At 47.5% G+C, this 52676-nt stretch carries 50 protein-coding genes and 1 riboswitch; of the genes, 39 read left to right on the forward strand and 11 right to left on the reverse strand.

Annotated elements, in window-relative coordinates; all coding sequences use genetic code 11:
* Positions 1-194: 194 nt before the first annotated feature.
* From ACNA6I_RS16795 to ACNA6I_RS16810, 4 genes are all read right to left on the reverse strand, one after another.
* Positions 195-2708 (reverse strand): ABC transporter permease, encoded by a 2514-nt coding sequence (locus tag ACNA6I_RS16795; protein WP_416313799.1) that lies wholly within the window; start codon positions 2706-2708, stop codon positions 195-197.
* Positions 2705-3388: an ABC transporter ATP-binding protein gene (locus ACNA6I_RS16800; protein WP_048015859.1), complete on the reverse strand. Its 684-nt coding sequence runs from the start codon at positions 3386-3388 to the stop codon at positions 2705-2707. The genes ACNA6I_RS16795 and ACNA6I_RS16800 overlap by 4 nt, the downstream gene beginning before the upstream one ends.
* A 90-nt stretch (positions 3389-3478) precedes the next feature.
* Complete coding sequence (locus tag ACNA6I_RS16805) at positions 3479-4474, reverse strand: sensor histidine kinase (RefSeq protein ID WP_416313800.1); 996 nt, start codon at positions 4472-4474, stop codon at positions 3479-3481.
* Positions 4474-5154 carry a response regulator transcription factor gene (locus ACNA6I_RS16810; protein WP_416313801.1) on the reverse strand — a complete coding sequence of 227 codons (681 nt, stop codon included), beginning with the start codon at positions 5152-5154 and terminating at the stop codon, positions 4474-4476. Before ACNA6I_RS16810 ends, ACNA6I_RS16805 begins: the two co-directional genes overlap by 1 nt.
* Before the next feature lie 259 nt (positions 5155-5413).
* A riboswitch (SAM riboswitch) is annotated at positions 5414-5518 on the forward strand.
* Between the two features lie 70 nt (positions 5519-5588).
* Between ACNA6I_RS16810 and ACNA6I_RS16815 the strand changes: the two genes are divergently transcribed.
* Genes ACNA6I_RS16815 through ACNA6I_RS16825 form a run of 3 tightly spaced genes read left to right on the forward strand, consistent with a single transcriptional unit; the run spans position 5589 to position 8087 of the window.
* Positions 5589-6602, forward strand: coding sequence for a methionine ABC transporter ATP-binding protein (locus ACNA6I_RS16815; protein ID WP_048006549.1), 1014 nt, complete (start codon positions 5589-5591; stop codon positions 6600-6602).
* Entirely contained in the window at positions 6592-7257 is a 666-nt protein-coding gene (locus ACNA6I_RS16820) for a methionine ABC transporter permease (protein WP_048006548.1), read from the forward strand. Before ACNA6I_RS16815 ends, ACNA6I_RS16820 begins: the two co-directional genes overlap by 11 nt.
* A gap of 17 nt (positions 7258-7274) precedes the next feature.
* Entirely contained in the window at positions 7275-8087 is an 813-nt protein-coding gene (locus tag ACNA6I_RS16825) for a MetQ/NlpA family ABC transporter substrate-binding protein (protein ID WP_416313802.1), read from the forward strand.
* A 419-nt stretch (positions 8088-8506) separates the two neighbouring features.
* On the opposite strand, the gene ACNA6I_RS16830 is transcribed toward ACNA6I_RS16825, so the two are convergent.
* Together ACNA6I_RS16830 and ACNA6I_RS16835 are read right to left on the reverse strand one after the other, a co-directional pair.
* Positions 8507-8968, reverse strand: coding sequence for a hypothetical protein (locus tag ACNA6I_RS16830; protein ID WP_156489262.1), 462 nt, complete (start codon positions 8966-8968; stop codon positions 8507-8509).
* The gene (locus ACNA6I_RS16835) at positions 8965-9165 is read right to left on the reverse strand and encodes a helix-turn-helix transcriptional regulator (RefSeq protein WP_048013200.1); all 201 of its coding nucleotides are present in this window, start codon (positions 9163-9165) and stop codon (positions 8965-8967) included. The genes ACNA6I_RS16830 and ACNA6I_RS16835 overlap by 4 nt, the downstream gene beginning before the upstream one ends.
* A 650-nt stretch (positions 9166-9815) precedes the next feature.
* Between ACNA6I_RS16835 and ACNA6I_RS16840 the strand changes: the two genes are divergently transcribed.
* Complete coding sequence (locus tag ACNA6I_RS16840) at positions 9816-13601, forward strand: 5'-nucleotidase C-terminal domain-containing protein (RefSeq protein ID WP_416313971.1); 3786 nt, start codon at positions 9816-9818, stop codon at positions 13599-13601.
* A gap of 62 nt (positions 13602-13663) precedes the next feature.
* Here ACNA6I_RS16840 and ACNA6I_RS16845 read toward each other — a convergent pair whose 3' ends face one another.
* The 3 genes from ACNA6I_RS16845 to ACNA6I_RS16855 form a co-directional block, all read right to left on the reverse strand.
* Complete coding sequence (locus ACNA6I_RS16845) at positions 13664-14782, reverse strand: NADH-dependent flavin oxidoreductase (RefSeq protein WP_416313803.1); 1119 nt, start codon at positions 14780-14782, stop codon at positions 13664-13666.
* Between the two features lie 324 nt (positions 14783-15106).
* On the reverse strand, positions 15107-15502 hold the full coding sequence (locus ACNA6I_RS16850) for a hypothetical protein (RefSeq protein WP_416313804.1): 396 nt from the start codon (positions 15500-15502) through the stop codon (positions 15107-15109).
* Positions 15503-15936: 434 nt separating this feature from the next.
* Positions 15937-16902: a rhodanese-related sulfurtransferase gene (locus ACNA6I_RS16855; RefSeq protein WP_048006543.1), complete on the reverse strand. Its 966-nt coding sequence runs from the start codon at positions 16900-16902 to the stop codon at positions 15937-15939.
* 235 nt (positions 16903-17137) lie between these two features.
* Here ACNA6I_RS16855 and ACNA6I_RS16860 point away from each other — a divergent pair, with 235 nt between their 5' ends.
* From ACNA6I_RS16860 to ACNA6I_RS16905, 10 genes are all read left to right on the forward strand, one after another.
* Positions 17138-19141: a penicillin-binding transpeptidase domain-containing protein gene (locus tag ACNA6I_RS16860; protein ID WP_414131132.1), complete on the forward strand. Its 2004-nt coding sequence runs from the start codon at positions 17138-17140 to the stop codon at positions 19139-19141.
* 182 nt (positions 19142-19323) lie between these two features.
* Positions 19324-20250: a manganese-dependent inorganic pyrophosphatase gene (locus ACNA6I_RS16865; RefSeq protein ID WP_370294289.1), complete on the forward strand. Its 927-nt coding sequence runs from the start codon at positions 19324-19326 to the stop codon at positions 20248-20250.
* A gap of 52 nt (positions 20251-20302) precedes the next feature.
* Positions 20303-20689: a VOC family protein gene (locus ACNA6I_RS16870; RefSeq protein WP_416313805.1), complete on the forward strand. Its 387-nt coding sequence runs from the start codon at positions 20303-20305 to the stop codon at positions 20687-20689.
* Positions 20690-21555: 866 nt separating this feature from the next.
* Positions 21556-22458: a helix-turn-helix domain-containing protein gene (locus ACNA6I_RS16875; protein ID WP_416313806.1), complete on the forward strand. Its 903-nt coding sequence runs from the start codon at positions 21556-21558 to the stop codon at positions 22456-22458.
* Between the two features lie 45 nt (positions 22459-22503).
* On the forward strand, positions 22504-23391 hold the full coding sequence (locus ACNA6I_RS16880) for a helix-turn-helix domain-containing protein (RefSeq protein WP_048016124.1): 888 nt from the start codon (positions 22504-22506) through the stop codon (positions 23389-23391).
* A gap of 15 nt (positions 23392-23406) precedes the next feature.
* On the forward strand, positions 23407-24324 hold the full coding sequence (locus ACNA6I_RS16885; RefSeq protein ID WP_048016125.1) for a helix-turn-helix domain-containing protein: 918 nt from the start codon (positions 23407-23409) through the stop codon (positions 24322-24324).
* Positions 24325-24343: 19 nt separating this feature from the next.
* Complete coding sequence (locus ACNA6I_RS16890) at positions 24344-25243, forward strand: helix-turn-helix transcriptional regulator (protein WP_048013196.1); 900 nt, start codon at positions 24344-24346, stop codon at positions 25241-25243.
* A 39-nt stretch (positions 25244-25282) separates the two neighbouring features.
* Entirely contained in the window at positions 25283-26176 is an 894-nt protein-coding gene (locus tag ACNA6I_RS16895) for a helix-turn-helix domain-containing protein (RefSeq protein ID WP_048013195.1), read from the forward strand.
* Between the two features lie 38 nt (positions 26177-26214).
* Positions 26215-27117 carry a helix-turn-helix transcriptional regulator gene (locus ACNA6I_RS16900; protein ID WP_048013194.1) on the forward strand — a complete coding sequence of 301 codons (903 nt, stop codon included), beginning with the start codon at positions 26215-26217 and terminating at the stop codon, positions 27115-27117.
* A 66-nt stretch (positions 27118-27183) separates the two neighbouring features.
* On the forward strand, positions 27184-27651 hold the full coding sequence (locus tag ACNA6I_RS16905) for a hypothetical protein (RefSeq protein ID WP_063190610.1): 468 nt from the start codon (positions 27184-27186) through the stop codon (positions 27649-27651).
* A gap of 279 nt (positions 27652-27930) precedes the next feature.
* On the opposite strand, the gene murB is transcribed toward ACNA6I_RS16905, so the two are convergent.
* Complete coding sequence (gene murB / locus ACNA6I_RS16910) at positions 27931-28851, reverse strand: UDP-N-acetylmuramate dehydrogenase (RefSeq protein WP_063190611.1); 921 nt, start codon at positions 28849-28851, stop codon at positions 27931-27933.
* Positions 28852-28989: 138 nt separating this feature from the next.
* Between murB and ACNA6I_RS16915 the strand changes: the two genes are divergently transcribed.
* Positions 28990-29148 (forward strand): hypothetical protein, encoded by a 159-nt coding sequence (locus tag ACNA6I_RS16915; RefSeq protein WP_416313807.1) that lies wholly within the window; start codon positions 28990-28992, stop codon positions 29146-29148.
* A 361-nt stretch (positions 29149-29509) separates the two neighbouring features.
* Here ACNA6I_RS16915 and ACNA6I_RS16920 read toward each other — a convergent pair whose 3' ends face one another.
* On the reverse strand, positions 29510-31519 hold the full coding sequence (locus ACNA6I_RS16920; RefSeq protein WP_416313808.1) for a bifunctional 2',3'-cyclic-nucleotide 2'-phosphodiesterase/3'-nucleotidase: 2010 nt from the start codon (positions 31517-31519) through the stop codon (positions 29510-29512).
* A gap of 182 nt (positions 31520-31701) precedes the next feature.
* Between ACNA6I_RS16920 and ACNA6I_RS16925 the strand changes: the two genes are divergently transcribed.
* From ACNA6I_RS16925 to ACNA6I_RS17040, 24 genes are all read left to right on the forward strand, one after another.
* Complete coding sequence (locus tag ACNA6I_RS16925; protein WP_048013189.1) at positions 31702-32619, forward strand: DMT family transporter; 918 nt, start codon at positions 31702-31704, stop codon at positions 32617-32619.
* Between the two features lie 151 nt (positions 32620-32770).
* Entirely contained in the window at positions 32771-33622 is an 852-nt protein-coding gene (locus tag ACNA6I_RS16930; RefSeq protein ID WP_416313809.1) for a DegV family protein, read from the forward strand.
* A gap of 484 nt (positions 33623-34106) precedes the next feature.
* Positions 34107-35423, forward strand: a complete 1317-nt coding sequence (locus ACNA6I_RS16935) for a DEAD/DEAH box helicase (RefSeq protein WP_416313810.1) — start codon at positions 34107-34109, stop codon at positions 35421-35423.
* The gene (locus ACNA6I_RS16940) at positions 35413-36084 is read left to right on the forward strand and encodes a ComF family protein (protein ID WP_416313811.1); all 672 of its coding nucleotides are present in this window, start codon (positions 35413-35415) and stop codon (positions 36082-36084) included. Before ACNA6I_RS16935 ends, ACNA6I_RS16940 begins: the two co-directional genes overlap by 11 nt.
* A 59-nt stretch (positions 36085-36143) precedes the next feature.
* Complete coding sequence (locus tag ACNA6I_RS16945) at positions 36144-36557, forward strand: TIGR03826 family flagellar region protein (RefSeq protein WP_048016135.1); 414 nt, start codon at positions 36144-36146, stop codon at positions 36555-36557.
* 88 nt (positions 36558-36645) lie between these two features.
* Entirely contained in the window at positions 36646-36903 is a 258-nt protein-coding gene (gene flgM, locus ACNA6I_RS16950) for a flagellar biosynthesis anti-sigma factor FlgM (protein WP_416313812.1), read from the forward strand.
* Positions 36904-36981: 78 nt separating this feature from the next.
* The gene (locus ACNA6I_RS16955) at positions 36982-39219 is read left to right on the forward strand and encodes a hypothetical protein (RefSeq protein WP_416313813.1); all 2238 of its coding nucleotides are present in this window, start codon (positions 36982-36984) and stop codon (positions 39217-39219) included.
* Positions 39216-39506 (forward strand): EscU/YscU/HrcU family type III secretion system export apparatus switch protein, encoded by a 291-nt coding sequence (locus tag ACNA6I_RS16960; RefSeq protein WP_416313814.1) that lies wholly within the window; start codon positions 39216-39218, stop codon positions 39504-39506. The genes ACNA6I_RS16955 and ACNA6I_RS16960 overlap by 4 nt, the downstream gene beginning before the upstream one ends.
* Before the next feature lie 44 nt (positions 39507-39550).
* On the forward strand, positions 39551-40000 hold the full coding sequence (gene fliS / locus ACNA6I_RS16965) for a flagellar export chaperone FliS (RefSeq protein ID WP_416313815.1): 450 nt from the start codon (positions 39551-39553) through the stop codon (positions 39998-40000).
* A 3-nt stretch (positions 40001-40003) separates the two neighbouring features.
* On the forward strand, positions 40004-41821 hold the full coding sequence (locus tag ACNA6I_RS16970) for a flagellin (RefSeq protein WP_416313816.1): 1818 nt from the start codon (positions 40004-40006) through the stop codon (positions 41819-41821).
* A 99-nt stretch (positions 41822-41920) separates the two neighbouring features.
* Positions 41921-42361 carry a YaaR family protein gene (locus ACNA6I_RS16975; protein ID WP_416313817.1) on the forward strand — a complete coding sequence of 147 codons (441 nt, stop codon included), beginning with the start codon at positions 41921-41923 and terminating at the stop codon, positions 42359-42361.
* Positions 42362-42411: 50 nt separating this feature from the next.
* Positions 42412-42894: a flagellar protein FlgN gene (locus ACNA6I_RS16980; protein ID WP_318549124.1), complete on the forward strand. Its 483-nt coding sequence runs from the start codon at positions 42412-42414 to the stop codon at positions 42892-42894.
* A gap of 17 nt (positions 42895-42911) precedes the next feature.
* Positions 42912-44501 carry a flagellar hook-associated protein FlgK gene (flgK, locus tag ACNA6I_RS16985; RefSeq protein ID WP_416313818.1) on the forward strand — a complete coding sequence of 530 codons (1590 nt, stop codon included), beginning with the start codon at positions 42912-42914 and terminating at the stop codon, positions 44499-44501.
* Between the two features lie 11 nt (positions 44502-44512).
* Complete coding sequence (gene flgL, locus ACNA6I_RS16990; RefSeq protein WP_416313972.1) at positions 44513-45394, forward strand: flagellar hook-associated protein FlgL; 882 nt, start codon at positions 44513-44515, stop codon at positions 45392-45394.
* Positions 45395-45458: 64 nt separating this feature from the next.
* On the forward strand, positions 45459-46010 hold the full coding sequence (locus ACNA6I_RS16995; protein ID WP_416313819.1) for a DUF6470 family protein: 552 nt from the start codon (positions 45459-45461) through the stop codon (positions 46008-46010).
* A gap of 24 nt (positions 46011-46034) precedes the next feature.
* Entirely contained in the window at positions 46035-46478 is a 444-nt protein-coding gene (gene fliW / locus ACNA6I_RS17000; protein WP_416313820.1) for a flagellar assembly protein FliW, read from the forward strand.
* A gap of 4 nt (positions 46479-46482) precedes the next feature.
* Positions 46483-46704, forward strand: coding sequence for a carbon storage regulator CsrA (gene csrA / locus ACNA6I_RS17005; protein ID WP_159644229.1), 222 nt, complete (start codon positions 46483-46485; stop codon positions 46702-46704).
* 155 nt (positions 46705-46859) lie between these two features.
* A complete protein-coding gene (gene hag / locus ACNA6I_RS17010; protein WP_416313821.1) occupies positions 46860-47753 on the forward strand; it encodes a flagellin Hag in 894 nt (297 codons plus the stop codon).
* Between the two features lie 41 nt (positions 47754-47794).
* Positions 47795-48712 carry a flagellin Hag gene (hag, locus tag ACNA6I_RS17015; protein WP_416313822.1) on the forward strand — a complete coding sequence of 306 codons (918 nt, stop codon included), beginning with the start codon at positions 47795-47797 and terminating at the stop codon, positions 48710-48712.
* 109 nt (positions 48713-48821) lie between these two features.
* A complete protein-coding gene (gene flaG / locus ACNA6I_RS17020; RefSeq protein ID WP_416313823.1) occupies positions 48822-49178 on the forward strand; it encodes a flagellar protein FlaG in 357 nt (118 codons plus the stop codon).
* A gap of 15 nt (positions 49179-49193) precedes the next feature.
* Positions 49194-51257, forward strand: coding sequence for a flagellar filament capping protein FliD (gene fliD / locus ACNA6I_RS17025; protein ID WP_416313824.1), 2064 nt, complete (start codon positions 49194-49196; stop codon positions 51255-51257).
* Positions 51258-51280: 23 nt separating this feature from the next.
* Entirely contained in the window at positions 51281-51685 is a 405-nt protein-coding gene (gene fliS / locus ACNA6I_RS17030) for a flagellar export chaperone FliS (RefSeq protein ID WP_416313825.1), read from the forward strand.
* Positions 51685-52026 (forward strand): flagellar protein FliT, encoded by a 342-nt coding sequence (locus ACNA6I_RS17035; protein ID WP_416313826.1) that lies wholly within the window; start codon positions 51685-51687, stop codon positions 52024-52026. The genes fliS (ACNA6I_RS17030) and ACNA6I_RS17035 overlap by 1 nt, the downstream gene beginning before the upstream one ends.
* A 95-nt stretch (positions 52027-52121) precedes the next feature.
* Positions 52122-52574 carry a transposase gene (locus ACNA6I_RS17040; protein ID WP_416313827.1) on the forward strand — a complete coding sequence of 151 codons (453 nt, stop codon included), beginning with the start codon at positions 52122-52124 and terminating at the stop codon, positions 52572-52574.
* The last annotated feature ends 102 nt before the right edge of the window (positions 52575-52676 follow it).

A 52676-nucleotide genomic window follows, 5' to 3' on the forward strand; every position in this document is an offset into this window, starting at 1 on the left:
ATTTTCACCTAAGAAAAGTGTTGGGAACACCCGTCATAATAACTTTTTCCGAGGGAGTCTTCGTCTTGCACTCCAATCAACCGCTAGAGACAATAAAATGGTCATGTTCATGAAATAAATTAAAAACCCGAATTCATTTGCATCACAGGCAAATGAATTCGGGTTTTACTATGGCTAACAGCCGATTTTTCCTATTAAATGTTTTCCTGCTTCAATCCATCGATGATGTTCTGCTTCTTGATCTTCCCTGTGGAATAGAGCATGGCGGATCCCACGATTGCAAAGATGGCAACGACCACGAACAGCACGCTCATCCAAGGAGGGGAGAAGCTGTATTCAAATGATTCATTCAGGGCCATATGCATGAGATACATGGCTGCAAACCCGATTGGTAGACCGTAAAGGAGCGATTTCAACCCATAGAAGATGCTCTCATAATGAATCATCTTATTGAAGCCCTTCGGCGTCATGCCCACAGATTTCAGCATGGCGAATTCACGTTTCCGGAGCGAGATGCTCGTCGAGATCGTATTGAAGATATTCGCGATTGAAATGGCTGAAATCAGAGTGATGAATCCGTAGGCGAAGATGGAGACCAGAAGGGAGAATTGTTCGTTTTCTTCCTTCATTTTCGTGATGTTAAACACCTCAACGTCTCCGCCTTTCGATTCATCAATCGCCTCCTGGGTTGCGGAAGGATCAGAGCTGTTCAGATAAAGGAAAGGGATGGAATTAGTTGAGCCGGTTTCCTTTTGGATTTTCTGAAGTGTATCACGGCTCATGATCAGGTTTAGCCCATAACCGACTCTGACGCCCATTGGTGCCTCATCAGTTTCTCCGTCGATTTGAATGGATCCTACTTTTTCATCCTCCTCTCCATTAAATTCATACAAGTCCAGCTTCTTCGTTTTTTGAAGATTCAGTGCTTCCGATTGATAGAATTTGCGATCTGATCCCTGATATTTAAGCATGTTGATTACAACAACCCCGTCAGGATCGACTTTACTACCGGTTTTCTTGAGGTACTCCTTGAAATCTTCCTCGTCAAGGCCATGCAGCTGGAGGTTATACGCATACTTCCCATCATTTAAGTTCGCATGGTAATCAGGATCTTTCTTTAATGCCGATGGAACGTCCTTACTGGTTAGCCAGCTTTGGAACGAGACATATTCCAATAAAACGGAATCGGTGACGTTTTCGGCATTCACAAATGGCTTCAGGCTTTCAAGGTTGTTGGATGGACCAGTAAGTTGAATGTCAAAATCATAGTTCTCCTGTGTCATGCCCGCTGATTTCTTAATGTTGTCAGTGAAAAACGATACGGAAAGAAACAAAATGATGGAGATGACGAGTGAGAACACAGTAGCGATGTATCGTTTCTTGTTACGCTTCAGGTTTTTTAACCCTATTTCTCCTTCAATGCCAAACAGTTTGCGGGTGAGTTTGGAAGTTTTCACGCTGCGACCGCTCATTTTTACATCCTGTGTCTGCCTGATCGCATCAATGGCTGATACCTTCGATGCTCTTCTCGCAGGAATCAATGTGGAGATGAAAATGGTAACAATCGAGACTGCACATGCCGCAAGGATAGAAAACGGAGTAATGGAAACAGATATTTTTAATCCGTCTGCGAATACGTTCGTCAAAGTCGTATTCATGAACCAGAAGGTGACGGCCATACCACCGATTCCGGCAATCAGGCCGATCGGGATGGAAATCAAGCCGATGACAGCCCCTTCAAAGAAGACGGAGTTTCGCTTCTGGATCTTTGTCGCCCCGACGCTCGAGAGCATCCCAAGGTGGCGGGCACGCTCCGAAACGCTGATAGCAAAAGCGTTATAGATCAAAGCGACGGAGCCGATCAGGATGATCCCGACAATGATGGAAGCCATCCCAAAAAGTGTCGCATTAAGGTTGTCGTTATTCGAAACCCCGTAATAGCGCAGAAGCTCGTGGTTGAACTCAACGGTCGTGATGTCATGCTTTTTTGCGAAGGCTTTAGCATCATCAAAGAGATGTTTGCTCAACTTTTTCTCCGCTACAAACGCCGTGCTTCCTGCCTGCTTATCGTCTAAGGAACTGATCACCGTATAGCCCGGCGCCCATGGGTATTCCCATTCAGGCTGTTTTATCGTGCCGACGATGGTGTAGGAGGCTTTTTCTTTCGTGCGGAATTCTTCTTCCTCTCCATTGAATGAATTGTCCTGAAACAATGTCATGTCATCCATCAATCGGTCACCGAGCTCGACAGATAAGGAGTCGCCGATTTTAAGCTTGTTTTTCTGATTCAGGATATCCTCTGAAACCACGACTTCCCCATCATTCTTAGGGAAGCGGCCGTCTTTGAGCTTGATGGGCATTTCCTTCAGGCCCTTTTCATCAAGTGAAGTAAAGAACAAATAAGGCTTTGAAGCATTCGGAGGGTCCTCGATTTTCGAATACCCCAGGTCCTTGCGGAGAAAAACATGATCTGTATTCTTTTCACTCTTAATGGCATCCAGCTGCTCCTGGTTGATGTTTTTGTACTGGACGTGCCATTCTCCGCCTTTGTTGATGTTGTCTTGCTTCATGAGATCAAGGAAGGAGACGAACAGGGTCGATACGGCGGTCACCATGGCGACGGAAATGATGACACCGATGATGGTGACCATAGTCCTGCGCTTGTTTTCTTTCAAATGTCTGAGGGTCAGTTTGTTTACGATATTCATGGACGGAGGACCTCATCTTTGGAAATCTTGCCGTCTTCGATGGAGATGACGCGGTCCGCCTGCATGGCGATGCGCTCGTCATGGGTGATGACGATCAGCGTCTGTTTGTATGTCTTGTTGAACATTTTGAGGAGTTCCATGATCTCCTCGGAGTTCTTGCTGTCTAGGTTCCCCGTCGGCTCATCGGCAAGCATGAGAGCCGGATTGCTGATGAGGGCTCGGCCGATGGATACACGCTGCTGTTGTCCACCGGAGAGCTGATTCGGCAGATGGCCGAGCCTTTCAGTCAATCCGAGTCTGGTTGTGATGTCATTGAGTTGCTTCGGATCCACTTTCTGCTTATCAAGAAGCATTGGAAGTGTGATATTTTCTTCCACCGACAGGATCGGGATCAAATTGTAGAATTGATAGATGAGCCCGATCTGCCGCCTTCTGAATATGGCAAGCTGGGTTTCGTTCAGACTGTACATATCGGTGTCGTTGACGAGGACGCGTCCCGAGCTTGGACGATCGACTCCGCCGAGCATGTGAAGTAGCGTCGATTTTCCAGAACCCGACGGTCCGATGATGACGACGAATTCCCCTTGTTTCACTGTGAACGAAACATTATCGAGTGCTTTGACCGCCGTTTCCCCTTTTCCGTACACTTTAGACAGATTTTCAATTTGTAAGATATTCACGAAATTGTACCTCCAGTTGGTTGATGCTTTTAGTATATCTGCCTAAAATGACTTCTCTGTGACTATGAAAGTGACAATTCTGTCACCTGGTTAGATGGTATGTTTGTAGATTTTTAGTGAGAAGGTCGTTCCCGCAGGGCTGCTTGATACTTCAATGTCACCGTCCTGGTTCTTCATGATGCTGTAGGCCATGGCAAGGCCGATTCCGACGCTGTCTTCCGATGCATTCTTTCCCCGGTAGAAGCGCTTGAAGATATGGGGGAGGTCTTCCTTCGAGATCCCTTTCCCGTCATCGGAGATTCTGAGTTCGGTGAAAAGGGCGTTTTCTTGTGATGTAATCGTGATGAGCCCGCCTTCTGCTGAGTGCTCGATGCTATTTTTCAAGATATTGATGATGGCTTCCTTCGTCCAGTTCGCATCGCCTACAAAAGAGGCCGGTTCGCCTTCAAGCTGGAGTGTGACACCCTTGATGTCCATGGGGATGAGAAGAGGGTCGACGGCGTCCTGTATGAGGGTACGTACGTCCACCTTTTCCTTCTTGAAACGTGCCGTTCCCGCATCGATCTTTGAAAGCTTCAAAAGGGAGGAGACGAGCCATTCGATCCGTTCAAGCTGGACCTGGATACGGCGTGTGAATTCCCGGCGCTTTCCTTCATCCAAGCCGGGGTCCCTCAATAGGTCGGACATGACCATCATGGAAGTGAGGGGCGTTTTCAGCTGATGGGAGATATCCGAGATGGCATCGGTCAGTTTAAGCTTGTCTTCCTGGAGGCGTGAGCTGTTTTCTGATAATCGGAGCGTCACCTTGTACATATCGGACTTCAGGATGCTGAGCTCTCCTTCATGGTTGTCACGGACATCCAGGGAGTAGTCTCCATTTGATATCTTTCGAAGGTAGTTCGAAAGCTTCCCGATCTCACGGTAGCGCCATGCAGTGTAAAGCATGAAGCATGCGATGAGCAGGAGGGAGGTGACCGCCGTGATCAGGGGCGCTAATCGACTTATGTAAAACGTGCAAAGGATGCCGATGCCCGCGATGATCACGACCGTCACAAGGAACAGCCGTATTTCTTTATTCCTCATCATCAGCGGTCGCCTGCCTTATAGCCCATTCCGCGGATCGTCTTGATGATGACCGGTTTCTGCGGATCGTCTTCGAGTTTTTCGCGGAGCCGTTTGATGTAGACGGTAAGGGTGTTATCGTTGACGAAATCGCCTGCCACATCCCAGATTTTCTCGAGGAGCTGTGCACGTGTGAGAACCTGATCCTTATGCTGGGCGAAGATGAGAAGAAGACGGTATTCAAGGGCAGTCAGTTGGATTTCTTCGCTGCCCTTATATGCTTTGCCTTCAGCCGGCAGGACCCTGATGTCGCCGAGTGTGAAATGGGCCGGCGTCTGCTTGTCATAGCGTCGGAGGACTGATTTGATCCGCGACAGGAGCTCCCTGACACGGAATGGCTTTGTAATGTAATCATCTGCCCCCATATCGAGCCCCATGACCACATTGACTTCTTCGTCCATGGCCGTCAGGAAGATCACCGGTTTATCGCTCTTTTTTTTCACAAGGGAGCACAGGTCATAGCCGCTGCCGTCGGGAAGGGACAGGTCAAATAGGAACAGATCGATCTCTGTCCAGCGGGTGTTGATCATGTCCTCAGCGGCAGCGACATTATGGCAAACAAATGTGCCGAATTGCTCGTTCTGCAGGGAGTATTCGAGTCCTGCTGCGATCGTCTTATCGTCTTCTACTAATAGAATGTTCATAGTGACCTCCGGATCAATGATGATGTAAGCCTATCATATGGAAAATGAAAGGCTTCGTCAAAGTGGTGGCAGCATGAAGAGGGACCATTCATTGGCGAAAATGAGCAAACATTTTGAAAGGACCAAAAAAATTTTAAGCCTAATCTTAAAGTAAAGGTAGCGCTTACATGGCTTCCGTAGGTAGGGATGGCAGTTGACACCCAACCAAATACCCATTAATATCTCTTTAGATGAAATCTTCTAAAATTATATAGTATTCAAATTATCAAGAGCGACCGAGGGATCAGGCCCTATGACGTCCGGCAACCTCCATATGGAACGGTGCTAATTCCTGCAGGATGTTTTTCATTCTGAGAGATAAGTCGATGATCGATATGCGATGCTTCTTTCAGCTGAAAGAGGCATTTTTTATTGGAAATAAGAGGTGAAGCGCAATGATCGAGATCAACCATCTTGTGAAAGAGTATAAAACGAAAAAACAAACAGTGATCGGCGTCAATGACGTTTCCGTCAAGATTGAAAAGGGTGAAATCTTTGGAATCGTCGGGTATAGCGGAGCAGGGAAAAGCTCCCTCATCCGCTGCTTGAATCTGTTGGAGAGACCTACTTCTGGAGAAGTCATCATTGACGGATTGGACTTTACGAAGCTGTCTCCGCGCGAGCTCAGGTCGGCAAGGCAGAAGACGAGTATGATCTTCCAGCACTTCCACCTGATCAAAGCAAAGACGGTCTACGGCAATCTGGCATTCGCCCTGAAAGCGGCCAAGGTACCAAAGGCCGAGATCCGGCCGCGTGTGGAAGAGCTTCTCGCCATGGTGGGTCTATCGGATAAGGCAGATGCCTATCCCGCTCAGCTGAGCGGAGGCCAGAAGCAGCGCGTCGGCATTGCCCGGGCGCTTGCGAACAATCCATCCGTTCTTCTGTGCGACGAAGCAACATCCGCCCTCGACCCGAATACCACAAGGTCGATCCTGAAATTATTGAAAAAGCTGAACGAAGAGCTCGGACTGACCATCGTCCTCATCACCCATGAGATGGAAGTCGTCAAGGAGATCTGCGATCGCATGGCCGTGATGCAGGATGGACGGATCATTGAAGAAGGTCCCGTATATGACCTCTTTTCGAATCCGAAGGAGCCCCTGACCAGGCAGTTCATCGAGACGATCCTTCAGTTCGATCTGCCGGATCACTTGGCGAAAGCGAGGAAAGGAACCTTGATCAAGATCCAATTCAAAGGCTCCATTGCAGAAGAAAGCGTCGTATCCGATGTCTTCCAGCGGTACCACGTGAAAGGGAATATCCTTCACGGGAAGATCGAATACATCCAGGAAGTGCCACTCGGTATCTTCATCATGGAACTGATCGGAGAACGTGCCGAGATCGATGCCGCGATCGAGTTCATCACCCAGCGCACACAAAGTCTGGAGGTGCTTGAAGATGCTGCCTGAAGCCATCATTGATATCTTGCCGGACCTGAATCAGGCATTTTTAGAAACGTTGTATATGGTGGGAATCTCCCTGTTGATTGCCGTTGTCATCGGACTTCCTCTCGGAGTGCTCCTTTTCACCACGGATAAGGGGCTGTTCCTCGAAAACCGCTTCGTGAAATCAATCGTCGGATTCATTGTGAATATGGTCCGGTCGATCCCGTTCATCATCCTTCTGGTGGCGCTCCTTCCCCTGACGAAGTTCCTCACAGGGGATGTGATCGGACCGACTGCGGCTTCTGTCTCCCTATCCGTCGCTGGGATTCCGTTCTTCGCGCGGATCGTCGAAACCGCCCTGAAGGAAATTGACAAGGGCGTCATCGAAGCGTCTGTATCGGTCGGGGCAAGCCCGTGGATGATCATCAAGGACGTGCTTCTTCCGGAAGCCAAACCGGCGGTCATCCAAGGCGTCACCATCACGGCGATCTCCCTCATCGCCTACTCCGCCATGGCAGGTACGATCGGCGGGGGAGGAGTCGGTGACCTTGCCATCCGGTTCGGATACTACCGATATGACAACACCGTCATGTTCACGACGGTCGTCGTCCTGATCTGTCTTGTACAAGTCATCCAATATGCCGGCGACATTTTCGCCAAAGCAGTAGACAAACGATAGATAATGGAGGAAACACAATGAAGAAATGGACATTACTACTCGGCCTTGCCATCGCAGTCAGCCTCATGGCGGCATGCGGCAACAGCAGCGACAAAAAAGATGAAAAAGATATCACCATCGGAGCGACAACCGGACCATATAGCGATATGGTGACAAAAGCCATCAAGCCTGGTCTTGAGGAAAAGGGCTACAAAGTGACGGTCAAGGAATTCAATGATTACATCCAGCCGAATAATGCATTGGCACAGGGAGATCTTGATGCCAACCTGTTCCAGCACAAGATCTACATGGAAAACTTTGCGAAAGAAAACAAAATCGAGCTTTCCGAGCTGATTTCCGTCCCGACGGCTCCGATGGGCATTTATTCTGATAAATTTGATTCCATCGACAGCATCAAGGAAGGAAGCGAAATCACGATCCCGAATGATCCAACGAATGCGGCGCGTGCGTTCCAGATCCTTGCCGATGCGAAGCTGATCACGCTGAAGGCGGACAGCAATCCGTTGACGGTTTCGGAGAAGGATGTCGAGACGAATGCGAAGAATCTGAAGTTCAAGGCAATTGAGGCGGCTCAGCTTCCACGTACGGTGGATAGTGTGGATTTAGCGGCTGTGCCGGGTAACTTTGCTCTTGCGGCGGATATGGATTTGCTAGATGCACTTCAGCTTGAGAATATGCCGGATGAGTATCGCAACCGGGTGGTTGTGAATACGGATGATAAGGATTCACAGGTGTCGAAGGATATCAAGGCGGTTGTGGAGTCGGATGAGTTTGAGAAAGTGATTGATGAAGAGTTTAAAGGGTTCGGGAAACCGGATTGGATGGAATGAGTTTTGGGAGTGTGGCCTTTGGGTCATGCTCTTTTTTGTTTTTGAAGGGGATTGTGTTGAGAAGGGTCCGTGCCTTTCCGCTGCGGTGGGCTGCTTTCCGCGGGGAGGGCGCTGAGCCTCCTCGTGGCTGCGGGGTCTCACCGCTCCTCCTTTTCTGCAGGAGTCAGCCCACCTCCGCTGCGGGTGGCTGCTTTCCCCCCTCGATAAATTGAAAACAATAAAGTATTTTTCTGCATCAATTGTCAAAAGGAAGCCCAATGAATATTTCCCATTAAAGCAAAGTTCATTGTATTCTCTTGAACGTTCATGCCGATCATCGCTGTTATCGAATATCGCGTTATTCGATTAAAAAGACGTAGGAGGGTTAAAGCCCTTCTACGTCTTTTTTCCATTCGTATTTATATTGGTCCTAACGAGTATTACGGTTCCAGATTCTTGTTTTTCTTGTATGAAGTGGTGAGTGAGCTCATGTCGATCAGGAAGAGCAGGGTCGTGGCGATGAGGGCGAGACCTGCTGTTTGGAGGGTGGATGCCCATCCTTGGTAGTTGGTGGCGACGGTATAAATCAGGTTGAATAGGATGAAGAATGTGATGGATCGGAAGGTGATGTGCTTCATCTGCTTTTTGTATTGCTGTGGTGTGAAGATATCACCATACTCCATGCCTGAAAGAATGTAGCGGATAAGGGGGTAGAGGATCAGGACGGCTGCTATGATCAAAAAAGATTTTTCCGAACCAATCACGGGTATGAGCGTAAAGCGAATCAATGCTGCCCCGATCAATGTCGTGAGAAAAGCGATGACGGCCGCTTCTGCCAAAAATGACATCAATCTCCTTTGTTTGTATTCATCCTCTGGTAAAAATATAGTCAACCAACTCATTGTTCATCATCCTCCCAAAATAATTCGTCCAGTGTCTTTCCTACTGCTTTGCATATGGCGATGCAGAGCTGAAGGCTTGGATTGTATGATCCCTTTTCAATCAGTCCGATTGTCTGCCGCGTTGCATTAACGCACCTGGCGAGCTCTGCCTGTGTCATTCCTTTTTCCATACGGGCCTGCTTAACCTTCGTCTGCATAGTTCCTCCTATTGTATGTAACATATATATTGCTTAATGTAATGTATATATTACATTGTCTGCGTGGAAAAAACAATAAAAAGATTAATCAGGAGGTTGTGATCTGGGTTCTTCGGACTTCTTTTTAGTAAAGAAAGGAGGATTCTTATTTTCAACAACTGGGGGAATGAAGGAGGAGGCGATTCCGTTTGCAAGATAAACACTTGTACCTAATGACGCCATCGAAAAGAGGTTCGGAAGCTCGTTCATGTGCTTACGGAATACCGAATTTGTAAAGAAGTCTTACCAGATGTAAGACTATTTCACTAAAAATACACATTTAAATATGAAGGTTTCATAAACCAATCGTCTCATTTTTGTTAATCTTTTCATTATTCCTTAATCTTCGACAGAAAAATGATATATTAAATGGGAAACTTGGTATGTTCCGCTGAAACCATGCGGGAAGAAAGGATCGGTGGTGGGTTGCCGGACCTATATGCAGAGAGAGAATCGGGTTTATCGGCAAAAGGAATGTAGATAAAAGAAAGCGCTTACATTTTGGAGGTACAGGGTTATTCGAGGGTAGGTTTTTTGAAATGGGCACATAATGACGATATCAGCTCATTTCCGATTGTTGAATTCGGAGGAGGAAAGAAATAGTGAAAACCATGAAAAAGCCATTATTCGCTTTGATGACCGTTTTTGTCATGTTGATTGCCATGCTTCCTGCAGCGGCTGGTGCGGCCGGCACCATGACGGTACAAGAAGCCATCGATAACAACACAGGCAACGGAACGGTCACTGGATATATCGTGGGCCACACGATATCTGGTTCCAATTATAATAATAAAGCTCCTTTCAGTAATGATTTCAATATTGCCATAGCCGATTCGGCAAATGAGACGGATCCGGCGAAGATTTTGCCGGTTCAGCTTCCAAGCTCGTTCCGTGCACAGTTCGGTTTGCAGACCAACCCGGATATGATCGGCGAAAAAATCGTCGTGACGGGCCAGCTTACACCCTATTTCAACGTACCCGGGCTGAAAAATCCGACGGCCATCACCGTTGATGGAGCGGAGCCGGGTGAACCCGATCCGTTTGAAGGGATCGAAGGGCTTCGTATCCATGACATCCAAGGTGAAAGTCATACGTCCCCTTATAACCTGAAAAACGTCAAAGAGGTAGAAGGGATCGTCACTCACGTTGTGGATGGAAGCAATTTCTACATGCAGGATGATCAACCTGATGATAACGAGAAGACATCAGAAGGGATCCTCGTTTATAAACCGTCCCACGGAGTCCGTACAGGGGATGCCGTGAAGGTTGACGGACAGGTGAAAGAATGGGTCCTTGATGGATATGCGGAAAAGCTTCAAACCGACCTTACCACGACGGAAATCAATTCCCAGAACGGGAATGTGGTTGTCCAGTCTTCCGGTAACGAGCTTCCTGAAGCCCTCGTGATCGGAAAGAATATCTTCCCTCCGACAGATGTCATCGACAGTGACGGCCTGGAAGAATTCAACCCTGATGTGGATGCCATCGATTTCTATGAAAGCATTGAAGGCATGCGCATTTCCCTAGAAGACCCAACGGTTACAGGACCTCAGAAGTACGGAGAGCTTCCGGTCATCACTGAACAGGTCGAAGGGAAGAACTATACCAAAGAAGGTGCTCCGCTCCTGACGGCGGACAACCAAAACCCGGAAAGAATGTTCATCCAGCTTCAAGACCGCAATTACGTAGCGAAGACCGGCGATCAGTTCGACGGTACCGTGACGGGTGTCGTCAGCTACAGCTTCAGCAACTTCAAAATTCTTGTGAATGATGATGAGCTTCCTGCTCTGAACGAGCGTGAGTTCACTCCTGAAACGACGACGATTGAAAAAGATGAAGACAAGCTCACAATTGCTTCGTACAATATCGAAAACTTTGACGCGTCTGACGCCACCAAGCGTGACAAACTGGCCAAATCCATGGTCGAAAATCTTGGATCTCCTGATATCATCGGTCTTGTGGAAGTACTAGATGACAGCGGAACGAAAGATGACGGTACGGTGAAGGCTGATGGAAACTATAAAGCACTGAGCGATGCTTCCGTGAAATTCGGCGGCCCAGCTTACAAGTGGACGGAAATCGCTCCACAGGATAAGCAGGACGGAGGGGTTCCAGGAGGGAATATCCGCGTAGGGTATCTCTACAACCCTGAGCGCGTCACCCTGGCAGAAGGTGAAAAAGGAGATCAAACGACTGCAGTGGGATACGAAAACGGCTCCCTGACCCTTAACCCTGGGCGTATCGATCCGACGAACGATGCATTCCGCAGTAGTCGTAAGTCCCTTGCAGCACAGTTTGATTTCAACGGTGAAGACGTCATCGTCATCGCCAACCACTTCAACTCCAAAGGTGGAGACGAGCCGCTATTCGGACGCAACCAGCCTCCTACCCTTGGAAGTGAAACACAACGTCTGAAGATTGCAGAAGTCATCAACGGCTTCGTGTCAGATATCGAAGCGAAGAATGAAGAGGCAAACGTCGTGGTACTTGGCGACTTGAATGACTTTGAATTCTCTGCACCGCTTCAAAAACTTAAAGGGGAAGAGCTCACGAACTTAATCGAGACACTTCCTGCAAACGAGCGCTATACGTATTCGTATCAAGGAAATGCACAGGTGCTCGATCATATGCTTGTGTCGAATCGCCTGGCTGATCAAGCCGAGTTTGACATCGTCAACTTCAACTCTCCTTATATGGAAGAGCATGGGCGTGCAAGCGATCATGATGCCCTGGTGGCACAGCTTGACCTGAATGCGCAACAGGAACCTGAAGAGCCGAAGGACTTTGATCTATCGATTCTTCATACGAATGACAGCCATGCCCATGTGGAGCAATACCCGCAGCTCGTGACGGCAGTGGATGATCTTCGTAAACCGAATTCCCTCCTGGTGGATGCAGGGGATGTATTCTCCGGCACACTTTATTTCCGCCAGTATCTTGGTCTGGCAGATCTGTCATTCATGAACGACCTGAATTTCGATGCCATGACATTCGGTAACCATGAATTTGATAAAGATTCAAACGTCCTGGCCAATTTCATCAAAGAAATGAAATTCCCGATGGTATCATCAAACGTGAACGTGACAGCCGATAAGGACCTGTCCCCGCTTTACAAAGATGAAATCGGTGACCCGGCTGAAGGCGGGAAGATCTACCCTGCCATCATCAAGGAAATCGACGGTGAGAAGGTCGGAATCTTCGGATTGACGACGCCTGACACCTCCTTCCTTGCCAACCCAAGTGAAGACATCGTGTTCGAGGATGTCGTGGAATCTTCCAATGCGACGATCTCCATGCTCCAAGAAGAAGGTGTGAATAAGATCGTCGTCCTGTCCCACCTTGGATACGGACCTGATCAGGATCTTGCAGAAGAAGTGGACGGCATTGATGTAATCGTCGGTGGTCACTCCCACACGGCTTTGAAAGAACCGACATTCGTTGAAAAGGACGAGCCTACACTGATCGTGCAGACAGGAGAATACTTGAACAACATCGGTAATCTCGATGTCACATTCGATCCTGAAGGTGTCATCAAGGAATACAAAGGGGAGCTTGTCCCACTTGCCAATTACGAAAAAGACCCTGAAGCAGAAGCAAAAGTACAGGAATACAAAGCACCTCTTGATGAGCTTATGTCTGAAGTGGTCGGTTCAAGTGAGGTTCCACTGAATGGAGAACGCGCTGACGTCCGTACGAAGGAAACGAACCTTGGAAATCTGATCACCGATGGAATGGTGGCTAAAGCCAACGAATCGGTGAAGACACATATCGCCTTCCAAAATGGTGGAGGAATCAGGGCGTCAATCGATGAAGGAGACATCACGCTCGGAGATGTATTGACAACCCTGCCTTTCGGCAACAACTTGGTTGCGATCGATCTGACAGGAGAAGAAATCAAGCAGGCACTCGAGCATAGCGTAAGCGCCGTCGAGTCCGGCGAGGGTCGCTTCCTGCAGGTTTCAGGAATCAAATTCAAGTATGATGTGAATCAGCCTGTTGGAGAGCGTGTATGGTCTGTTGATGTGAAAACAGACAACGGATTCGAAAAGCTTGATCCAGCAGCGATGTACACAGTGGCAACAAATGCGTTCACAGCAGATGGTGGAGACGGATATTCCATGCTGAAGGAAGCAAAAGACGATGGACGCATGACGGAGCTATTCCAAGTGGACTTCGAAGTCATGACAGAATATCTTGAGAAGAACAGCCCGGTATCACCGGAGCTGGAAGACCGCATCGTACAAGAGGTCAAGCAAGATGATCCAGGTGACGGCGGCGGTGATGATGGAGACGGTGACGACGACGGCCACGGCGGCTGGGGAGATCAGATCCGTGACATCATCAAGAAATTGAAGAACTGGCTGTGCAAGCTCTTAGGAGTATGTGGCCGACCATAATAGAAAAAGGACCCTTGCGTGCAACATGCAGCGCAAGGGTCCTTTTTGTTGAATATCACGTATTAAACGCCAGGGAACCAGCCTGGAGTATTCAAGACGGCATTCCAGAGTGGATCCGGGATGACGAGTTCTTTTTGTTTTTCTTTATCGATTTCCGTGATGATTTCATTCTCGCGACCTTCTTCGATCTTCTGAACCCAGTCAGGATCGATGATGAGCTCGCGGCCGATTGCTAAAAGCGGTACATCGGTCTGGAATGCTTTATACGCATCCTCTGCTGAATAGATGGAACCTACGCCGATAAGGGGCGCACGGTCACCGATGGTTTCAAGCAGGTAGTCGATCCGGGTTTTCTCAAGATCATCCACTCCGCTGCGCGGTGTAGAGAAGAAGTCAAAGAGTGATACGTGGAGATAATCAAGTTCTTTATCCGCTAGGGCATCGACAAGCTTCAAGGTTTCACCCATGGTGAAGCCGTTCTCTTCCGGCTCTTCAGGTGAGAAGCGGTAGCCGACAAGGAATGGAGCAGTGGCATGCTCATCCACCACACTCTTGATTTTATCTACAACAGCAAGTGGGAATGCCATGCGGTTTTCAAGGCTTCCACCAAATTGATCTTCACGCTGATTTGTCATCGGAGAGAAGAACTGGTGAAGAAGATATCCGTTCGCACCGTGGATCTCGACTCCGTCGTATCCGGCTTCAATGGCACGGCGTGTTGTTTCACCGAATGCTTCGATGATTTCTTCGATTTCACCTTGAGATAAACCGCGGGCTTTTTTCTCGCCGTTTTCGCCTGTGAGGTCACTTGCACTCACGACGTCGCCATCCACGAGTTCCGGTGGACATTGAACGCCGCCGTGGAAGATTTGCAGGATGGCTTTGGCGCCTTGGTCCTTGATGCCTTTAGCAAGACGCTCAAGGCTTGGGATCATGTCATCTGAATGACCGGCGAATTCACCTGGGAACCCTTTTCCGTTCGGTGTCACATTGGTGCAGGCCGTGATGACCATGCTGACACCTTGTGAGCGGCGGGCGTAATAGTCGACTTCTGCGTCTGTCACGTGGCCGTTGTCATCGGATGAGAAGTTCGTCATCGGCGCCATGATCACGCGGTTTTTGAGTTCGATTCCGTTTTTGAATGTATATGGAGATAGCAGTTCTTTGAATTTTTCGTTCATGTGGTTTGCCTCCTTCGTTTGGTACGGGAATAATCATAGTGGATGGACGGGGTGTTTGACTAATAATCTGCTTGGGTGAGTGGTTGGAAGGTTTTGTATTGGAGGAGGATAAGCTGGTTCTCTTTTTGATTAGTAATGGATGAGGGATGGGGTGTTCCGTTCCGCTGCGGCCACCCGCTTTCCTGCGGGGTGGACGGTGAGCCGCTTCAGCTGCGCTTGCAGGGTCTCACCTGCCCACTATTCCCGCGGGAGTCGGCCGGCCTCCGCTGCACTGCACTGTGTGGGAGAGGATGAGTGATCGCTGTCTGACAACCCACCTTTTCATTAGGTATAGATGAGAAAAGGGGCGTTCCGTTTCGCTGCGGCCACCCGCTTTCCATGGGGCGTGCGGTGAGCCGCTTCGGCAAGCCTGCAGGGTCTCACCCTGCCCGCTATTCCCATAGGAGTCGGGTGGCCTCCGCTGCACTGCACTGTGTGGAAGAGGATGAGTGATCGCTGTCTGACAATCCACCTTTGTATTAGGTTTAGAGGGGATAGGGCGTTCCGTTCCGCTGCGGCCGTCCGCTTTCCTGCGGGGTGGACGGTGAGCCGCTTCAGCTGCGCCTGCAGGGTCTCACCCTGCCCACTATTCCCGCGGGAGTCGGTCGGCCTCCGCTGCACTGCACTGTGTATTTTGGAGGAGCAATTGCTATTGTTCATGGAAATGATACTATCTTCCATGGTGATTAGAACAAGAGGGGGCCACAGTACATTTTTCTATACTGATTTGTTTAAGACAATTTATTCTGGATGCTCTAAAGATCTCAATTGAAAATCAATTCATATATCACCCTTTATTAAAACAAAAGAGTGGATTGAAGCGGAAGGCGCTTGACTCCAGCGGAAAAGGAGGAGTGACGAGACCCCGCAGGCACGAGGAGGCTTGCCGCCCTCCCCGCAGGAAAGCAAGCGCCTGCAGCGAAAAGGAACGGACTAGATACAAACCGTTCACTCTTAAAAATAACAGTACTAATGTTTACCAAAGTAGATGAACTTAAAAGTAATAAGCGAACTGGAATTTTCCCCTAATCCCTCAAAAATCTATTAAAGAAACTCGAAACTGGCAAAATAAAAAAACAAGCTGCCGACATCCGGCAGCTTGTTTGTGATTCTATTTAGATCGCAGCTGTTTCTTTCTCACGCTCGATTACAGCGAGGCGTTCTGCCACTTCTTCTTCTGTGAGACCGTATTCTTGTACATAACGGTTTTCAGGATGTGTGCGGCATTCGTGAGAGCAGCTTCTCATATATTTGTGCTCATTTTCTTCAGAGCAGATAATTTTTTGGTTACATGGCGGGTACGCGCAGTTGACGTAGCGTTCACATGGTTCTCCGTCGTAGAAGTCACGGGCAATGACCACGTGCTCTTTGCGGTTGACCGGTACTGAGATACGCTCATCGAATACGTAGAGCTGGCCGTCCCATAGGTCACCCTGCACTTCTGGATCCTGACCGTACGTCACGATGCCTCCGTGAAGTTGTGCAACGTCTTCGAATCCTTCTTTCAGGAGCCATCCGGAGAATTTCTCACAGCGGATTCCGCCTGTGCAATAGGTGATGATCTTTTTATCCATGAACTTTTCTTTGTTGTCGCGGATCCATTGCGGAAGGTCGCGGAAGTTGCGGATATCCGGGCGGATCGCGCCTCTGAAGTGTCCAAGGTCATATTCATAATCATTCCGTGCGTCGAGGACGATGGTGTCTTCACGCTGGATTTGTTCGTAGAATTCTTTCGGCTCAAGATACTGGCCAGTAAGTTTATTCGGATCTACATCATCTTCAAGGCGAAGGGTAACCAGTTCTTTACGGTATTTGACCTTCAATTTCTTGAACGCGTGGCCATCTGTTTCTTCAATCTTGAAAACCGTGTCTTTGAAACGCGGATCGTTTCTCATATACTCCATGTAGGCGTCAGTCTGTTCAACTGTTCCGGAGCATGTTCCATTGATTCCTTCTTCAGAAATCAGGATGCGTCCGAGCAGTCCGATTTCTTCACACTTGGCTTTATGCTGAGGAGCATATTCCTCTGCATTTTCCACATTTACATAGTTGTAATACAGTAAAACGCGATAGTCGTTCATTTTTATTCCACCTGTCGATTAATATTTGCAAGATATAATCTTAGGATTTCTTCCTTATTACTCTTACGATTGTCTATTATAACAAATTTTTTATAAAATGCATCATCCATTGAAGAGAATCCTTAGGAAGCGGTGGATTTTAATGGTACAGATCGGTGACTTTTTATTGAAAGTTACCGGTCTTTTTGAAAGAATGAAAATAGAGGAAAAATCTACATTAGGGGATGACGATTTCATGCGCAAGATACTCTTACTATGTTTCCTTTTGGTATTCGGACTTGTACTGGCGGGGTGTCAGGAGCAATCGAAGCCCGATGATCGCCTGAAGGATTATGTGAAATTGTGGAATAAACAGACGTTTGATGACATGTACGGCAGCTACTTGAGTACCGAGACAAAGGACTCGTATAAAAAGAAGGATTTTGTCGACCGGTATAAGAAAATTTATGAGGACACCGGTGTATCGGATCTGAAGGTGACGTTTAAAGCACCGAAGGATGATACGGACTGGGATAAAAAGAAGGAAGCTGAGTTTCCCGTCACCATCAGCTTCAACACATCTGCCGGTGAAGTGAAGTACGATCAGAACGTGAAGCTTACAAAAGAAGAGCGGGATGATAAAGAGGATTGGTATGTCAACTGGGATCCTTCCTTTATCCTGCCTGAACTTGAGGATGGGGATAAGGTAGGGATCGACACGATCACCGCTCAGCGCGGGGAAATCTACGACCGTAATGATCAGCCCCTTGCCGTGAACGGTGAAGCGTTCCAGATCGGGATCGTACCTGGTGAATTTGATGAAGGCAATTTGAAAAAGGTCGCCGATCTCCTTGATACGTCGGAAGAGGCGATAAAAAAAGAACTCGATCAAAGCTGGGTGCAGCCGGAGTATTTCGTTCCGATCAAGAAGCTGCCCCTTTCCGAGCGTCCCCTTGCCCTGGAGGTCATCGATCTCGATGGACTCTACTCCAAGCGTGTGAAAGCAAGGGAGTATCCGTTCGGAGAAGCGACGGCCCACTTGACGGGCTATATCGGAAAGCTTACAGCAGAGAAGCTGGAGAAAGTGAAGGATAAAGGATACACAGCCGATTCCCTCATCGGGGTCAGTGGAACGGAAGAGGTATTTGAAGACAAACTCCGGGGGAAAGACGGCCAGCGCATTTTCCTCACGAAGGAAAATGGCGATGAAGTGACGGTCGCCGAGCAGGAAGTGGAGAATGGAAAGAACGTCAAGCTTACCATAGATGCAGACCTGCAGAAGAAAATCTATGCCCAGATGAAGAAGGAACCGGGCACGGCGGCAGCCATGAATCCGAAGACGGGTGAAGCCCTTGCATTGGTAAGCACCCCGTCCTTTGACCCGAATGAAATGATTCTCGGAATATCTTCTGACCGCTATAAAGAACTTTCGGAAGATCCGGATAAGCCATTTGAGAATCGATTCCAGATCACCTATTCACCTGGATCCACAATGAAAGGGATCACCGCATCCGTAGGGTTGAAATCCGGCAAGCTTGATCCGGATAAGGCGTATGACATCAAAGGGAAGACGTGGAAGAAGGATGAGTCATGGGGGAATTACAAGGTCGTCCGCGTATTTGATAACGACAGCTCGGTGGATCTCGAAAGCGGCCTGAAATACTCAGATAATATCTATTTTGCCCGTGCCGGACTTGATATGGGTGCCGACACCTTCGTGAAGGGTCTGAAAGAGAACTTTGGATTCGGAGAGGATATCCCGTTTGAGTATCCACTCTATAACTCCCAAGTATCCAATGACGGAAAGATCGAGAAAGAAGTCCAGCTTGCGGATTCCGCTTTCGGGCAGGGGCAGGTGCTCATGAATATCGTCCACCTTGCCAGTGCTTACGGAGGGATCATCAATGACGGGAACATGATGGAACCTCAGCTCGTTCTCGACCAGGAGCCGAAGGTGTGGAAGAAAGAAGTCGTGACAACGGAACAGGCAAAACTGCTGCAAACGGATTTGAGGAAGGTCGTATCAGAAGGAATCGCCACAAAAGCGAACTCTGCCGGTAAAGCCATTGCCGGAAAAACCGGTACAGCTGAAATCAAATCGGAACAAGGATCAAAAGGAAGAGAAAATGGACTGTTCGTCTCTTATGACCAGAACAATCCCGATATGGTCCTTGCCATGCTCCTGGAAAATGTCCAGGACAACGGGGGGAGCACCCATACCGTCCAGGTGACGAAGAAGTTCTACGACAGCTTGAAATAAGAGATGGCCTGCCGGTGCTCCCGGCGGGCTTCTTTTGAATCAGGAAGGGTCCCAATTCCCTATAACGTGCCATTTTTCCATGAAAAATTCGTCGGATCTCCGTTCGGTTTTGTCGTCAAATATGGTAATATAAGAAAATGAATAAGAGAATTCACCAAACCTTACATAAAAGGAGTATGATCATGAGTAAAACGCTTATTTTCGGACACAAGAATCCCGATACCGATACGATTACATCCGCCCTTGTCTATGCTGATCTCAAGAGCAAACTTGGAGCAGAAGTGGAAGCAGTGCGCCTCGGCGACGTGAACGGGGAAACCCAATACGCCCTCGACCACTTCAAAGTGGAGGCCCCGCGCCTTGTGGAAAAGGTCGCGCCTGAAGCAGACACGGTCATCCTGGTTGATCACAACGAACGCCAGCAAAGTGCCGTAGACATTGAAGACGTACGCGTCCTCGAAGTCATCGATCATCACCGTATCGCCAACTTTGAAACGGCTGACCCGTTGTATTACCGCGCCGAGCCGGTTGGTTGCACGGCGACGATCCTGAATAAGATGTACAAAGAGAAAGGCGTGGAAGTGACGAAGGAAATGGCGGGCCTCATGCTGTCTGCCATCATCTCAGATTCACTCCTGTTCAAATCGCCGACCTGCACGGATGAAGACGTGGCTGCAGCGAATGAACTGGCTGAAATCGCCGGTGTTGACGCACAGGTATACGGTCTTGAAATGCTGAAAGCAGGAGCCAATATGAGCACGAAGACGGTTGCCGAGCTTGTAACGCTTGATGCCAAGGAGTTCTCCATGGGTACAGCAAAGGTTGAAGTCGCTCAGATCAATGTCGTCGACCTGAACGATGTCTTCGGCCGCCAAGCAGAAGTGGAGGCAGCCATCGAAACCCTCATCAAACAAAAAGGCCTGGATCTATTCCTTCTTGTTGTCACTGACATCCTTGAGAACGACTCGACGGCCCTTGCACTTGGAAGCAAGGCAGGAGAAGTAGAGAAAGCCTTCAACGTGAAGCTTGAGAACAACCGTGCGCTTCTTAAAGGCGTCGTTTCACGTAAAAAACAAATCGTACCGGTCCTGACCGAAACCATCAAATAATCATCAAGGAGCAGCTGAAACATGCTGCTCCTTTTTTACATGGAGGAGACATATGCAACTACAGGCTGTTCATCATATTGCCATCATCTGTTCAGACTACGAAGCCTCCAAGGCCTTCTACACCAATCTCCTTGGTTTCACGATCATCAGGGAAGTATACCGGGAAGACCGTGACTCGTATAAGCTCGACCTTGCCCTGAACGGTGCCTACATCATCGAACTCTTTTCCTTCCCGGATGCCCCGGAGCGACCCAGCTATCCGGAAGCCAGGGGACTCAGGCACCTCGCCTTTGAAGTGATGAATATAAAAGACGCAGTGAACGAACTACGCCACTACGGCATCGAAGTCGAGGATATACGCACCGATCCTTACACCTCCAGACGCTTCACCTTTTTTTCGGACCCCGATGGTCTCCCGTTGGAACTGTATGAAATCTGAGTAAAGACGCTCACCAATTGGCCTGAAACCACCGGCTGCTTCGTACGTATAAAAGAATAAAAAAAAGACGCTCTGATCAAGAGCGTCATCCACAGGTATTGAAATTTGTCGTTGGGTCTATTTAACCATAGATCAAAAATGGATGGAATCCTGCTGTGAAGGAATGCCTTCGGGATAAAACGTATTTTGCGAAATAAAAGCCTTTATTCCTAAAAGAATATAAGGATATTAATATTTATGGGCCCAAAAAAAAGGACGCCCCCTAAGCAAGAGCGTCGTCCAAAGGTATTGTAACTTGTCGTTGAATCCATTAAACCACATTCGGAAAATCAGTGAATTCTGCCTCTCGACACACGGAAGGTCGGGACCTTCAGTATTTCATAATGAAAGCGTGCATTTCTTAGAAGTTATAAGGATATTAATATTTTTCTTACATAAAAAAAGGACGCCCCCTAAGCAAGAGCGTCGTCCAAAGGTATTGTAATTTGTCGTTGAATTCATTAAACCATATCCGGAAATTCAGTGGATTCCCACTCTCGACACACGGCAGGGCAGGACCTTCAATATTTCATAATCAAAGCGCGAATTTCTCAGAAGTTATAAGGATATTAATATTTTTCTTTTGCATAAAAAAAGGACGCTCCCTAAGCAAGAGCGCCGTCCAAAGGTATTGTAATTTGTCGTTGAATTCATTAAACCATATTCCAAAAGTACATGTAATTCTGCTCTCGTCCTACCTTGACCGGTGTAGGAGGTCAATATGATAGGGCATTGCGGAAATCTCAGAATCTATAAGAATATTAATATTTACTCATCGTGCAAACCCATATTCGAAACGAACATATCTACAGCAGGGGTGGATTAGAATGGACTATTCAATCATAGGAAAGAAAATAAGGGAATTGAGAAAAGCCATCGGCATCACCCAAGGGGAACTCGCTGATGGAATCTGTACGCAGGCACTGGTCAGTCGCATGGAGAAAGGGGATATCTATCCCAGCGCCACGGTGCTCTACCGCATTTCGCAAAAGCTCGGGGTAGATGTGAACTACTTCTTCGAAATCGGATCCACCGAGCGCTTTGACTACATAAAAAACGTGGAGCGATTATTGAACAATTACCGATTTAAACTGCAGTATGACGAATTGATCGAGCTCGTGCGAAAAGAAGAAAAAAATCCGATTTTCATCAATCACAAAGAAAACAAGCAGCTGCTCGAATGGAATAAGGCCATCTACATAGCAGAAGTCGAAAACGACAAAGACCGGGCCATCAGCGTATTGCTGGATGCCTACCACCTGACGGCTGACCCGAAGAGGGCGATGTCGGAGAGGGAGATGCGGATTCAACTATCGGTGGGCCATATTTTATCTTCCCAGGAGAAAGACAAAGAAGCTTTGGAGACGTATAACCGGGTGCGAGATTCCATCGGTCAGGATACTTTCCTTCAAGATAAGTCGATTAAAACGAGAATTTATTATCATACGGCCAGAATTCTTACAAGACTTGGAGAATACGAAGAATCTCTCAACTATTGCAGGGAAGGATTAAAATGGACCATAAGCCAAGAACGGTTATTTGGAATTGCACAATTGAATTATCAAATTGGTTACAACCTGGAGCTTCAAGGGAAACCCGAAGAAGCGCTTTCCTATTTTCAAAAAGGGAGAAATTACTTTCAAATTCAAAAGAATGAGAAGCTTGTCGAATTCATAGATCATAAGATTGAAGAGACAAAGAGCTCAGTACACGCAGAAGGAAAAACGTAGGTGGTGAGGTTGGAAACAGAAAACGATAGATAGAGGTGGAATTTCATGGATTACTCAGTAATTGGAAAGAAGATAAAAGAACTCAGGAAAGCAATCGGCATCACTCAAGGAGAACTTGCAGAAGGAATCTGTACCCAGGCTTTGATCAGTCGAATCGAAAAGGGAGACATCTATCCCAGCGCCACGGTTCTTTATCGAATCTCTCAAAGACTTGGGGTGGATGTGAATTATTTCTTTGAAATAGGTTCTACCGAAAGACATGACTATATCAAAAATGTTGAGCGTCTATTTCACACCTACCGCTTCAATTTACAGTATGAGGACATGATCAAGCTGATTGAGAAGGAAGAACAAAATCCGCTGTTTGTGAACAACAAGGAAAATAAACAGCTATTGGTTTGGAATAAAGCTATCTATGTGAGTGAAGTGGAAAGAAATAAAGAAAAAGCAGTGGGTATGGTGTTGGATGCTATCAAACTGACGGAGGATACTAAGAGGGCCATGACTGAGAGGGAAATGCGCCTTCAAATTACACTGGGCAATATGTTAGCCCTTCTGGAAAGATATGATGAGGCGTTAGCTGCTTATGGGAAGGCTCAGGAAGCAGTAGATCAAAATCCTTATTTGCAGGATAAGTCTATTAAAACAAGGCTTTACTACCATACTGCTAGAATCATTACGCGTCTTGGTGACTATGATGAATCAATCAAGTATTGCAAGGAAGGGCTGAAATGGACCATTAGTGAAGAACGATTATATGGAATTGCTCAATTAAACTATCAAATTGGATACAACTTTGAGTTGAAAGGTAATTACGATTCGGCGCTTTTATATTTTCAGAAGGGAAGAGACTACTTCCAGATCCAAAAGAATACCCGCTTCGTTGACTTTATTGATAAAAAGATAGAAGCAGTAAGGGTAGCTCAATCATAAAGGTAGGTGCTGAGCATGAAACTTTCCGAAATTGGAAAAAAGATTAGTGAACTTCGGAATGAAATGAATCTCACCCAAGGTGAACTGGCAGAGGGGATCTGTACACAAGCCTCAATTAGTATGATTGAAAAAGGAGAACTTGACCCGAATGCTACGATCCTTTACCAGATTGCGAAGAAGCTTGGAGTCGATGTGAACTACTTCTTTCATATAGGTTCTACTCCGAGGTTGGATTACATCAACGAGGTGGAAAAGCAGCTCAGAAAACTGCGTATAAAACATAAATACAGAGAGATGATGGAGATAGTTTCTATCGAGGAAAAAAATCCATTATTTTATAATAATCCCGCAAAACTTCAATTTTTGTATTGGCACAAAAGTATCTTTTTATTCGAAGTGAAAAAGGATCACCAACAAGCTGTGTCTGTTATTGAAAAAGCGTTTGAATTATTGCCGAATAAAAAAAGAGCTATTACTGAACTAGAAATGGAGATGATGATGGCTCTTGGGACCTATCAATTTACATTAGGGCATTATCAAGAAGTCATAGATCAATACAAAAGGGTCCAAGCCATATTGGATGAAACAAATAGAGAACCTGCAGATAAAACTATAAAGACAAGACTATATTATAATTCATCAAGAGCTCATACCAGATTGGGAAACATAGAAGAATCGCAAGCTCTCCTTCACGAAGGGATCAATTGGTGCATTGAAAGTGAGGAACTTCACCTTTTGCCAGCCCTTCACTATCAGATTGGCTACAATTATGAGCTGATGGGGGAATATGAAAAAGCACTAGAGTTTCTTGATTATAGTATATCTTTATTTGAATTGTCCCCAGGTCATAACTACACAACGTTCTTATCTGACAAAAGATCCACCTATTTAGAGGTTTTGGACTTGCCAAAATATAAGGATGAGAACAACTAAGTGGACGGAGGTGGATTCAATGAAACTCGTCGAAATCGGAAAAAAGATAAGTGAGCTTCGAAACGAAATGAACCTGACTCAAGGTGAACTGGCAGAGGGAATATGTACACAAGCCTCAATCAGTCTGATCGAAAAAGGGGAACTGGACCCGAATGCGACGAGCTTATACCAAATCTCAAAAAAGCTCGGAGTGGATGTGAACTACTTCTTTCATATCGGTTCGACTCCAAGGCTGGATTATATTACCGAAGTAGAGAAACAAGTGAGGAAGCTACGGATTTTAAATGAGTTTGAAGAGATGATGAACATTGTTTCTATAGAGGAAAAAAATCCGTTATTTTATAATGATCCTAAAAATCTCCAGTTTTTATATTGGCATAAGAGCATTTATTATTCTGAAGTGAAGAATGATCATCAACAGGCTGTATCCATATTAGAAGAAGCGTTTGCGCTATTCCCAAACAAAAAAAGGGCAACCACTGAGCTCGAAATTGAAATGATGCTAACCATTGGCATTTATGAGTTTTCCCTCGGTAACTACGAAGCCGTAATCGAAGAGTATGGCAAGATTCAAAAAATCCTGGACGGTACCAATAGAGTACTCAACGATAAGTCGATTAAAACGAGATTATATTATAATCTTGCGAGAGCCCATACCAGGTTGGGTAACTTGGAAGAGTCCACTGCGCTATTAAACGAAGGAATCGATTGGTGCATCGAGTGTGAGGAACTTTATCTCTTGGCGGGACTTTATTATCAAATCGGATACAACTACGAACTCTCGGATGACTATGAAAATGCCTTGGAATATCTGGACTACTGCATCCTTCTATATGCCTTGACACCCGATCATCCAGTCAATAATGGATTCCTTACGGAAAAACGGATAGGTTATTTGAACGCTATAAATAAACAATAAGATGAAGTTTCAAATTTATGTGTGGGTTGGGGTGGATGTATGAAGATGGAGGAAATCGGGAAGAAAATCAGTGAACTTCGAAGCGAAAAGAATTTCACCCAAATGGAGCTTGCGGAGGGGGTTTGCACACAAGCTTCAATCAGCTTGATTGAAAAAGGCGAATTGGAACCGAATGCTTCAACTCTTAGTCAGATTGCAAGGAAGCTGGGAGTAGATATTAACTATTTTTTTGAAATTGGTTCGACTCCAAGACTAGACTACGTCAATGAGGTCGAAAAGCAGCTTAGGGCACTTCGAGTAGTTTATAAATATGAAGAAATGATGGAATATATAAAAACAGAAGAAAAGAATCCGCTATTTTACCGTGATCCGAATAAAATGCAGTTGCTCCTTTGGCATAAGAGTATTTACGCCTTTGAGGTAGAAAAAGACCACCCACAGGCTGTTTCACATATCCAATCAGCCTTTCATCTCACTAAGAATAGTAAAAGAGCCTATACTGAGCTTGAAATGGAAATGATTCTGACATTGGGTGTGTTTGAATACAGAGAGGAGAACTTACAAGAAGCAATAAAACATTTTAATGAAGTGGAAGAAGCTCTGGAAGGATCGAAAAGAATTCCTGCAGACAAGTCTATATATAGTCGTCTTTATTATCATTCAGCGAGAGCGCATACACGTTTGGGAAACCTTAACCATTCAATATCACTCGCAACCAAAGGGATCGATTGGTGCTTAGAGTATGATCAGCTCTATCTTATGCCAGTCTTGCATTATCAGATGGCTTACAACTACGAGCTTATGAATAACTATGGAAAAGCACTGGAGTTTTTAGATCAAAGTATTCAATTGTTTGAATTATATCCAGAAAACCCTGGGGGTAATTTCGTTCGAGACAAAAGATTAAATTACCTACATATGCTTGAAAAGTAAGAGTACCGACCCATTTTATTTCAACAGGGGTGGATATAATGAAACTAGCTGAAATCGGAAAGAAAATCAGTGAACTGAGAAAAGAAATGAATTTAACTCAAGGCGAACTGGCAGACGGGATCTGCACACAGGCATTGGTCAGTCTGATTGAAAAAGGCGAATTGGATCCCAACGCCACGGTCCTATACCAAATATCCAGGAAGCTGGGAGTGGATGTTAATTACTTCTTTCAAATTGGTTCTACTCCCAGGTTAGATTATGTACGTGAAGTGGTAACTCAGCTAAGAAGACTTCGAATCAATCGTCAGCATGAGGAAATGATGGAAATCGTTGAGGTTGAGGAACAAAATCCGTTGTTCATTAATGATAACAGGGCCATGCAATTTCTTTACTGGCATAAGAGTGTGTATATATACGAGGTGAAAGGGGATCATGACGGGGCCATATCATTATTGGAGAAAGCGATGGATTTAGTAGATCGAAAGAAACGCGCATATACGGAAAACGAACTTGAAATGTTCCTGACCCTGGGGGCATTTGAATTTAATGGAGAACAGTACGACCGGGCCATGGAGAAATATCAGCTTGTTCAACAGATCATCGCTACAACTGATCGTGTATTGAAAGTAAAGTCTATAAAGAGCCGCCTACTTTACAATATTGCCCGTGTGAACACCCGCTTGAAAAATTATCAGGAGTCCATCTCCTACGCTCTTCAAGGCATCGACTGGTGCATCGAATGTGAAGATCTCTATCTAATGGCAGAGCTGCACTACCATATTGGATATAACCATGAGCTTTTACATAATTACGAGAAGGCATTGGAGTACTTGGACTATAGTATTCAATTATTTGAACTGAATCCAGATTGTCCTTATCTTGATTTTCTTCAATCTAAACGTGCTGATTATGCAGCCAAACTGAAGAAGAAGGACATTTAAAATCTTTCTACATACACCAAGCGCGTCCCTCATATTTATGTAAGGATAAGCAGGGAGTGGTGACCGATGAGAAGGAGGAGCCCTTTCCCTCTGGTGGCTGTCGTGGTCGTGGCCGTGCTGTTCCTCTCGGTCGTGGCGTTCATGCTGTTTGGCAGGGGGGATGCTTCGGGTTCACCGGAGGAGGTGATCCGGGACTTTTATGAGTTTGAGTCGACGGGCGATTTCGGCAATGCGTGGGAGTTGTTTCATCCTGAAATGAAGAAAAAGTTCTCCAAATCGAATTACATCCAGACCAAGAACCATGTATTCATGGGGCATATGGGTGTGGAGGAATTCGATGTGGAAATCGGTAAGCTCGAAAAGGTGGAGCGCTTTGCTTTTGACGATGAGGGAATTGTATTCAAAGATGTGAGGAAAGCGCAAGTGGATATGTCTTACGATAGCCAGTTCGGTGAGCTGATCGTCAGTCAGCCCTGCTATGTGGCCATTTATAAAGGCAAATGGAAGGTCCTGTGGAATTATCACTTTAAATGATAAAGGGAAATTTCCATTTTAATGGTTTTAGCGAAGGTGTGTGTGTTAAACTGAGACCATATAATCCCAAAGAGAAGGAGGCATCCCCGTGTCCTTGTTGTATATGAAGGCTCGTGAAGCATATGATCGTGATTCCAAGGCTTCTCTGGCCGCGAGCATGAAAGACGACAACAAACAGAAGTCAGTGGCGAAAGTAGCGAAGAAATAGCGGACGTTAAGGGGTCATCTATGGGATATAAATAAGGCGCCGGGGATCAACTCCCCGGCGCCTTATTTGTGTTATTGGGGATCTTCCCCGATGATCCGTACTTCACGCTCAAGCTCTACATCGAATTTTTCTTTGACCGTCTTTTGGACGTGTTCGATGAGGGCGATGTAATCGGAAGCAGATGCGTTATCTTTGTTGACGATAAAACCGGCATGCTTCGTGGATACTTCTGCTCCTCCGAAGTTCGTGCCCTGAAGATCGCTGTCCTGAATCAGCTTCCCGGCGAAATAGCCTGGAGGACGTTTGAAGACACTTCCGCAAGAAGGATACTCAAGGGGCTGCTTCGACTCACGCTTGAATGTGAGGTCGTCCATGACGGCCTTAATATCCTTATGGTCTCCCGGCTTCAGGCTGAATGTCGCTTCAAGGACGATATCCCCTTTTTCGGAAATATTGCTGTGGCGATAATCCAGCTCAAGGTCCTTGGCTGTCCTTTTCACAAGGTTGCCTTCACGGTCGACTACATAGCAGTAGTCCAGCACGTCCTTGATTTCACCGCCGTACGCTCCGGCATTCATGAAGAGGGCACCGCCGACGGTTCCAGGGATGCCGCAAGCGAATTCGAGCCCGGACAGGGTTTCATCAAGGGCACGTCTAGACACATCGATGATGGCAGCTCCACTCTGGGCAACAATCTGCTGATCGGTAGCGCTGATGTCGGAGAAATTTTTCAAATGAAGGACGATTCCACGGATCCCACCGTCTTTGACGATAAGGTTGGATCCATTCCCGAGAAGGGTGAAGGGTACGTCGCTCTTGTTTGCGAGTTTCACAATTTCCTGGACTTCTTCATAGGTGGTCGGCGTGAGGAAGAAGTCGGCGTTGCCGCCAAGTCGCGTGTAGAGGTGATCGCGAAGCGGTTCGTCGCGTTTGATGTTTTCTTTTTTCATTACGTTTGAAAGTTCTTGGTAAACGATTTCTTTATTGTACATCTCTATCAGTCCTATAGAATATTTTATCCGTGAATGAAGTTACCACACCATTATATGACGAAAACCCATGAAAGTTAAATGGTTTCGTTTGACAGTTGGGTGAATTAGGGGTGAGCGTCGTTGTTTGGAGGGATTCTTTTGGGTCTGCTGTTACTTTTGATTAGGGGTGAAGAGGAGAAGAGTCCGTTCTGTTTCGCTGCGGTCGGCCGCTTTCCTGCGGGGTGGACGGTGAGCCGCTTCAGCTGCGCTTCCAGGGTCTCACCCTTCAGTGCACTATACTTTGTGGTGGAGAGATAAAGGAATACCATTCTGCATCAAGCCCATTTTGGATACAGAGGGAAGATTTTGAGGTGAACTTATCTTTCTCCCATATCAAATAAGAAGGACAAGGTCGACCATCCCCTATTCCTCACAATAGACCTACCAAACTAAGGTTACTTTAATTCCAATCTTCAACCAAAGAGTGGATTGAAGCGGAAGACGTCTGACTCCAGCGGAAAAGAATGGTGGCAAGACCCCGCAGGCACGAGGAGGCTTGCCGCCATTCCCGCAGGAAAGCAGGCGTCTGCAGCGAAAAGGAACGGACTTTTCTACAAGACATACTCATTAAAATTGAATGCAAAAATGGCACCCAAACGCTGGGCGCCTTTTCACAGTTTTATTTAAAGATGGAAGAAATGAGGTTCGCGATGAACCCTTTTGGTTGTTCGTCTTTGCCTGAATTCTTAAGCTTGATGGTGTACTTAGCGAAGCCATCTTCCTTGGTTTCGATGTATTTGAATGTGCGAGAATCTTTGATGTACTCTTTTGCTTTTGGTGATGATTCAAAGGTGACGGTGGCCGGACCTTTGATTGGAGAGAAGGACCAGTTCCCGTCCGCTTCCGGGTTGATGCTACCTTGCTCCATGATGTAGTCGATGACGACGTTGCGGTTTTCATCCGGTGCCTGGATGGCGATGTTGGTGCCATCGATGCCCGGGAAGTGACCGCCCCCGCTTGCACGGTAGTTGTTGGTTGCAACCAGGAAGGACTGCTTAGGATTGATTTTTTTGCCGTTGAACTTCAGGTTCTTGATCCGCTGTGATTTCGGATTGATGACATTCCCGTCAGCATCATATTTTGCCGGCTTGGTGACATCAATTTCGTACGTGACGCCATCGATGACATCGTAGTTGTAGGAGCGGAACTCCTGATTGATCAGGGATTGTTCTCCGCGTTTTTTCGGATCGATCTGGTTGAACTGACCGGCAGACATTTCGAGCCATTCTTTTACGTCAGAGCCTTTGATGAGGACGGCCTGCAGGGTGTTCGGATAGAGATAAAGGTCGGCTACATTCTTGATGGCCAGTTCACCCTGAGGGATATCGGTGTAGTATGTCGGGTCCCCTCGGGTACCTGCTTTGAACGGTGCTCCCGCTGAAAGGACCGGGATGTTTTCGTATTCCGTACCTTGGATATATTTCTCCACGTACCATTTCTGGGCATTGGTCACGATCTGGATCGATGGATCATCTTTCACCTGTGAGAAGTACGATGTGATAGGAGCCGTCGTTTCGCCAACGGCGCTGCGCACCCAGTCGATGGTGTGCTGATGATCGTCCTCAATCGCTTTGTACACTTCTTCATCTCGTGCGACAAGAGGTACTCCGTCTTTATCGGCGATGCCCCTGGTGGATGATTTCCCGTTCAATACGGTCCATTTTCCGTCTGCGTGCTGCAGCTGAAGATCGACGAGGCCGAGGTGGCTGCCCCAGTAGCCCGGCATGACGGCAGGGGTTCCGTTGATGGTCCCGTTCGCCGTATCGACGCCTTCAATCCCATCATAAGCGGCAGAAGGGAAGGTCCCGTGGGAATGGCCGAAGAGGATCGCATCGATGCCGTCCACTTTTGAGAGATCATAGGTCGCGTTTTCCTCCATGCCTTCGCTCGTTACCGTCCCGATTCCGGAGTGGGGGATGGCGACGATGATGTCGGCTCCATCAGCCTTCATCTTTGGAATGAAATGCTCGGCGGTCTCTACGATATCCTTTGTGACGACTTTCCCTTCAAGATTGGCTTTGTCCCACTGCATGATTTGAGGAGGGACGAACCCGATGACGCCTACTTTGATTGAGTGGGTTTCACCGTCTTCATCGACGACTTCGCGGTCGAGGATTTCATAAGGCTTGAAGTAATTCTTTTCCCCGGTTCCGTCATCCACGTACACGTTCGCATTCACGTACGGGAAGTTGGAGCCTGAAAGGGACGTTTTCAGGAAATCGAGTCCATAGTTGAATTCGTGGTTTCCGATATTCCCGGCATCATAATCAAGCAGGTTCATGGCTTTGTATACAGGATGGGTTTCCCCAGGCTGCAGCGGGTCGATTTTCGCGACATAATCGCCGAGTGGATTTCCTTGGATCAAGTCCCCGTTATCGAAAAGGAGGCTGTTTTTTGCTTCGGTGCGGGCCTGTTTGATGAGGCTTGCGGTTTTGACAAGTCCGTACTTGTCCGTTTCCGCGTCCTGATAGTAGTCGTAGTTGGCCAGATTCACATGGATATCCGTCGTCTCAAGGATGCGGAGGTTGACGAGATCCGTTTCTGCAGCCTTGGCGCTATGTACATTCGGGGCGAGGAGGGTGAGGGCAAGGGAGGTACCGGTGATCCACTTCAGTTTCGTATACTGCATGTTCATCTCTCCTAATGTTGTCATGATATGAAAGCAATTCCATCCTAGCATAAAGCTGTAAAGTTGAAATGGTGGAAAAGTATCATTTGTGTAAACCGGAAACCGGGATTTTACAGTGGGGTCTATCCATTTCCTGGCGCATAGGATAGGATGATAGAAGGTAAAAGGGAGGAGGGACCGGAGTGGTCCGATTGTATAGTGCCCTCGTGGGGCTCAGCCTCATCTGGGGGATGTCGTTTGTGTTCATTAAATGGCTCGTGGAGCCTGCAGGTATATGGGGGACCGTATTCATCCGTTGCTTTGCAGGAGCTCTGATTCTGCTTCCAATCTACTTCATGCACAGAAAGAAATCAGGGAAGACCAAGCTTCCTTTGAAGAAACTCCTCGTCGTGGGCATCGGGAACGCAGCCTTACCGTGGACGCTCATCGCTCTCAGTGAAACCCAGATCAACAGCAACACGGCGTCGATCCTGAATGCGACGACGCCGATCTGGACAGGGGTGATCGGATTTTTATTGTTTTCCGTCATCCTGACCGGCTCGCAGTGGCTGGGCATCGCCATCGGGTTCTTCGGGATCTTGGTGCTGATGGACTTTCAGATCACCGGTCTCTTCTCATCGGACTTTGTTGGGGTGGGAACGATGCTTGCCGCCACAATGTGCTATGCGTTCTCGTCCCATTTCACGAAAAAGTACCTCGGTGGAACAAGCGTCGTCGTCATCTCCACCTTCCAGCTGCTGATTGGAAGTGTCTTCAGCTTCATCGGGCTTGCCGCCACGGGCGGACCGAACTCGTATGAAGGACTGTTCAGCCTTGAGGTACTGGCAGGCGTCATCGGTCTCGGATGCCTGGGTTCGGGTATAGCGGCCCTGCTGTTTTTCTATATTGTCACGAAGGGAAGCCCTGAGCTCGCGTCCACTGTGACGTACCTCATCCCGGCAAGCGCCATGGTATGGGGATTCGTCCTTCTACAGGAGGAAATCACTCCGAACCTGATCATCGGGCTCCTCATCATCTTCACGGGTGTGTACCTTTCATCACGGAAAAAGAGGGCGATCAAGGTTAAACAAACGTTTGATGGAACGGTGGGAAGATCGTAATGATCACGTCCTTTGTCTAAACAGCCGTTTAGACATTCATAGCCTTTTAACGGGTGCAAATCGATTCCTTTTCATATAAAATGAGAGGGATACATAAGATAAGCTATTACAGATAGCGATGAAAATAACATATAAGGATGGTAATAATTCTATGAAAACGGCAATTGTAACGGATAGTACAGCCTACATCCCGAAAGAATTGCGTGATCAGCTGGACATATATATGATCCCTTTGAGCGTCATCATCGGAGGGGAAACCTATCAGGAAGAAGTTGATATCACCGCAAGTCAGTTCTTTGAAGAAGTACGGAGCTCGGATCGACTGCCAACCACTTCACAACCGCCAGTCGGCCAGTTCGTGGAGCTTTTCGAGAAGCTCTCACACGATTACGACGCCGTCATCTCTATCCATCTCTCAAGCGGCATCAGCGGCACCTACCAAGGAGCTGTGCAGGCAGGGGAAATGGTAAGCGGCATCGAGGTGTACCCGTATGATTCCGAGATCAGCTGTATGGTCCAGGGTTTCTATGTTCTTGAAGGGGCGAAGCTGAGCCGTGAAGGCCGGGATGCCAAAGAAATCGTCAGCCTTCTTGATGAAATGAAGGAAACGGTGAGGGCTTACTTCATGGTGGACAACCTCGCCCATCTTCAACGTGGAGGACGACTGTCGAACGCCCAGGCGATCATCGGGAGCCTGCTGCAGGTGAAGCCTCTACTTCATTTTGTGGACAAGGTCATCGTCCCGTTCGAGAAGATCCGTACGCGGAAGAAAGCATTGAAGCGCGTCGAAAACCTGTTGGGTGAAGCTGTTTCCGACGGTGGACGTTATCAAGCGTCGATCATCCATGCCAATCGTGAGGAAGAGGCCTTGGAGTGGAAGGCACAGCTTGAGGAGCAGTTCCCGAATGTGGAGTTTGGTGTGAGTTATTTCGGCCCGGTGATCGGGACGCATCTTGGAGAAGGGTCCATGGGTATGGGATGGGCGCGTAAGATGACGGAATAATTGCAGGGTGAGGAAGGTTTGGACTTGGGTCCAGGCCTTTTTTGTTTGGATGAGTGGTCCGGAGTTTGAATCTATTGGGATGAGGATCGTTTCGTTTCGCTCCGGGTGTCCGCTTTCCGAGGGGCGTGCGGTCAGCCTCCTTGTGCCTGCGGGTTCTCACCCTGCACACTTTTCCGGTCGGAGTCGGCCGCCCTCCGCTGCACTTCACTATTTGGGGAGGAAGAGGTCTGGCACAGCCCCTCCATGAAAATAAAGGAGTTCGCACACCCTGTGGAGAATTACTCTTACATCCCCTATAGAAAGGAATGAAGCCATGCTTTTTACAGATCAAGATGGTTTTATCACCCCGATTCCCCCATTTGGTCACCCTGACTCCAAGGCTTTACGTATTTCAGATTTTCCAGCAATCCCTTCTCCTCCTTTTAATGAATCCTTCTCTTATTCTCAAGATTTACAACTGCTTCTTTGCGGCAGGGCTTTGTTGATGGATGAGATCCTGTTCGATGGGGCGCTCGTTCATGAGCATTATCGTCATGGATACGTATCATACGGTCCCGGTGTGCAGGCTGGCATTTGTCAGCGCTGCGGGAACGGTTCGCGCGGAAGTTTTGGTGAGTTTGAATGCGCCCGCTGCGGGAAGTCATGCCGCTATTGCAGGAACTGTCTGATGATGGGGAGGGTGTCCGAGTGCACGCCCCTCCTGTCTTGGAATGGTCTGCCTCCCCGTACGGAAGAGGATGTCTTCTTTACCTGGGAAGGGACGCTGTCGCCTGCGCAACAGGAAGCATCCACCGAGCTCGTTACGGCGGTGAAAGAGGATCGGGACCTGCTGATATGGGCCGTGTGCGGTGCCGGGAAGACGGAGGTGCTGTTCGAGGGGATCCATGAGGCTATCAGGGGCGGTAAGCGCGTCTGCCTTGCAACTCCTAGAACCGATGTGATCCTGGAGCTTTCCCCGCGTTTGAAGAAGGTGTTTCCTGAGACGGATCTGATCACCCTGTACGGTGGTTCCGAGGAACGCCAGTCATACGGGCAAATCGTGCTGACCACCACGCATCAGCTGTTTCGGTTCAAGGAGGCATTCGATGTCATGATCGTCGACGAGGTCGATGCGTTTCCCTATTCCTTCGATCCATCCCTTCAGTATGCCGTGGAGAAAGCAAGAAAACCGTCCTCCTCCATGATCCATCTTACGGCGACGCCCGATGCTGCAACGCAGCGGGAGTGCCGATCGGGACGGCGGAACCATTTCCGGATCCCGGCCCGCTTTCATCGTCACCCCATTCCATCCCCGCGATTTGCCTGGTGCGGAAACTGGCAGAAATCGTTGGAAAAAGGCAAGATCCCCCCGCCACTGAAGAAGTGGATGCTACAAAGATTGCATACCTCAACCCCAGCCCTCATCTTTTTCCCCAGCGTAGCCATCATGAACAAAGCGCTCTCCCTGTTCAAAGCCATTCACCCCCTGATCGAGTCCGTCCATGCCGAGGATCCGGAACGGAAAGAGAAAGTCATGAGGATGCGTAAGTTCGAGATGCCGATCCTCCTTACCACGACAATCCTGGAACGGGGAGTCACCATTCCTGGCATTGATGTGGCGGTCCTCGGGGCAGAGGAAACCATCTTCACCGAGAGTGCCCTTGTCCAGATCTCGGGCCGGGTGGGTAGGAGTTCCGATCACCCGGGCGGTGATATCGTGTACTTTCACCACGGCAAGACCGGCGAGATGATCAAAGCCCGTGCCCATATCCATGATATGAACAGGGAGGCCGGGAAGAGGGGGCTCATCGATGCCACGTGACTGCCTGTACTGCGGAGGAGACCTTGATGAAAAAATGAGTTGGGGGTCTTTATTTCAAAGCGACACCAGACTTATGTGCGACGAATGTGACAGGGGATTAGTGCGGATCGAGGGCGGCTGCCCGGGCTGTTCGCGAACTGGAGCGGAGGGTGACCTCTGCCGTGACTGCCTGGAGTGGAACGGGAACCCTGAATGGAACGGGGTGCTGGAGCGGAATGTCTCCCTTTTCCAATACAATGAGTTCATGAAAGAGGTCCTCGCACGCTACAAATATAGAGGAGATTACGTTCTCGCTAAGGCACTGGCGTCTTTCATGCAAACGGCTATACCGAAAGCCGATCTTTTTGTCCCCATCCCCCTCAGCCCCGAGCGATTATACGAACGCGGATTTAATCAGTCGAAGGCCGTCCTGACCGAAGCTGGCCTCCCGTGCCATGAGCTCCTCACGAGGGTCCACACCGAAAAGCAATCGAAGAAGACGAGACGAGAGCGGATGACAGGTGGGCAGGTATTCCGGCTCCCCGAGACGGATCTCTCAGGCAAGAATATCCTTCTCATCGATGATATCTATACGACGGGTACCACCGTGAGACAGGCGGCGATTCTCCTCAAGAAAGCAGGTGCAAGGGAAGTCTCATCGTTCACGATCGCCAGGGGTTAAATCCTTCCCCTTACCTGCCGATAAAAGAAGGGAACCTGCCAAACACGGAGGAATGAATCATGTCAGAAGTGAACAACTGTCCGCGCTGTAACGCGCTATTCATGAAAACCCGCTTCCGCGAAGTGTGTGAAGCATGCCATAAAGCAGAAGAAACGCTATTCGACTCTGTCATCCGATTCCTGAAAAAACGCGAAAACCGGGCCGCGTCCATCGCACGTGTCGTCGATGTCACTGGTGTAGAGGAAGAACTCCTTCATAATTGGGTAAGAAAAGGTCGCATCCAGTCAAGACAATTCCCGAATATGGGCTACCCATGCGACCGGTGCGGCAAGATCATCCACAGTGCACGGATCTGCGAAGGGTGCCAAACGTCCCTCATCCAAGACCTTAAACAGCACGAATCAGACGAACAATGGAAGCAAACCCTCAAGGAATCAGGTCATACGTACTACACCCACAGAAAGGAAAAATGAACCATATCCTATCACTAAACAAACCTCTCAATCATCCGATATACTTACTATAAGACTCGGAAAGTACGGAAAAAGGAGGTAGACGGATTTGAAGATTAATCAGATCGGGAACCATGGAGTAAATCCCTATCAGCGGAATGCCGAAAAGGCAACACAAATGGAAACCAGTAAAAAGCCGGTGGATAAAGTGGAAATTTCTTCACACGCCAAAAATCTCCAGGAGATCTCTATGTTTGAGAAAAATCGAGAAGCAAAAGTAAATGCCATTAAGTCTCAGGTCGAGCAGGGCACCTATAGCCCGAACCCTAAGGACATCGCCAAAAAATTACTTGATTTTTATCGATGACCAAACCGATTCTAAGGATGGAAGCGTGAGCTCAAGGATGAGCTGTAATCCTTTAAGAATGTGGAGTGTGAATGACCCGTGCAAATTAATCCTGATATAAAGATCGAAGCCCCTATTCCTTCTGGAAACGGAACTCAACTGAAGGAAGGGGATCTTTCGACTGCCATCGTGAAAGAACGTCTTCCCCAAAATGAAGCCCTTCTCCAAGTAAAAGGACAAGTGGTGAAAGCAAAGGTTGAAGGGGAACTCCCTCAGGCCAAAGCCATCTCCATTGAAGTGGTTTCAACCTCATCGAACCCGCTTGTCGTCAGAGTCGTTGATTCTGCAAAGCCAGCGCGTTCATTACCAGCTCTCCCCCAAGTAAACCAGGACGTGAAAACAGCACTCCAGCTGTTGAACCAGAATGGGACTCCCATTACAAGGAAAACCATTGAGGCTTTGAATCAGTTTTTCAAGGAAACGAAAGGAACTCCGGAACAGAAACTGGAGACCATATCTTCCTTGCTTAAAAAAGGACTGGACATGACCGCGAATCAGCTGAAAACCGTCCATTCAGCAATCCATGACCACTCTTACTCTAAAACCATGGATTCTCTCGTGAAAGGGCTGGATCCCTCCTTTGGTTCTAAAGGAGGAATTGAACGCCCATTCCAACAGATCATGAAGGTATTGAATGCCATAGAGCACCGGTTATCAGAGGGTGATAAAGCCCTGCTCGGATCCATCCGCAAAGAGTTTGCAGCAACCGTGGATGTATCGGGAGCCGTCAAGAAACTCCAATCGCAGTTCGGAGCCATTCTGCGCTTGATGCCGCAAGAGGAAATGAAACTGACCAACCTTCTTAGACAGCAGATGTCTACAGGCGTTCAAGCGGTTCCTGATCGACAGTCTGCGTCCATGAATCCTCTCCAAAAGGCTCTCCAGGATATGCAGACTCTGATGCGTAAAGAGGCGAATACAGAGCAGCTGATTCAAAAGCTCTCTGTCGTAATGGATGCGACTCCTGATCTTCCCCATACCGCGAAAACAAGTTTTGAGCAATCGTTAGTAACCGCACAGTCCCTGGATTCAGAGGGCAGGGAATTGAAGGCAAGAGAAGAGATTGCCAAAGGGGTCGCTGCATTGCAATCCCATAGTGGACCGGCAGCTGATTCTGCTCCTCAAATCGCTGTGATGCAGCAGGAAGACTGGTATGAAGGGATACCAGCACATTCTAAGCTGATCATGGTGGAAACGGTGACGAAGAAGATGTCCCAACTGTCCATGGATTTTAAGCAGACGAAGAATGAGGTATCACTTAGCCTTCAGCAGGTGCTGCGTTTGATCAACGGTCATAAGCAGATGGCTGAAGTGTCCGCAAAACCCCTGCTTGAAAATACCATCAATAAACTCGACGGTGTGTTGCTGAGAGGGGATTTCATGCTCTATGCCGACATGAAGACTGAGAAAAAGCTGCTGAATGCAAGCACCCAGCTCGCTCAGGCAAAGCAACTCCTTTCAAAAGGGGACATGGCTGCCGCCAAACAGATCGTGGAAAGCGTCAAACAAGAGATTGACAGACTCCAATTTAAGCCTTCCGAAATCAAAGTGAAGAACTTTGTCGAAGGTGAGTGGGCGAAGATGACTCAAACCCCATCGGATAAAAGGGGTTTGCAGAACCTTGAGCAGGCCATGCACGCGGTCAAACAGGAGCCCACTGCCCGTTCAGCCTTTGAACTGATCCGTTCAGCGGGACTGACGCGTGAATCGGATCAAGCAATGAGTCTATTGGCAAGAGATAAAAATCAAGATCCTCCCGCTAATCTAAAAGACTTGCTTTTGAAGATGACACGGCATGAAGATGCCGGTGTTTCATCCAAAGCTGAAGGGATGCTCGGCAATCTGACAGGGCAGCAGCTCATGAGCAAAACGGATTCATCCGGCCTGCAAACCATGATGTTCACCCTCCCATATCTTCTCCAGGATAAAGTGGAAGGCGTGAAGGTTTACATCAACTCTAAAGCAGATCAACAAAAGGTAGACTGGCAGAACTGCAGCCTTTTCTTCTTATTCGACACAAAAAAATACGGAGAAGTCGGAATCTCCCTTACAGCTTCTGAACGAAATCTCTCCATTCAGGTGAAGAATGATCAGGAAGGGTTCAGTTCACGGATGGAACCCCTGGCAGAGAAAGCAAAAGACCGCTTAGAGCAAATCGGATATACCATCAGTAAACTTCAGTTCTCGCCTCTTAACCGAAACGAGGAAGAGCCTAGGGAAGAGAAGAAGGCCAGTGCCCCGAGGATGAACGAGAAAGGATACGATTTCACCATATGAACTATATTAATAGCACGAAGAGACGCCAACAGAATGGTCAGTCGGCGGCCGTCATCCGGTACGATGAAACGGATGGGGGAACGCCATCCGTCATTGCTCAGGGAACAGGAGTCCTCGCGGAAAGGATCATCGAGCTTGCCCGGCAGCACGGTGTCCAGATGCAGGAAGATGAACAGCTCGTCCAGCATCTCCTTGATCTTGATCTTGGTGACAACATCCCTCCCCAGCTCTATTCCGTTATTGCGGAAGTTCTTCTTCTTATTGAAGAAATGGGAATGAAAGACTAAAAAACAGGAAGAAATATCCGATACATCTAGTGGAGGGATGCACAATGGATTTTTTGACCAAAGAGTTCATCTATCAAAAATCGTCGCAGGAAATCACTGCGCTTTTATATGAAGTTTTAATAGAGACTGCCAATGATAGTATCCAAGATATACATAACAGCCTGTTCATCGATGCCAACATCAAGATGAAAAAAATGAATGAAATCCTTCATCGTCTCGGTGTGGGACTGAATTACGAAGCAGGGATTATCGCAGATCAATTAGACGCCCTATACAACTATATGGCTGACCTTGTGATCAAGGCGAATATGAGCAAAGATCCTACCAATCTGAAAGAAGTGGTGGATATCACGAAGGAGCTTTCGACTGCGTGGAGGCATACCATGAGAAACAAAACCCAGCAGCCGAATAAACAGCGATATAAACAAACCAATGCCTATGAAAAAAATATCATGATGGACCACCATATCGAAACCGTGGAAATGGGGAAATGACCAATGAAAATCAATCATAATATCCAAGCTCTCAATGCATACCGGAATCTAGCACAGAATATGAACAATACGTCCAAAAGCCTGGAAAAACTATCATCCGGTCTAAGGATCAACCGCGCAGCCGATGATGCGGCAGGTCTTGCCATCTCTGAAAAAATGCGGTCCCAGATCCGCGGACTCGATATCGCAGAGCGGAACACATTGGATGCCATTTCCCTGATCCAAACGGGCGAAGGCGCGTTGAACCAGACACACGAAATCCTCCAGCGCATGAGGGAGCTGTCAGTTCAGGCGTCGAACGGTACCTTGGAAGAGCAGGACCGCACGGCCATCCAGAATGAAATCGACCAGCTCACATTCGAAATCGACCGCATTGCCGACACCACCCAATTCAACCAAAAGAAACTATTGAGCGGCTCTGAACAAGGAACAGCCTTCGCCGAAGTGAACTCATCCCAAGTCGCGTATGTGGGCAATGGTACGTGGCAGGGAACGGTTAATGCTGCGCCTTCAGAACCGGCCAGTGTGGAATTAGTGTTTGATCAGACAATCGGAGGTTTGCTGGATTCAACCACTCCTTCCCAGATAGAAGGTAAGGTATTTACGATCAATAATAAGCGTTACGAAGTGGTTACTTCAGCCAGTCCAACAAATATCACTACAAACGGAAACATCGCAGTCAAAGTAAACTGGGCAAATCCGACTAACGATGCAACGAAGATCGCCAATGTTAATAACCTTATGACTGCAATTAAAGGGGCAGTCGAAGCGAATGATCCGGTATTCAAAAGCCCTACAAGCCCAACGACCAATTCCAAGATTGTTAACGCAACCGATAGTGTAACAGGAACTGAAGGTACACCGTTCACAGGAAAGCTGACTCTTTCTTCCCTCAACAATTTGTCTGTCGCAGAAGGGGAAAAGATTGGCTTCAGCTTTACCGGCTTCAATCAGGTAAAAGCTTACTCCCCAGGGACGACAACGGCAGTCACTACATTGGTCGGAAATCCTGTCACGACGACATCGACTTCCACACAGCTTACGTTCAGTGGCGTGCCGACAGCAAGTGATACAGTACCTTATGCAGGAGATGAACTCATCATTGATGGGAAGACGATCCGCTTCTCGGAAAGCACTGCCAACTTGACTGGGAACCCTGCTATCATCAATGTGAAGGACAAAAATGTCTTTGATGTACTAGACTCAATCAAATCCGTGCTTGAAACGACAAAAGCAGGGGGCGGAGTGGTGGCTATGAGCTCTGTCGATGTTGTAGGGAATACATTGGTACTTTCAACAGACCGGACCGACAATGGTGCCACGAATGGTCTGGATATCGCGTTGAAAGATGCTGATTTTGAAGCCAACAAGGAGAAAGATCTCGAGCTTGATATGCACATCGGTGCTAATGCGTCCGAAACCCTTAAGATCACAATCGGCGTTATGGATGCGGCTAAGTTAGGTCTAGCAAGAGCGGCTGACGGCTCTTATCTCAGCACTGGAGTAAATGCGGTGCAAGGAGTAGATGTCTCTTCTACTGAAGCGGCAAGGGCAGCCATCACCAGGTTGGATCAAGCTATCCGCATGGTATCAGAAGAGCGTAGCAAGCTAGGAGCCATCCAGAACAGATTGGAACACACCACCTTGAACCTCCAGATGGCCAACGAAAACCTGACATCAGCGGAATCACGCATCAGGGACACCGATATGGCGAAGGAAATGACCAACTTCACGAAGAATAATATCCTGAACCAGGCAGGGCAAGCGATGCTTGCCCAGGCAAATCAGCTGCCACAAGGGATCCTTCAACTATTGAAATAAGACAAAAGGGGCGTGGCCGACCGTGGCCCGCCTCTTTTGCCTGACGGCTTTTTCCTCTATGATAAGAATATGGAATATACCTGAAATGAGGGAATCGGAATGGACGTACAGAAAGTCGGGAAAATCACCACTCCCCACAAAGTTGAAACGAAAGCACCGGTGGCTGGGGAATCCGTCTCTTTTACAGAAGTGATGGGAAACAAGAGGGAACAGCTCCTTTATGAAAAGTTCGCCAAGATGGCGGGAGATATAGAGCATCAGGGAAAAGTATTGTCTGAATCACGTACAGTCGAAGACTTGAAGAGATACAAGAAGATGGTGAAGTCCTTCATGGAGGAGGCCATCCAAAACGGCTTGCAGCTTGAGAACCAACGCGGCTTCAACAGGCGTGGCCGGACGAAGGTGTACAAGATCGTCAAAGAAGTCGATTCAAAACTCATGCAGCTTACCAATGAAGTATTGAAGAAAGAACAAAAAGGCCTGAATATCCTCAATCTTGTCGGGGAAGTCCAAGGCCTATTAATCAATATTTATACTTAAGAATCTTGTGAAACAACCGATAAAAAAGTGAATGGAAAGAAGGGAAACCAGTGATAGAACAACTGACCCTGATCCTGGATAAACTCATCACGCTACAAAAAAGCCTTCTGCATGTATCCAATCGGAAGATGGAGGCTTTGAAGGAAAACGATATAGATGAAATCAACCGTCTTTTAAAAGAAGAATTGAGCCATATCCGCGCTATGGAATCCCTCAATGCACGGCGTGAGGAGCTCCAGGAGGATATTTCCTTGACCTACCAAACGCCGGTCACAACATTCTCGGAGTTACTTGGGATTGATTCCTTGCCAGGAAAAGAGAATCTGCGAGAGAAACATGCTGAACTCACGGCATGCACCCTCCGTTTGAAAAACCAAAACGAATTAAATCAGGATCTTCTCAATCAATCCCTCCAGTTCGTCAATCTGAGCCTTGACCTCGTCATGGGCCAACAAGAGACAGGGAATTACTCACAGGACCCTGATGATATCCAGAGCATGCGGACTCATTCAATCTTCAATTCTAAAGCTTAACTGTAGGAGGTTAACCCATGGCATCAACTTTTCATGGACTAGAAACGGCACGCCGCGGAATGTACACCCAGCAGAGTGCACTCCAGGTGACAGGACATAACGTTGCCAATGCCAATACGCCGGGATATACGAGACAGCGCATCAATTTCCAGCAAACCGAAGCCTATCCATCACCGGCTTTCAATAAACCGATGCTCCCGGGACAAATTGGTACGGGGGTGGAAGCAGGGTCCGTCCAGCGGATCCGCGACAGCTTCCTGGATGTACAGTACAGGGGAGAAAACAATAAGCTCGGCTACTGGGAATCAAAAGCCGACGCCCTCACCAAAATGGAAGAGATCATGAATGAACCGACAGATTCCGGCCTCGCCAAAACGATCGACATGTTCTGGCAGTCCCTCCAGGATCTTGCCGGCAATCCGAAAAACCCTGGAGCAAGAGCCGTCGTCAAGGAGCGAGGGATCGCCCTTGCCGAGACCTTCAACTATCTCTCGAATTCCATCTCGACGATCAGGCAGGATCTTCAGAACGAACTGAATGTGACAGAGAAGAATGCGAATGCCCTTTTGGACCGCATTAATTCCCTAAACGAACAGATTGCCGCAGTGGAGCCCCACGGGATGGTGCCGAATGACCTGTATGACGAACGTGATCGGATGATTGATGACCTTTCTCAGATCGTCAATATTACGGTTTCCTATCAACAGTCGGGTGGTAAGCCTGCCGCCATTGCTGAAGGCAGGGCGATCATTTCCCTTGCTGATACCAGCGGTGCCGCCATTGCACGCCTTGTTGATGGACAAGGGGTTCAACATATTGATGTGAAATTCACCCCACCGGGACAGGACACCTATGTAACGGAGGTCACCGTAGGAGGCAAGACGTTTTCAGCTGATGCCTTCACATCGGATGGCAGTCTGAAAGGTTTGATGGAGTCCTTCGGAATGAAGACCAGTAATGGGGACATCAAGGGCGATTACCCTGACATGCTGAAGGAACTGGATAACCTGGCCTTCACCTTCGCCAACGAGTTCAACAAGGTACACTCCGCCGGTATGAGTCCGAACGAGATCAACCATAAGAATGCAGCGGGAGAGATTGAACCGGTCAACCAGGATATCAATTTCTTCAAGGATAAAAAGTACGGGGATCTCTCAGAAGCCAATCGCAAAGGGTTTGCCCAACGGATCGACTTGGCGGATGCCATCAAAGAAAGCATCGACAACATTGCCAACGCAGACGGCTCCGATCCGTCGAAGGCCACTACTGGTGATGGAAGCGTGCTACTCGAGTTGGGAGACCTCATCAACAAAGAATTCGATTACGGACTCAACTCTGAGATGGCTAGCTTCCGCAACTACTTCCAGGTCCTTGTGGGCGGTATGGCCGTCAAGACCCAGAACGCCCTGCGCCTAACCGACAACAGCGGGACCTTGCGCCAATCGGTGGACGACAAGCGCATGTCCATGAGCGCCGTTTCCCTTGATGAAGAAATGACGAATATGATTCAGTTCCAACACGCTTACAACGCGTCCGCCCGGATGATCTCCCTGCAGGACGAACTACTGGATAAAATCATCAACGGTATGGGTACCGGTGGTAGATAGGAGGAAAAATGATGCGCGTCACACAAAGCATGCTTTCATCTAATTCACTGCGTCACTTGAGCAGCAGCTACGAGAAACTCGGAAACTATCAGGATCAGCTTGCCACAGGTCAAAAGATCACACGGCCTTCACAGGATCCCGTCGTCGCCATGAAAGGGATGTATTACCGCTCCAATCTGACGGAGAACGAACAATATCAGCGGAATCTTTCCGAAGCGTATCTGTGGATGGATAACTCCGAAGCCGGCCTCGAACACGCCTCCCAGGCACTCGAGCGTGTCCAGTACCTCATCATCCAGGGTAAGAATGATACATACTCTGATGAGGACCGCGTGGCCATCGCCCAGGAAATCGAACAGATCAAGCAGGATATGGTGGAAGTGGCGAACACAAAAGTTGCCGGCCGCTATATCTACAACGGAACCGACGTCGACCATGCGCCCGTTGCCAAGGGGAATCCTCCCGTCGTCAACATGAATACCGAGGATTATGCAGTAGAGGTATCCGCAGGGCTCAAGCTGAAAGTGAACGTCAACGGCGATAAAGTATTCAACCAGGCTCTGTTCAACACCCTCCAGGGCATCAAACAGGGATTCAGTGATGACACCTACAGTGCAGAGGGCATGGACAACCTCCTCAAAGACCTTGAGGGACAGATCAGCACCCTCCAGGCAGAGCGATCAGAAGCCGGAGCTCGATACAACCGCCTCGAAATGATCGAGAACCGCCTCGGCAAGACCGAAGTCATGGCGAAATCCATCATTTCCGATAATGAAGATGCCGACATCGAACAGGTCATCACCAATCTCAAGAACCAGGAAAGCGTCCACCGGGCCGCCCTCAGTGTAGGAGCGAGGATCATCCAGCCGACCCTCATGGACTTTCTACGATAACGAAACAGCAGGGACTGAACCTCTTCAATGAGTCAGTCCTTTCTGCTTGAAAGGGGAAAAAGCCATGTATGTGCCACAAATCCGCATGTCTCAGGTACCGGCTAAACTGGGAATCGACATCGCACCCGCGTCCATCTCGATCCAGCAGCCGGCAGCCGTGATGGAGCTTCACCAGGAAGGTCCCGTCATGACCATGGATACGACCCTCCCGCAGCTTTCCATCGACCAGTCGCAGGCGTGGGAGGATATGAATCTGAAAAGCGCCCTCAGGAGCATTGAAGAAGCTGCGGGAGAAGGCTACCAGGCGTGGCTTGAATTCCTGGGCAACAAAGCCCAGGACGGAGATGAACTCATGAGCATCGAAGCAGGGTCAGGAGCAATCGCCTCCCAGGCCGAACGGAACAGCCAATCGCCGACCTATGAGGTCAATATCGGCTACATCCCGTCGCCCTTCAGCGTCAAAACGTACTATCAGCCGGGCTCCCTGAACATCCAGGTCCAGAATCGTCCCGTCCAGAACCAGACCACTCCGCAGAAGCCGATCATATCCTACCATCCGGGGCGCGTCACCTACTCCATCCAACAGCACCAGCAGCTCACGATTGAAACCACCTAACCAACCAGAAAAGGACTGATACCTATGGAAATCCAAACAAAATACCACGGGAGCTTGAACGTGGAACAAGAAAATCTTCTTACCTTCCCCCAGGGCATCCCGGGCTTTCAGGATGAAAAAGAATTCACCCTTCTGCCGTTCCCGGGAAACGACTGGTTCCACATCCTCCAGTCCACCGCCACACCCGAGCTCGGCTTCGTCGCAACGGAACCATTCAGCTTCTTCCCTGACTACGAATTCGAACTCGACGAAGCAAGCATCGAAACATTAAGACACCCAGAAGGAAAAGACCTGAAGATCCTCTCGATCCTTACCATCCGGGAACCCCTTGACAGGTCCACCGCCAACCTTCAGGCACCCGTCATCATCAACCCGGCCCAGCAGCTCGGCAAACAGGTCATCCTCACCGGCACCGACTACCAAACGCAACACCCGATCTTCAACCAAACAGAAAGAAAGAGGGGATGACACCATGCTCGTACTCACCAGAAAAACCGGCGAAAGCATCCAAATCGGTGACAACATCGAAATCACCGTCGTCTCCGTCCAAGGTGACCAGATCAAACTAGGCATCAACGCACCCAAGCACATCGACATCCACCGGAAAGAAGTCTACCTATCCATCCAGAACGAAAACACCGAAGCCTCCAAAGGCATCGCCGACCTCTTCAACCTCCTCCCAAAAAACGAATAAAAGTTTTTCCAAAACTATTAAACACCTAGGAAAAACGACCGATACTACTAATGTAAGCCAAAGAGGAAAGGGCGGCCGACCTCTTCCTCCCCGGCAAACCAAAAAACCAACGGTCCACAAGGATGTGGGCTTACTTTCAAGGAGGAAATTAAGAAATGAGAATCAATCATAATATCGCTGCTTTGAATACACATCGTCAATTGAATACAGCTTCAACTAATCAATCAAAATCTATGGAGAAACTGTCTTCAGGTTTGAAAATCAATCGAGCTGGAGATGATGCAGCCGGTTTGGCAATTTCGGAAAAAATGCGTGGTCAGATTCGTGGATTGGATATGGCCTCTAAAAATGCACAGGATGGAATATCTTTAATTTCAACCGCCGAAGGTGCACTTAATGAGACACATTCAATTCTCCAACGCATGCGAGAGCTTGCAGTTCAATCTTCCAACGATACGAATACTACTAGCGATCGTGGTGAACTTCAAAAAGAAGTTAATGAACTAGCGAAGGAAATCACGCGAATTGCTAATACTACAGAGTTTAATACTATGAAATTACTTGATGGTTCTAGAAGTACAGCAGTAAGTGGAGTTACTGGATCTGATTTAACATTCCAAATTGGGGCTAATGCAAGTCAAACTATGACTCTTGCTATAGGAGCAATGGATGCTTCAAGTTTACTCGTAGCAGGAACTACTAGTACTGCAGCTACTGGAGCTACGCAGGCTAATACTACAGATGGAATTAACATTTCAACTGACTCTGCAACAGCTACAGCTGCAATTACTGTTATCAACAATGCTATTGAAAAAGTATCTGCACAACGTTCTTATTTGGGAGCAAATCAGAATCGCCTAGATCACACTATAAACAATTTAGGAACATCATCCGAGAATTTAACTGCAGCAGAATCACGTGTTCGTGATGTAGACATGGCAAAAGAAATGATGGAACAAACTAAAAATTCTATCCTTTCCCAAGCTGCTCAAGCAATGCTGGCTCAAGCAAATCAACAACCCCAAGGTGTTTTACAACTCCTTCGTTAAAATATTCATTTACTTACTAATTTTTAATAGGAGGAAATACCTTGAGAATTAATCATAATATTGCTGCTTTAAATACACATCGCCAATTAAATAGTGCTAATAGTGCTCAATCTAGCTCAATGGAAAAACTCTCTTCAGGTTTACGTATTAATCGAGCCGGAGATGATGCTGCTGGTCTAGCTATTTCTGAAAAGATGCGTGGTCAAATACGAGGACTTGATATGGCATCAAAGAATTCACAGGATGGAATTTCATTAATTGCAACTGCTGAAGGTGCACTTAATGAAACTCATTCAATTTTACAACGTATGCGAGAACTTGCAGTCCAATCTTCCAATGACACAAATACTTCCACAGATAGGAATGAAATACAAAAGGAAGTAGATGAATTGGCAAAGGAAATTACCAGAATTTCTAATACTACAGAATTTAATACAATGAAGTTATTAGATGGTTCCAAAGATTTTGCTAATAACGGTGATATTGGTGTTGAAGGTGATTTAACATTCCAAATTGGTGCTAATAACGCTCAAACCATGCAATTAACTATTGGAGCTATGGATGCAGTATCGTTGGGGGTACACAGAGCATCTAATGTTAATAATGTAAGTGCTGATGCAGCAGGAACATCAGGTGCAGCAGTAACAGAAAACGGGATTGATGTTTCGACGAATGCAGCAACAGCTACAGCTGCAATTACTACAATTGACAGTGCTATTCAAAAAGTATCTGCAGAACGTTCTAAACTAGGAGCAAACCAAAATCGGTTGGAACATACGATAAATAATCTCGGAACTGCATCAGAAAATTTAACTGCTGCTGAATCACGTGTCCGCGATGTAGATATGGCAAAAGAGATGATGGAGCAAACTAAAAACTCTATCCTTTCTCAAGCAGCCCAAGCTATGCTTGCACAAGCAAACCAACAACCACAAGGTGTTCTTCAACTTCTACGTTAATCTTTTTAGAAGTGGCTCTCTCTGAGAGTCTCTTCTTTTTTTACCTTCCCCTAAACTTCCCCACTCTTCTTCCGATATAACCCATATAACCCACAGGAGGACCTTCAAAATGATTGAAAAAACGGCAGGGAGTGCAACCGGCACCCAATCATTTGTTGAAAAACCCCGTAATCGAGCGGAAGTTGAAAGCGTAATAGAGTCACTTGAAAAACAAATGAAGCCTGGTCTTCAACAGTCTGTAACTGAAGACAGGTTGAAGGTAGCGATTCAAGGGGCCAATGAGTTTTTATCCTCTTCCAATACCCATTTGAAATTTGAATATCATGAGCAGTTAAATGAATACTACGTCACGGTTGTGGACGATATCACGAGTGAAGTTGTACGAGAAATTCCACCGAAAAAAATGCTGGATATGTTTGCGGCCATGACGGAATTTGTCGGCCTGGTGGTTGATGAGAAGATCTAAAAGGAGTGAAGGAATGTGAGAGTAGGAGGATTGGCGAGCGGGATGGACATCGACTCCATCGTGGCAGACCTGATGAAGGCAGAACGCATGCCCCTGGATAAATTGAAGCAGCAGAAGCAGACACTGGAATGGAAGCGGGATGACTATCGCTCCATGAACACGCTGCTTCTTGATTTTCGTTCGGAATTAACTCAGTATAAACTGACTACAAAATATCGTGCACGGATGACGGCTTCGTCAGATGAATCAAAAGTGACGGCAACGGCGACAAGTGCAGCATCTCAAGCGTCCTACACGATTAATAATGTTACCGGGCTTGCGAGTGCGGCAAACCGTGTAAGCGGGAGCAGTGGAAGCAATGGCGAGAAACTTTCAGCTTCTGGAAAGAACTTCAATCCGAGCAAGGGCCTCTATGGAGAAACGGGTAACTTTGATAACGGGAGTGGCTTTACCTGGTCTACAGGTGTGGTAGGAAAGCATACTGTGAAAACAGATGCCGATTCGACAACAGTGGATATCGATCTGGCAGGCTCTAAATTTATCGAACGTGACAAGATGAGTGTGAAGGTGAATGGAAAATCATTCGAGGTCGTTACGGCGACGCCAGCTGAAGGATTGGGAGCCAATCAGGTGTTGGTGGAAGAAGACGGGAAACTGACATTCGGCACAACAGTGAAGAAAGACACGTCCATTCAAGTGGAATACATCACGGATAACAAGAATCAAACGTTCGAGTTCCCTGAGAATAAGGCTAAGCTCGTCCAACTGGCAAACGGATCGATCAACAGTCTGGAGCTTGATGTCAATGGGGCGAAGTATACACTCGGAGCAACGGATGCAAGTGGAAATACCGAACTAGTTGGAGCTGATAGCAGCGTCATCGGTACCATTAATAAAGAAACCGGGTTGATCACCTTCAATGAGGAATTGGATAAGGGAGCAACCATCTCTGCCTCCTACACTCAGAATTACTCGACATTCTCCCTTAAAACGTTTACCAAAGATGGGGAGCAGAATACGAATTTCTTTATCCAGGGGAACGAATCACTGAATGCTGTCATGAGTAAGGTGAACAGCTCGACAGCAGGGGTTTCCATGCTCTATGATTCTTTTTCTGACCGGGTTACCATGACTCGGAGCGAAACGGGTGATTTTAACAAGGGTGGAGATGAAATCATCACGGATGGAGATTTCCTGAACTCCCTCTTGAAATTCGGTAACTCAACCGAAACAGGAGGAACCAACGTCCAGTTTGAAATTAACGGATTGAAGACTGAACGTTACTCTAATACGTTTGAGATGAGTGGTGTGACCTTTACGATCAAGGACACATTCGATTCATCCAAGGTACCGAACGGTGTTACCACAACCGTGCAGAACAATACAACGGATGTATTTGATAATATTAAATCATTCGTAGACAAGTATAATACGCTTATTGATACGATCAGCAAGAAGACGTCGGAAGAGTATTATCGCTCGTATGGGCCGCTTACCGACGAACAGCGTGAGAGTTTGAGCGACAAGCAGCAGGAACAATGGGAAGATAAGGCTAAAAGCGGTCTTCTTCGTCGTGACCCGATGTTGAACTCGGTCTTATCTGCCATGAGGATGAACATGTCGCAGCCGGTCAACAATTCCGAAACGAAAGCCATGTACAAGCAGCTATCAAGCATAGGGATCTCCACCACTGCCAATTACCTTGAAGGTGGAAAGCTTCAAATAGACGAAGCGAAGCTTAAGAAAGCCATTGAAGAAGATCCAACCGCGGTTGAAAACCTGTTCCGCGGGGGGGCGGGTGCAACCAACGAGTCAGAAAAAGGAATCATTCACCGTCTCTATGACTCTGTCAACAATACGATGACAAAGCTGAAAGACAAGGCAGGTAACGTGACATCTACTGCATCCACCTTTGCCCTGGGTCGTGAATTGAAAGACGTAGATTCCAGGATTGATAGCTTCGAAGCCCGGATGAAACAAGTCGAAGACCGCTACTGGCGCCAGTTCACCGCCATGGAAAAAGCGATCCAACAAGCCAACAGTCAATCTGCCTACCTCATGCAGCAATTCAGCATGTAATCATTACGCTAAGGAGTGTCACCATGGCCGTCCAAAATCCATACCAATCGTACCAAAACAACTCCGTTACGACCGCATCACCAGGAGAGTTGACGCTCATGCTCTATAACGGGTGCCTGAAGTTCATCAACCTGGCCAAGAAAGGCATCCAGGATGGGAACATCGAGCTGAAGAATACAAACATCCAAAAAGCCCAAAACATCATCAGTGAATTGATGGTCACCCTCGATTCAAAAGCGGATGTATCCAAAAATATGATGTCCCTCTATGATTTCATCAACCGTCGCCTCATCGATGGCAACATCAAGAACGATATCACTGCTATCGAAGAGGCAGAAGCTATGGTCACCGACTTCCGCGACACATGGAAGCAAGTCATCCAGCTCAACCGCGCCCGCCAGCACGCAGGAAATGACGGAAGAGCCTGATGTCAGTTAAAGCGTGTCACAGTATCACCCACCAGCTCCACCAACTGCTAATCTCAGCCCAGCAAGTTGACGACCATATCATGAAGCGGGCCGACTCCCTCCTTCAAGAGAGGGAGGACCTGCTTCCGAGTATCGTTCCTCCTTTTACAGAAGAGGAGAAAATGCTAGGTGCTGAGATGAATAAGTGGAATCAAGTGATTAACTTAAAAATGAAGGCGTTAAAAGGCCTCATTCAGCGGGATATTAACGGGCTGAATAAAACGAAAGTGACGGCGCAGAAGTACAATAATCCATTTGAATCTTTGCAAACGGATGGAATGTTTTATGATAAGCGGAATTAGACCTCTCTTGATTGGGAGGTTTTTTTGATTCACTTGGAGGGTTTTGTGGGAAGTTGTCGAATACAAAACCTAACTTAGTTTGAAAGGAGAATGATATGCCAAGACCGAAAAGAATTTGGATACTACGTTACCCCTCAGATCTCCACGCTTACTGTCTTATGCCTAACCACCTTCATCTTATCCTCGGCACGATAAACCATACCCCGACTGATTTAATCCATTACCTTCACTCCGTCTATGCCCGTTACTTCAACCACCGTTATGACTACGTCGGTCACCTGTTTCAAGGCAGATTCTATTCAAAACAAATCCGCAACCACAAGCAACTCCTCGACACAAGTGCCTACATTCACCTCAACCCTGTAAAAGCAAACTATACGAAACTACCGGAAGATTACCTGTGGAGTAGTTACGGAGCCTTCCTTGCTCCATCTAAGTCAACAATCATACACACGGATAAGATTCTATCGTTACTGGGTGAGGATCCTCATCATAAATATCAATTATTTGTAGAAACCCGGCGGAAGATTAATGAATGGAATATCTAATAAAGCATTTAGATACATTTTGAGTGAGCCTGGCACCGAATGAAATGAAGGTGCCAGGCACAAAAAGGCTAAAAGGTGCCAGGCACAAAAAGGCTAAAAGGT

It is taken from the genome of Rossellomorea sp. FS2 (assembly GCF_047915635.1).
Classification (GTDB): Bacteria; Bacillota; Bacilli; order Bacillales; family Bacillaceae_B; genus Rossellomorea; species Rossellomorea marisflavi_A.

Coding starts and splice junctions, on each gene's coding strand:
- ACNA6I_RS16795 (WP_416313799.1), bottom strand. CDS start 2,708: ATGAATATCGTAAACAAACTGACCCTCAGACATTTGAAAGAAAACAAG.
- ACNA6I_RS16805 (WP_416313800.1), bottom strand. CDS start 4,474: ATGATGAGGAATAAAGAAATACGGCTGTTCCTTGTGACGGTCGTGATC.
- ACNA6I_RS16810 (WP_416313801.1), bottom strand. CDS start 5,154: ATGAACATTCTATTAGTAGAAGACGATAAGACGATCGCAGCAGGACTC.
- ACNA6I_RS16815 (WP_048006549.1), top strand. CDS start 5,589: ATGATCGAGATCAACCATCTTGTGAAAGAGTATAAAACGAAAAAACAA.
- ACNA6I_RS16820 (WP_048006548.1), top strand. CDS start 6,592: ATGCTGCCTGAAGCCATCATTGATATCTTGCCGGACCTGAATCAGGCA.
- ACNA6I_RS16825 (WP_416313802.1), top strand. CDS start 7,275: ATGAAGAAATGGACATTACTACTCGGCCTTGCCATCGCAGTCAGCCTC.
- ACNA6I_RS16830 (WP_156489262.1), bottom strand. CDS start 8,968: ATGAGTTGGTTGACTATATTTTTACCAGAGGATGAATACAAACAAAGG.
- ACNA6I_RS16835 (WP_048013200.1), bottom strand. CDS start 9,165: ATGCAGACGAAGGTTAAGCAGGCCCGTATGGAAAAAGGAATGACACAG.
- ACNA6I_RS16840 (WP_416313971.1), top strand. CDS start 9,816: ATGAAAAAGCCATTATTCGCTTTGATGACCGTTTTTGTCATGTTGATT.
- ACNA6I_RS16845 (WP_416313803.1), bottom strand. CDS start 14,782: ATGAACGAAAAATTCAAAGAACTGCTATCTCCATATACATTCAAAAAC.
- ACNA6I_RS16850 (WP_416313804.1), bottom strand. CDS start 15,502: ATGGAAGATAGTATCATTTCCATGAACAATAGCAATTGCTCCTCCAAA.
- ACNA6I_RS16855 (WP_048006543.1), bottom strand. CDS start 16,902: ATGAACGACTATCGCGTTTTACTGTATTACAACTATGTAAATGTGGAA.
- ACNA6I_RS16860 (WP_414131132.1), top strand. CDS start 17,138: ATGCGCAAGATACTCTTACTATGTTTCCTTTTGGTATTCGGACTTGTA.
- ACNA6I_RS16865 (WP_370294289.1), top strand. CDS start 19,324: ATGAGTAAAACGCTTATTTTCGGACACAAGAATCCCGATACCGATACG.
- ACNA6I_RS16870 (WP_416313805.1), top strand. CDS start 20,303: ATGCAACTACAGGCTGTTCATCATATTGCCATCATCTGTTCAGACTAC.
- ACNA6I_RS16875 (WP_416313806.1), top strand. CDS start 21,556: ATGGACTATTCAATCATAGGAAAGAAAATAAGGGAATTGAGAAAAGCC.
- ACNA6I_RS16880 (WP_048016124.1), top strand. CDS start 22,504: ATGGATTACTCAGTAATTGGAAAGAAGATAAAAGAACTCAGGAAAGCA.
- ACNA6I_RS16885 (WP_048016125.1), top strand. CDS start 23,407: ATGAAACTTTCCGAAATTGGAAAAAAGATTAGTGAACTTCGGAATGAA.
- ACNA6I_RS16890 (WP_048013196.1), top strand. CDS start 24,344: ATGAAACTCGTCGAAATCGGAAAAAAGATAAGTGAGCTTCGAAACGAA.
- ACNA6I_RS16895 (WP_048013195.1), top strand. CDS start 25,283: ATGAAGATGGAGGAAATCGGGAAGAAAATCAGTGAACTTCGAAGCGAA.
- ACNA6I_RS16900 (WP_048013194.1), top strand. CDS start 26,215: ATGAAACTAGCTGAAATCGGAAAGAAAATCAGTGAACTGAGAAAAGAA.
- ACNA6I_RS16905 (WP_063190610.1), top strand. CDS start 27,184: ATGAGAAGGAGGAGCCCTTTCCCTCTGGTGGCTGTCGTGGTCGTGGCC.
- murB (WP_063190611.1), bottom strand. CDS start 28,851: ATGTACAATAAAGAAATCGTTTACCAAGAACTTTCAAACGTAATGAAA.
- ACNA6I_RS16920 (WP_416313808.1), bottom strand. CDS start 31,519: ATGCAGTATACGAAACTGAAGTGGATCACCGGTACCTCCCTTGCCCTC.
- ACNA6I_RS16930 (WP_416313809.1), top strand. CDS start 32,771: ATGAAAACGGCAATTGTAACGGATAGTACAGCCTACATCCCGAAAGAA.
- ACNA6I_RS16935 (WP_416313810.1), top strand. CDS start 34,107: ATGGATGAGATCCTGTTCGATGGGGCGCTCGTTCATGAGCATTATCGT.
- ACNA6I_RS16940 (WP_416313811.1), top strand. CDS start 35,413: ATGCCACGTGACTGCCTGTACTGCGGAGGAGACCTTGATGAAAAAATG.
- ACNA6I_RS16945 (WP_048016135.1), top strand. CDS start 36,144: ATGTCAGAAGTGAACAACTGTCCGCGCTGTAACGCGCTATTCATGAAA.
- ACNA6I_RS16960 (WP_416313814.1), top strand. CDS start 39,216: ATGAACTATATTAATAGCACGAAGAGACGCCAACAGAATGGTCAGTCG.
- fliS (WP_416313815.1), top strand. CDS start 39,551: ATGGATTTTTTGACCAAAGAGTTCATCTATCAAAAATCGTCGCAGGAA.
- ACNA6I_RS16970 (WP_416313816.1), top strand. CDS start 40,004: ATGAAAATCAATCATAATATCCAAGCTCTCAATGCATACCGGAATCTA.
- ACNA6I_RS16975 (WP_416313817.1), top strand. CDS start 41,921: ATGGACGTACAGAAAGTCGGGAAAATCACCACTCCCCACAAAGTTGAA.
- flgK (WP_416313818.1), top strand. CDS start 42,912: ATGGCATCAACTTTTCATGGACTAGAAACGGCACGCCGCGGAATGTAC.
- flgL (WP_416313972.1), top strand. CDS start 44,513: ATGCGCGTCACACAAAGCATGCTTTCATCTAATTCACTGCGTCACTTG.
- ACNA6I_RS16995 (WP_416313819.1), top strand. CDS start 45,459: ATGTATGTGCCACAAATCCGCATGTCTCAGGTACCGGCTAAACTGGGA.
- fliW (WP_416313820.1), top strand. CDS start 46,035: ATGGAAATCCAAACAAAATACCACGGGAGCTTGAACGTGGAACAAGAA.
- csrA (WP_159644229.1), top strand. CDS start 46,483: ATGCTCGTACTCACCAGAAAAACCGGCGAAAGCATCCAAATCGGTGAC.
- hag (WP_416313821.1), top strand. CDS start 46,860: ATGAGAATCAATCATAATATCGCTGCTTTGAATACACATCGTCAATTG.
- flaG (WP_416313823.1), top strand. CDS start 48,822: ATGATTGAAAAAACGGCAGGGAGTGCAACCGGCACCCAATCATTTGTT.
- fliS (WP_416313825.1), top strand. CDS start 51,281: ATGGCCGTCCAAAATCCATACCAATCGTACCAAAACAACTCCGTTACG.
- ACNA6I_RS17035 (WP_416313826.1), top strand. CDS start 51,685: ATGTCAGTTAAAGCGTGTCACAGTATCACCCACCAGCTCCACCAACTG.
- ACNA6I_RS17040 (WP_416313827.1), top strand. CDS start 52,122: ATGCCAAGACCGAAAAGAATTTGGATACTACGTTACCCCTCAGATCTC.